Annotated in this window: 52 protein-coding genes and 3 pseudogenes (2 of these 55 running past the window's edge); 20 read left to right on the plus strand and 35 right to left on the minus strand. The window is 73.8% G+C overall.

Annotation, left to right across the window (positions count from 1 at the left end; all coding sequences use genetic code 11):
- The 5 genes from ACN265_RS23985 to ACN265_RS24005 all read left to right on the plus strand — a co-directional run.
- On the plus strand, positions 1-380 hold the 3' end of the coding sequence (locus tag ACN265_RS23985) for a YifB family Mg chelatase-like AAA ATPase (protein WP_420119560.1). 1,141 nt of this gene lie to the left of the window's left edge; the window shows 380 of its 1,521 coding nt (coding positions 1,142-1,521); its start codon lies beyond the left edge, outside the window; its stop codon occupies positions 378-380.
- The gene (locus tag ACN265_RS23990) at positions 377-1,549 is read left to right on the plus strand and encodes a DNA-processing protein DprA (protein ID WP_420119561.1); all 1,173 of its coding nucleotides are present in this window, start codon (positions 377-379) and stop codon (positions 1,547-1,549) included. Before ACN265_RS23985 ends, ACN265_RS23990 begins: the two co-directional genes overlap by 4 nt.
- 69 nt (positions 1,550-1,618) lie before the next feature.
- Positions 1,619-2,950 (plus strand): serine hydrolase domain-containing protein, encoded by a 1,332-nt coding sequence (locus ACN265_RS23995; protein WP_420119562.1) that lies wholly within the window; start codon positions 1,619-1,621, stop codon positions 2,948-2,950.
- A gap of 284 nt (positions 2,951-3,234) precedes the next feature.
- Positions 3,235-4,290 carry a tyrosine recombinase XerC gene (locus ACN265_RS24000; protein ID WP_421409644.1) on the plus strand — a complete coding sequence of 352 codons (1,056 nt, stop codon included), beginning with the start codon at positions 3,235-3,237 and terminating at the stop codon, positions 4,288-4,290.
- 122 nt (positions 4,291-4,412) lie between these two features.
- Entirely contained in the window at positions 4,413-5,597 is a 1,185-nt protein-coding gene (locus tag ACN265_RS24005) for an aminotransferase class V-fold PLP-dependent enzyme (protein ID WP_421409647.1), read from the plus strand.
- 246 nt (positions 5,598-5,843) lie between these two features.
- Here ACN265_RS24005 and ACN265_RS24010 read toward each other — a convergent pair.
- A pseudogene (locus tag ACN265_RS24010) lies at positions 5,844-6,383 on the minus strand (murein hydrolase activator EnvC family protein); the annotation flags it as partial.
- A 207-nt stretch (positions 6,384-6,590) separates the two neighbouring features.
- On the opposite strand from ACN265_RS24010, the gene ACN265_RS24015 reads away from it, so the two are divergent.
- Positions 6,591-7,697 (plus strand): sulfite oxidase, encoded by a 1,107-nt coding sequence (locus ACN265_RS24015; protein ID WP_421409649.1) that lies wholly within the window; start codon positions 6,591-6,593, stop codon positions 7,695-7,697.
- 54 nt (positions 7,698-7,751) lie between these two features.
- Here ACN265_RS24015 and ACN265_RS24020 read toward each other — a convergent pair whose 3' ends face one another.
- The 12 genes and pseudogenes from ACN265_RS24020 to proS form a co-directional block, all read right to left on the minus strand.
- Entirely contained in the window at positions 7,752-8,075 is a 324-nt protein-coding gene (locus ACN265_RS24020) for a DUF2469 domain-containing protein (protein WP_011905215.1), read from the minus strand.
- The gene (locus ACN265_RS24025; RefSeq protein ID WP_204923828.1) at positions 8,072-8,884 is read right to left on the minus strand and encodes a ribonuclease HII; all 813 of its coding nucleotides are present in this window, start codon (positions 8,882-8,884) and stop codon (positions 8,072-8,074) included. The genes ACN265_RS24020 and ACN265_RS24025 overlap by 4 nt, the downstream gene beginning before the upstream one ends.
- Complete coding sequence (locus ACN265_RS24030) at positions 8,878-9,345, minus strand: NUDIX hydrolase (RefSeq protein ID WP_420119566.1); 468 nt, start codon at positions 9,343-9,345, stop codon at positions 8,878-8,880. Before ACN265_RS24030 ends, ACN265_RS24025 begins: the two co-directional genes overlap by 7 nt.
- A gap of 58 nt (positions 9,346-9,403) precedes the next feature.
- Positions 9,404-10,039 (minus strand): signal peptidase I, encoded by a 636-nt coding sequence (lepB, locus tag ACN265_RS24035; protein WP_088646703.1) that lies wholly within the window; start codon positions 10,037-10,039, stop codon positions 9,404-9,406.
- A 164-nt stretch (positions 10,040-10,203) separates the two neighbouring features.
- Positions 10,204-11,025: pseudogene (lepB, locus tag ACN265_RS24040) on the minus strand (signal peptidase I); the annotation flags it as partial.
- Between the two features lie 192 nt (positions 11,026-11,217).
- Positions 11,218-11,574 (minus strand): 50S ribosomal protein L19, encoded by a 357-nt coding sequence (gene rplS / locus ACN265_RS24045; protein ID WP_088646705.1) that lies wholly within the window; start codon positions 11,572-11,574, stop codon positions 11,218-11,220.
- 142 nt (positions 11,575-11,716) lie between these two features.
- Positions 11,717-12,505: a tRNA (guanosine(37)-N1)-methyltransferase TrmD gene (trmD, locus tag ACN265_RS24050; RefSeq protein ID WP_363652284.1), complete on the minus strand. Its 789-nt coding sequence runs from the start codon at positions 12,503-12,505 to the stop codon at positions 11,717-11,719.
- Between the two features lie 15 nt (positions 12,506-12,520).
- Positions 12,521-13,105, minus strand: coding sequence for a ribosome maturation factor RimM (gene rimM / locus ACN265_RS24055; protein WP_204924140.1), 585 nt, complete (start codon positions 13,103-13,105; stop codon positions 12,521-12,523).
- Between the two features lie 2 nt (positions 13,106-13,107).
- A complete protein-coding gene (locus ACN265_RS24060; RefSeq protein ID WP_172862164.1) occupies positions 13,108-13,368 on the minus strand; it encodes an RNA-binding protein in 261 nt (86 codons plus the stop codon).
- Positions 13,343-13,819, minus strand: coding sequence for a 30S ribosomal protein S16 (gene rpsP, locus ACN265_RS24065; RefSeq protein WP_204923824.1), 477 nt, complete (start codon positions 13,817-13,819; stop codon positions 13,343-13,345). Before rpsP ends, ACN265_RS24060 begins: the two co-directional genes overlap by 26 nt.
- Before the next feature lie 248 nt (positions 13,820-14,067).
- A complete protein-coding gene (locus ACN265_RS24070) occupies positions 14,068-14,715 on the minus strand; it encodes a DUF402 domain-containing protein (RefSeq protein WP_421409656.1) in 648 nt (215 codons plus the stop codon).
- Between the two features lie 156 nt (positions 14,716-14,871).
- Entirely contained in the window at positions 14,872-16,278 is a 1,407-nt protein-coding gene (gene proS, locus ACN265_RS24075; RefSeq protein ID WP_421409658.1) for a proline--tRNA ligase, read from the minus strand.
- 69 nt (positions 16,279-16,347) lie between these two features.
- Here proS and ACN265_RS24080 point away from each other — a divergent pair, with 69 nt between their 5' ends.
- Positions 16,348-16,869 carry a hypothetical protein gene (locus ACN265_RS24080; RefSeq protein ID WP_421409660.1) on the plus strand — a complete coding sequence of 174 codons (522 nt, stop codon included), beginning with the start codon at positions 16,348-16,350 and terminating at the stop codon, positions 16,867-16,869.
- 76 nt (positions 16,870-16,945) lie between these two features.
- Here ACN265_RS24080 and ACN265_RS24085 read toward each other — a convergent pair whose 3' ends face one another.
- From ACN265_RS24085 to ftsY, 8 genes are all read right to left on the minus strand, one after another.
- Positions 16,946-18,025: an amidohydrolase family protein gene (locus ACN265_RS24085; protein ID WP_421409662.1), complete on the minus strand. Its 1,080-nt coding sequence runs from the start codon at positions 18,023-18,025 to the stop codon at positions 16,946-16,948.
- Between the two features lie 18 nt (positions 18,026-18,043).
- On the minus strand, positions 18,044-18,622 hold the full coding sequence (locus ACN265_RS24090; protein WP_421409665.1) for a Uma2 family endonuclease: 579 nt from the start codon (positions 18,620-18,622) through the stop codon (positions 18,044-18,046).
- A gap of 68 nt (positions 18,623-18,690) precedes the next feature.
- A complete protein-coding gene (gene ffh / locus ACN265_RS24095; protein WP_204923818.1) occupies positions 18,691-20,247 on the minus strand; it encodes a signal recognition particle protein in 1,557 nt (518 codons plus the stop codon).
- A gap of 247 nt (positions 20,248-20,494) precedes the next feature.
- Entirely contained in the window at positions 20,495-22,819 is a 2,325-nt protein-coding gene (locus ACN265_RS24100) for a [protein-PII] uridylyltransferase (protein ID WP_421409667.1), read from the minus strand.
- A gap of 12 nt (positions 22,820-22,831) precedes the next feature.
- A complete protein-coding gene (locus ACN265_RS24105; protein WP_067307311.1) occupies positions 22,832-23,170 on the minus strand; it encodes a P-II family nitrogen regulator in 339 nt (112 codons plus the stop codon).
- A 25-nt stretch (positions 23,171-23,195) separates the two neighbouring features.
- On the minus strand, positions 23,196-24,593 hold the full coding sequence (locus ACN265_RS24110) for an ammonium transporter (RefSeq protein ID WP_204923816.1): 1,398 nt from the start codon (positions 24,591-24,593) through the stop codon (positions 23,196-23,198).
- A gap of 229 nt (positions 24,594-24,822) precedes the next feature.
- Positions 24,823-25,686, minus strand: coding sequence for an aminoglycoside phosphotransferase family protein (locus tag ACN265_RS24115; protein ID WP_204923815.1), 864 nt, complete (start codon positions 25,684-25,686; stop codon positions 24,823-24,825).
- A gap of 7 nt (positions 25,687-25,693) precedes the next feature.
- Positions 25,694-26,875 carry a signal recognition particle-docking protein FtsY gene (gene ftsY / locus ACN265_RS24120; protein ID WP_421409669.1) on the minus strand — a complete coding sequence of 394 codons (1,182 nt, stop codon included), beginning with the start codon at positions 26,873-26,875 and terminating at the stop codon, positions 25,694-25,696.
- A gap of 148 nt (positions 26,876-27,023) precedes the next feature.
- Here ftsY and ACN265_RS24125 point away from each other — a divergent pair, with 148 nt between their 5' ends.
- From ACN265_RS24125 to ACN265_RS24145, 5 genes are all read left to right on the plus strand, one after another.
- The gene (locus ACN265_RS24125; RefSeq protein ID WP_421409672.1) at positions 27,024-28,736 is read left to right on the plus strand and encodes an alkaline phosphatase D family protein; all 1,713 of its coding nucleotides are present in this window, start codon (positions 27,024-27,026) and stop codon (positions 28,734-28,736) included.
- Between the two features lie 24 nt (positions 28,737-28,760).
- Complete coding sequence (locus tag ACN265_RS24130; RefSeq protein WP_307826066.1) at positions 28,761-29,198, plus strand: MarR family winged helix-turn-helix transcriptional regulator; 438 nt, start codon at positions 28,761-28,763, stop codon at positions 29,196-29,198.
- 141 nt (positions 29,199-29,339) lie between these two features.
- Positions 29,340-30,959 carry an MDR family MFS transporter gene (locus ACN265_RS24135; RefSeq protein WP_421409674.1) on the plus strand — a complete coding sequence of 540 codons (1,620 nt, stop codon included), beginning with the start codon at positions 29,340-29,342 and terminating at the stop codon, positions 30,957-30,959.
- Positions 30,956-31,447, plus strand: a complete 492-nt coding sequence (locus tag ACN265_RS24140; protein WP_420117813.1) for a universal stress protein — start codon at positions 30,956-30,958, stop codon at positions 31,445-31,447. The genes ACN265_RS24135 and ACN265_RS24140 overlap by 4 nt, the downstream gene beginning before the upstream one ends.
- 48 nt (positions 31,448-31,495) lie before the next feature.
- A complete protein-coding gene (locus tag ACN265_RS24145; protein ID WP_420117814.1) occupies positions 31,496-32,017 on the plus strand; it encodes a DinB family protein in 522 nt (173 codons plus the stop codon).
- 28 nt (positions 32,018-32,045) lie between these two features.
- Here ACN265_RS24145 and ACN265_RS24150 read toward each other — a convergent pair whose 3' ends face one another.
- The 3 genes from ACN265_RS24150 to ACN265_RS24160 form a co-directional block, all read right to left on the minus strand.
- Positions 32,046-32,663, minus strand: a complete 618-nt coding sequence (locus ACN265_RS24150) for an HAD family hydrolase (RefSeq protein ID WP_421409676.1) — start codon at positions 32,661-32,663, stop codon at positions 32,046-32,048.
- The gene (gene smc / locus ACN265_RS24155; RefSeq protein WP_421409678.1) at positions 32,663-36,271 is read right to left on the minus strand and encodes a chromosome segregation protein SMC; all 3,609 of its coding nucleotides are present in this window, start codon (positions 36,269-36,271) and stop codon (positions 32,663-32,665) included. Before smc ends, ACN265_RS24150 begins: the two co-directional genes overlap by 1 nt.
- Before the next feature lie 290 nt (positions 36,272-36,561).
- Entirely contained in the window at positions 36,562-36,756 is a 195-nt protein-coding gene (locus ACN265_RS24160; protein WP_067305353.1) for a hypothetical protein, read from the minus strand.
- Between the two features lie 308 nt (positions 36,757-37,064).
- On the opposite strand from ACN265_RS24160, the gene ACN265_RS24165 reads away from it, so the two are divergent.
- Positions 37,065-38,993, plus strand: a complete 1,929-nt coding sequence (locus ACN265_RS24165; RefSeq protein WP_421409680.1) for a CAP domain-containing protein — start codon at positions 37,065-37,067, stop codon at positions 38,991-38,993.
- Between the two features lie 107 nt (positions 38,994-39,100).
- Positions 39,101-40,006, plus strand: a complete 906-nt coding sequence (locus ACN265_RS24170) for an endo alpha-1,4 polygalactosaminidase (RefSeq protein ID WP_204923808.1) — start codon at positions 39,101-39,103, stop codon at positions 40,004-40,006.
- A 96-nt stretch (positions 40,007-40,102) separates the two neighbouring features.
- On the opposite strand, the gene ACN265_RS24175 is transcribed toward ACN265_RS24170, so the two are convergent.
- The 9 genes and pseudogenes from ACN265_RS24175 to rsmD all read right to left on the minus strand — a co-directional run bounded on the left by ACN265_RS24175 (position 40,103) and on the right by rsmD (position 48,062).
- Positions 40,103-42,322 (minus strand): MMPL family transporter, encoded by a 2,220-nt coding sequence (locus ACN265_RS24175; RefSeq protein ID WP_421409682.1) that lies wholly within the window; start codon positions 42,320-42,322, stop codon positions 40,103-40,105.
- Positions 42,323-42,545: 223 nt separating this feature from the next.
- Positions 42,546-43,403: a bifunctional DNA-formamidopyrimidine glycosylase/DNA-(apurinic or apyrimidinic site) lyase gene (gene mutM, locus ACN265_RS24180; protein WP_421409685.1), complete on the minus strand. Its 858-nt coding sequence runs from the start codon at positions 43,401-43,403 to the stop codon at positions 42,546-42,548.
- The gene (gene rnc / locus ACN265_RS24185) at positions 43,396-44,283 is read right to left on the minus strand and encodes a ribonuclease III (protein ID WP_421409687.1); all 888 of its coding nucleotides are present in this window, start codon (positions 44,281-44,283) and stop codon (positions 43,396-43,398) included. Before rnc ends, mutM begins: the two co-directional genes overlap by 8 nt.
- A 146-nt stretch (positions 44,284-44,429) precedes the next feature.
- Positions 44,430-45,377 (minus strand): annotated as a pseudogene (locus tag ACN265_RS24190) (phosphate acyltransferase PlsX); the annotation flags it as partial.
- 135 nt (positions 45,378-45,512) lie between these two features.
- Positions 45,513-45,686 carry a 50S ribosomal protein L32 gene (rpmF, locus tag ACN265_RS24195; protein WP_088646032.1) on the minus strand — a complete coding sequence of 58 codons (174 nt, stop codon included), beginning with the start codon at positions 45,684-45,686 and terminating at the stop codon, positions 45,513-45,515.
- A 5-nt stretch (positions 45,687-45,691) separates the two neighbouring features.
- Positions 45,692-46,255 (minus strand): YceD family protein, encoded by a 564-nt coding sequence (locus ACN265_RS24200; protein ID WP_204923805.1) that lies wholly within the window; start codon positions 46,253-46,255, stop codon positions 45,692-45,694.
- Between the two features lie 110 nt (positions 46,256-46,365).
- On the minus strand, positions 46,366-46,863 hold the full coding sequence (locus ACN265_RS24205; protein WP_088646034.1) for a hypothetical protein: 498 nt from the start codon (positions 46,861-46,863) through the stop codon (positions 46,366-46,368).
- 153 nt (positions 46,864-47,016) lie between these two features.
- Positions 47,017-47,502, minus strand: coding sequence for a pantetheine-phosphate adenylyltransferase (gene coaD / locus ACN265_RS24210; RefSeq protein ID WP_088646035.1), 486 nt, complete (start codon positions 47,500-47,502; stop codon positions 47,017-47,019).
- Positions 47,499-48,062, minus strand: coding sequence for a 16S rRNA (guanine(966)-N(2))-methyltransferase RsmD (gene rsmD, locus ACN265_RS24215; RefSeq protein ID WP_420118464.1), 564 nt, complete (start codon positions 48,060-48,062; stop codon positions 47,499-47,501). The genes coaD and rsmD overlap by 4 nt, the downstream gene beginning before the upstream one ends.
- A 306-nt stretch (positions 48,063-48,368) precedes the next feature.
- Between rsmD and ACN265_RS24220 the strand changes: the two genes are divergently transcribed.
- The 4 genes from ACN265_RS24220 to ACN265_RS24235 all read left to right on the plus strand — a co-directional run bounded on the left by ACN265_RS24220 (position 48,369) and on the right by ACN265_RS24235 (position 52,178).
- Entirely contained in the window at positions 48,369-49,643 is a 1,275-nt protein-coding gene (locus tag ACN265_RS24220; protein ID WP_421409691.1) for a cell wall anchor protein, read from the plus strand.
- Positions 49,644-49,770: 127 nt separating this feature from the next.
- Positions 49,771-50,607, plus strand: a complete 837-nt coding sequence (locus tag ACN265_RS24225; protein WP_420118466.1) for an ABC transporter ATP-binding protein — start codon at positions 49,771-49,773, stop codon at positions 50,605-50,607.
- Positions 50,608-50,615: 8 nt separating this feature from the next.
- Positions 50,616-51,377: an ABC transporter permease gene (locus ACN265_RS24230; protein WP_204923801.1), complete on the plus strand. Its 762-nt coding sequence runs from the start codon at positions 50,616-50,618 to the stop codon at positions 51,375-51,377.
- A gap of 30 nt (positions 51,378-51,407) precedes the next feature.
- Positions 51,408-52,178 (plus strand): MerR family transcriptional regulator, encoded by a 771-nt coding sequence (locus ACN265_RS24235; RefSeq protein ID WP_421409695.1) that lies wholly within the window; start codon positions 51,408-51,410, stop codon positions 52,176-52,178.
- 71 nt (positions 52,179-52,249) lie between these two features.
- On the opposite strand, the gene recG is transcribed toward ACN265_RS24235, so the two are convergent.
- Complete coding sequence (gene recG / locus ACN265_RS24240; protein WP_421409698.1) at positions 52,250-54,454, minus strand: ATP-dependent DNA helicase RecG; 2,205 nt, start codon at positions 54,452-54,454, stop codon at positions 52,250-52,252.
- Positions 54,451-56,070, minus strand: a complete 1,620-nt coding sequence (locus ACN265_RS24245; protein ID WP_421409701.1) for a DAK2 domain-containing protein — start codon at positions 56,068-56,070, stop codon at positions 54,451-54,453. The genes recG and ACN265_RS24245 overlap by 4 nt, the downstream gene beginning before the upstream one ends.
- Before the next feature lie 222 nt (positions 56,071-56,292).
- On the opposite strand from ACN265_RS24245, the gene rpmB reads away from it, so the two are divergent.
- On the plus strand, positions 56,293-56,484 hold the full coding sequence (gene rpmB / locus ACN265_RS24250) for a 50S ribosomal protein L28 (RefSeq protein ID WP_046569512.1): 192 nt from the start codon (positions 56,293-56,295) through the stop codon (positions 56,482-56,484).
- Between the two features lie 111 nt (positions 56,485-56,595).
- A protein-coding gene (locus tag ACN265_RS24255) for an ATP-grasp domain-containing protein (protein ID WP_421409703.1) crosses the window boundary here: on the plus strand, positions 56,596-57,498 show its 5' portion. It continues 351 nt past the right edge of the window; the window shows 903 of its 1,254 coding nt (coding positions 1-903); the start codon lies at positions 56,596-56,598; the stop codon falls past the right edge of the window.

Raw genomic sequence — 57,498 nt, forward strand, 5'->3', positions numbered from 1 at the left:
ACCGGATCGACGTACAGGTCCGGGTGCTGCCGGTGCGGGCGGCCGAGTTGATGGGCACCGACCCGGACGGTGAGCCCTCGGCGGCGGTCGCCGCCCGGGTGGTGGCGGCGCGCGGGGCTGCCGCCGAGCGGTGGGCTGCGGTCGGGCACCGGCTCAACGCGGAGGTGCCCGGCCCGCTGCTGCGCCGCCCACCGTGGCGGCTCGCCGCCCAGGCCACCGCCGACCTACGCGGTCGACTCGACCGGGGTTCGCTCTCGGCCCGGGGCTTCGACCGGATCATCCGGCTCGCCTGGACGATCGCCGACCTCGACGGCCGGACCCGGCCCGATCAGGAGGACGTCCGGGAGGCCATCGGCCTCAGAACGGGGGAGGAAGCGTGACCAGCATCGAGGACCTGCACGCCCGGGTGGCGCTCACCTGGCTCGCCGAACCGGGCACCCGGTCGGTGTACCGCCTGGTGGGCCGGCTGGGTGCGGCGGCCACCCTGGAGTTGCTGCTCGACGGCGGTGCGCCCGACGACGCGTTGCGGGCGACGGTGGCGGCCCGGCTGGACGCCGGCGATCCCAGGACGGTGGCGGCCGGGGCGGTGGCGCTCGCCGACCGGCTCGGCGCGCGGATCGTCTGTCCCGCCGACGACGAGTGGCCCGCCCCACTGGGTGACCTGGAAGGGCTCGAACTGCCCGGGGCGAGCCGCAAGGTCGACCGGGAGACCGCCCCACCGCTGTGCCTGTGGGTACGTGGCGGGTGGCCGCTGGCCGAGGTGCTGGACCGGTCGGTCGCGGTGGTCGGCGCACGGGCCGCCACCGGCTACGGCGTACACGTCGCCACCGAACTCGGGTACGGCCTGGCCGACCGGGAGTGGACGGTGGTCTCCGGCGGCGCGTTCGGTATCGACGCCGCCGCCCACCGAGGCGCGTTGAACGCCGGTGGGGTGACGGTGGCGGTGCTGGCCTGCGGGGTGGACCGTCCCTACCCGATGGGCAACTCGGCGCTCTTCGACCGGATCGCCGAGACCGGCCTGCTGGTCAGCGAATGGCTGCCGGGTGCGGAGCCGTTGCGTCCCCGTTTCCTGATCCGCAACCGGGTGATCGCCGCCGGGACCCGGGGCAGCGTGCTGGTCGAGGCGGCGGCCCGCAGCGGCGCGGCCCAGACCATGCACCGGGCGATCGCCCTCCAACGGCCCTCGATGGTGGTGCCCGGCCCGGTCACCTCGGCGCTGTCCGTCGGCGCACACGAGCTGCTGCGCGAGTACGACCGCACCCGACTTGTCACCGGGCTCGCCCACGTGTTGGAGGAGGTGGGCCGGATCGGGGTCGACCTGGCGCCACCCGCCCGGGGTGCGGCCCGCCCGACCGATGTCCTCGACGACGAGGCGACCATGCTGCGCGAGTCGATGCCCCGACGCGGCACGGTCGGCGCGGACGTACTGGCCGCCCGGGCCGGCGTTCCGGTCCGGACGGCGTTACGCAAACTCGCCCTGCTGGAGGAGTTGGGTCTGGTGGCCCGCCGCGCCGACGGCTACGCCCTCACCCGGCCCCCGTCGCGCTGAGGCGGAGACGACGGATGCCACCCGAAGGTGCCACCCCGGTGGACGGGTTCGGATGCGATGATCGCTGCCGTGTCGATTCCCCGTCGTTCCGTCCTCGGTCTCGGATTCGCCGCCGCCCTCGGGCTGACCGGCTGCGCGCAGCACCCGTCCACCGGGCCGGCCGGCTCCTGGGCCACCCCGGTCCCCGGTGACGGCTCGCAGGGCGGCCAGGGTGCGGCGGCCGCCGGCCGACCGGGGGCCGCCGCCCGGGGTGCCGCCCCGACCGTGACCAGAAAGCCGCGCACGCTCACCGTGGCGCTCCAGCGCTACCTCCAGCCCACCACCGAGAACCCGAAGCACCCGACGTACGCCGGGGCGGTGGTGCTGGCGACGACCGACGGTGAGCCCACCGACCACCTGGCGGTCGGTGAGGCGCTGCGCTACGACGCCGGGCCGGTGCTGCTGCCGGCGGCGAAGCGGGTCGCCATGCGTCCCGACTCGATCTTCGACCTGGCCTCGCTCACCAAGGTCTACACCGCGATCCTCACCCTGCAACAGGTCGACAGTGGGCGGATCGACCTGGACGCGCCGGTGGTGCGGTACCTGCCCGGGTTCACCGGCACCGGCAAGTCCACCGTCACCGTGGCGATGCTGCTGGCCCACACCAGCGGCCTGCCGGTCGGGGCGAAGGTGACCGGCTACTCGACGATGGCGCAGCGGTGGCAGGCAGTGCTGGCCACCCCGCTGGTCAGCGGCGCCACCCCGGGCACGGTGTTCCGCTACTCCAGCGTCGGTCTGATGGTGGCCGGAAAGATCGTCGAGCAGGTCACCGGGCTCACCCTCGACCGGGCCCTGAAGACCTACCTGACCGGCCCGTTGGGGCTGCGCTACACCGGGTTCAACCCCAACACCTGGCTCAGCTCGGCCGACCGGGCCAACCGGCTGGTCGCCACCGACGCCCGTTCCTCCCGAGGGCTGCTGCGGGGTGTGGTGCACGACGACGTCGCCAACCACCTCGGCGGCATCGCCGGTCACGCCGGCATCTTCGCCCCCGCCAGCGAGGTTGCGGTCATCGGGCAACTGCTGCTCGACGGCGGCAGCTACGGCGGGAAGCGGATCCTCGCCGAGAGCACCGTCGCCCGGATGCTGCGCAACGCCAACACCGGGTTGCCCGCCGTCGACCCCGACCGGCCGGGACGCACCTCCGACCACGGCCTCGGCGTGGTGCTCAACCAGCCCTGGTTCATGGGCAGGCTCGCCCGGCCCACCACCTTCGGACACACCGGGTTCACCGGCACGTCGTTCCTGGTCCAACCGGACCGTCGCCGGGTGCTGGTGCTGCTGACCAACCGTGCCCATCCGAACTGGAGCTGGGCCGACCCGGACCCGGCCCGCGTCGCCGTGGCCAACGCGTTCGCCTGACCCGCTCCCGCCGCCGACCGGACCACAGCCCGAGCATCCCGCGCCCACCGGCCGCCCCGCCGGAGCACCACCACCTCCCTCCACCCGCCGCCCGTCCACCCGCCTCCTCCGGCGGCCCGTCCGCCTCCGGATGGCTTGCCGGGCCCCGCGGGTCGTCCGGTCGGCGGTGTCCCCCTGCCGGCGTCCGTAAGCTGGGCCGGTGAACCCGGACGAGTGGTCGGTCGCAGGTCGACAACCGTCGACCCCCGGCAGGTGCCGCCGGGGACCTCGGCGGTGGCAGCGCGATGAGTAGTCGCAGGCCGGGGACCCGGGCCACCCACCAGGCACTGCCGCCGGCCATGCGGGACGCGGTCGACGGCTTCGCCGTGCACCTGGCGCAGGTACGCAACCGCTCCGCGCACACCGTCCGGGCGTACGTCGCCGACCTGGTCTCGCTGCTCGACCACGCGGTCCGGATGGGTTGCGCGGCCCCCGCCGACCTGGATCTGGGCGTGTTGCGCAGTTGGCTGGCGAAGCAACGGACCACCGGCGCGGCATCCAGCTCGTCGGCTCGACGGGCCGCCGCGGCGCGTACCTTCAGCGGCTGGGCCCACCGGTCCGGCCTCCTGACGACGGACGTGGCCGCCCCGCTGGCCACCCCGAAGACACGTCGGGAGCTACCGGTGGTGCTCCGCGCCGACCAGGTCGCCACCCTCGTGGAGGCCCCGGGCCGCAACCGGCCCACCGCCCCGGGCCACGACGGGCCTCCCGCCGCGCTACCCGACGCTCCCTCCACCGGGGCACCTCCCGCCCCGACCACCGGTGGGGCCTCCCCGGAAGTGGACCCGGCGGAGGAGGCGGTCCTGTCGCGTGACCGGGCACTGCTCGAACTGCTCTACGCGACCGGCGCGCGGATCAGCGAGGTGTGCGGTCTGGACACCACGGACGTCGACCGGGAACGTCGGGTGATCCGGGTCCTCGGCAAGGGCAACCGGGAACGGACGGTCCCGTACGGGCTGCCGGCGCAGCGGGCGGTCGACAGGTGGTTGGCGGCCGGTCGACCCGAACTGGCCGGCCCGGACTCCGGGCGGGCCCTGTTCCTCGGTGCCCGGGGGGGGCGGCTGCACCCGACGACGGCCCGGCGGATCGTGGCCGGGTACGCGCGGGCCGCCGGACTACCGCCGACCAGCCCGCACGGGCTGCGGCACTCGGCGGCCACCCACCTGTTGGACGGCGGGGCCGACCTGCGGGCGGTGCAGGAGCTGTTGGGGCACTCGTCCCTGGCGAGCACCCAGATCTACACCCACGTGTCGGTGGAACGACTCCGCGCCGCCTACCGGCAGGCCCATCCCCGGGCCTGACCGCCCTCCGGGGCCGGAGCCGGCCCACCCCCCGGGAGTCGTGGGGCCACGCCGTCGGCGGGGTGCGGTGACCGGTGACGATCCGCCCGGCCGCCCGGCGGCATGCGGGCTACGATCGCCCGATGAGCGTCCCGACGCCGCCCGAGTCGATTCCCGGGGCCCGACTGCTCTTCACCCTCGACCCCTCGGTCAGTTACCTCAACCACGGTGCGTTCGGTGCGGTGCCGCTCAGCGTGCAGCGCACCCAGCAGCGGCTGCGCGACGAGATGGAAGCCAACCCGCAGCGCTTCTTCGGGATGGCGCTGATCGACCGGCTCGCCCACACCCGACGGCACCTGGCCGCCTTCCTCGGTGCCGATCCGGAGGGCACCGCCCTGGTCGGCAACACCACGACAGGGGTGGCCGTGGTCCTCCAGTCACTCGGCCTACGCCCCGACGACGAGGTGCTCGGCACCGACCACGGGTACGGCGCGGTGAACTACTCCGTCGCCCGGGAGTGCCGCCGGACGGGCGCGACCACCCGTGCCCTGCACCTGCCCCGGTCGGCCACCGACGCGCAGATCGTGGAGATCGTCCGGGCCGGCCTGCGCCCGGGGCGTACCCGGTTGCTGCTTGTCGACCAGCTCACCTCGGCCACCGCCCGGGTGCTGCCGGTCGCCGCGCTGGTGGCGGTGGCCCGGGAGCACGGCATCCCGGTGCTGGTGGACGCGGCACACGTGCCCGGGATGCTGCCGGTGCAGGTCGACGCGATCGGGGCCGACTTCTGGGTGGGTAACCTGCACAAGTGGGGGTTCGCCCCGCGCGGCACCGCCGTGCTGGTCGTCGCCCCGTCATGGCGGACGCGGATCGAGCCGTTGGTGGTGTCCTGGCAGCAGGCCGAGGGCTTCCCGGGCAACGTCGAGTGGCAGGCCACCCTCGACTACACGAGTTGGTTGAGCGCCCCGGCCGGTCTCTACGCGCTGCGCAGCCTCGGCGTCGAGCGGGTCCGGGCGCACAACGCCGCACTGGCGGCGTACGGGCAGCGGGTGGTCGGGGACGCGCTCGGGGTGCCCCCGGCCGACCTGCCCGACCCGGGCGGGCCGGGGGTGGCGATGCGGATCGTGCCGTTGCCGGCGGGCGTCGCCGGCACCCTGGAGGAGGCCGCTGCCCTGCGCGGCCTGATCGCCGATCGCCTCGCCGCCGAGGTGGCGGTGATGGCCTGGCACGGGCGGGGTTGGCTGCGGCTGTGCGGGCAGGTCTACAACACCCCCGACGAGTACGAGCGGCTGGCGGCCCGGCTGCCGGCGTTGCTGGCCGGGCGGGGCTGAGCCGACGCCGGCGGAGCGCCGACCGCACCGGCAGGGTGCCGCGTCGTCCCGCCGGGCGACCCCGTCCGGCCCGGCACCCCATCGTCGACCGTCGCCGGTGCCTGTGGTTCGGTCAAAAGCGCCGCCGGTGGCCGCACGGCGGGCCACCGCGGCGTCAGGGGCCGGACGGCTGGCCACCCCGGCGTCAGGGGCCGGACGAAGGCCGGCGTCGACGGTGGTACCCGGGCCGAGGCTGAGGTCGGTCGTCACCGGCAGCAGGCGGACCCGGCCGAGCCCGAGCAGGGCCAGCGGGTCGAGGTATTCCGGGCCGCGTCGGGCCCCCCAGTGCAGGCAGCCGCCGGCCGGCACCGCCGACGCAGGGCAGCCCGGATGCCCGGCCAGCAGCACGCCCAGCGGGGCGCCGGCCGCCACCACGTCACCGGTGCGCACCCGGGGGCTTACCGGCTCGTAGGTGGTCCGCAGCCCCTGCGGGTGGCCGACGGTGACCACCGGTCGGCCGGCGACCATGCCGGCGAAGAGCACCGTGCCGGCCCCGGCGGCCCGGACGGTGACACCGGGCGCGGCGGCGAGGTCCACGCCCCGGTGGCCGGCGAGCCACGGCAGCGGGGGTGGGTCGAACCGGCGTACCGGTCGGGGCGGGCCGTCGAGCGGCCACCGGAACGCCGGTGCGGGCGCGGCCCGGACCGGGGCGGATCGTGGCGGGGTCGGCCGGCCGGGGAACCAGTGCGAGCCGAACACGAGCACGGCGACCCCGAGGGCCGTCACCTGCCGTAGTCCTGTGCGCATCACCGCAGCATGCCGGGGTCGCCCGCGTGGTGCCGCGCACCCGGTGTCCGCTGTGGATGAGGGGACGGGCTGTGGAAAACGACCGTCGGGCCGGTGGATCTGTTATGCCGGTTGCCGGCCGCCGCCGGGCGGAACGACGACGGTGCCGGCCGGCCGACCGGTCTAGGCTGACGGGATCGCAGTGCGGCGCGGAGCGGGAGGCCACCGATGACCACCATGGACGACGTGAGCCGGCCCTCGCGGGTCGCCGGGGCGGACGAGGGGATCAGCCCGGAGGAACTCCGGTTGGCCGCCCGCAACCACGGCATACCGCTGGAAGCGTTGCGGTACGACGTCACCCCGGCCGGCCTGCACTACCTGCTCATCCACTACGACATTCCCGATCTCGACCCGGCGGTCCACGCGCTGACCGTGGACGGGGCGGTGGGTCGGTCGCTCCGGCTCGGGCTGGCCGAGCTACGCGAACGCCCCCGGGTGACCCACCGGGTGACGCTGGAGTGCGCCGGCAACGGCCGGGCGTTGCTGCACCCCCGCCCGGTCAGCCAGCCGTGGCTGGTGGAGGCGGTGGGCAACGCCGAGTGGACCGGCACCCCGCTGGTGCCGCTGCTGCGCGAGGCCGGGATCGCGCCCGACGCGGTGGACGTGGTGTTCACCGGCGCCGACCACGGCGTGGAACGTGGGGTGGAGCAGGACTACCAGCGGGCCCTGCCGGTCGCCGACGCGCTGCGCGACGAGGTGCTGCTGGCGTACGAGATGAACGGCGCTCCCCTGCTGCCCCAGCACGGCGCGCCGCTGCGGCTGATCGTCCCCGGCTGGTACGGCATGGCGCACGTCAAGTGGCTGCGCACGATCAGCGTGCTGACCCGGGAGTTCGACGGTTACCAGAACGCGGTGGCCTACCGGCTGCGGCGCGACGCCGACGACCCGGGGGTGCCGGTGACCCGGATCGAGCCCCGGGCGCTGGTCCGGCCGCCGGGTTTCCCGGATTTCATGTCCCGGGCCCGGGTGCTGCGGCCGGGGCCGTGCACGGTGGACGGACGCGCCTGGTCGGGGCACGGGCCGGTGGTGGCGGTGGAGGTGACCACCGACGGCGGGGCGAGCTGGTCACCGGCCACCCTGGACCCGCCGGCCGGCGGCGGGTGGTCGTGGCGACGCTGGCGGTACGAGTGGACGCCGCAGCCCGGCCGCTACGCGCTGGGGGCCCGGGCGACCGACGCGTCGGGGCGTACCCAGCCCGTGGAGCAGCCGTGGAACCGGGGTGGGTTCGCCAACAACCTCGTCCAGCGGGTGGACGTGCTCGTCGTCGCGGAGTGAGGCGGCCCGCTCCCGGCCCGACGTCGGCGGTGGGCGGCCGACGCGGGGCGGGGGTCAGCTACCGAAGCCCGAGTCGGCCGGCAGCGAGATGTCGGGCTTCTCCAGCTCCTCGACGTTGACGTCCTTGAACGTCATCACCCGGACGTTCTTGACGAAGCGGGCGGGACGGTACATGTCCCAGACCCAGGCGTCGTGCATCTCGACCTCGAAGTAGACCTCGCCGTCGGAGTTGCGCACGTGCAGGTCCACCTGGTTGGCCAGGTAGAAGCGGCGTTCCGTCTCCACCACGTAGGAGAACTGACGGACAATGTCGCGGTACTCCCGGTAGAGCTGCAGCTCCATCTCGGTCTCGTACTTTTCGAGATCTTCCGCGCTCATCGCACTCCGCCTTCCATGACCACATCTTCCCCCACCGGTGCCGGAGGCCGCGGCTGCTCGCCCAACGCCACGCCGACGGTACCCCCTGTCCGGCCCGAGCGCTCCATCGGCTCGGGAGCAGCTGCGCCGAGCGGCCGGCGGGCCCGGGGTGGGGTCCCCTCCCGGCCCGCGACGGCGGCCACGTTGACGTACGAGAACCGGTGCTCCACGCAGGGCCCCCGCTCGCGCAACGCCTCGGTGTGCTCGGCCGTGATGTACCCCTTGTGTTCGGCGAAGCCGTAGCCCGGGTGGCGTCCGTCCAGCTCCACCATGATCCGGTCCCGGGTGACCTTGGCCAGTACGCTGGCCGCCGCCACGCAGGCCGCCACCCGGTCGCCCTTCCAGACCGCCAGCCCCGGCACGTCCAGCCCGTCCACCCCGAAGCCGTCGGTGAGCACGTACTCCGGGCGGGTGGTCAGCGAGGCCAGGGCCCGGCGCATCGCGGCGAGGTTGCACACGTGCAGCCCCCGGGTGTCGACCTCCTCGGCCGGGACGACCACCACCGCGTACGCCAGCGCGCGGGCGACGACCTCGGCGTACACCCGCTCCCGGCTGGCCGGGGTGAGCAGTTTGGAGTCGGCCAGCCCCTCGATCTCGCCGCGTCGCCCCTCGGGCAGCACCGCGGCGGCGGCCACCAGCGGGCCGGCGCAGGCCCCCCGGCCGGCCTCGTCCGCGCCCGCGACGTGCCGGAAGCCGCGTCGTTGCAGGGCCCGTTCCAGCGCGTAGAGCCCCCCGTCGCGACGCACCACCGTGCGCGGCGGGGTCAGCACGACGCCTCCGACGCGAGCACCTGGGTGAGCAGGTCCACCAGGTCGGCGGGGTAGCACCGCTCGGTGGTGTCGGCCAGCTCGGCCGCCGACCACCAGCGGTGCCCGGTGACGCTGGCCCGTTCGATCGCGTCGAAGCCGGCCGTGTCGACCTCCCAGGTGGGCACCCGGACCACGAAGAACTCCTGTTCCTGGCGGTACCACACGCCGTCGAAGGGAAACTCGATCGTCTCGGAGCGGACCGACCCGCCCAGCTCGGCCGGCGTCAGCCGCAGCCCCGTCTCCTCGGCCAGCTCCCGGGCGGCCCCGACCGCCGGGGACTCCCCCGGGGTGAGCCCACCGCCGGGCGTGAACCAGTACCGGTGACCCGGGCGGGCCGGGTCGACGCCCGCGAAGAGCAGCACCCGGCCGGACGCGTCGACGAGCAGCACGCGGGCCGCACGTCGGGGGTGGAAGACGGTCACCGCATCAGCCTGCCAGACGGTGCCGGCGGTCGGCCACGCCCGGGGCGGGCGCGGCCGGTCAGGGGTTGGGAATCCCGTCGAACGACTTCGGCACGGTGAGCCAGGTGGCCCGGTCGAACGGCCAGAACACGGTGAAGGCCCGACCCACGACCTCCCCCTCGGGGATGGTGGCGCTGTCGATGTTGCGGCCGGACTGCTGCCAGTGCTCCAGGGAGTCCCCGGAGGCCGAGCGGTGGTCACCCATCACCCAGAGCCGCCCCGCCGGGACGGTGATGTCGAACTCCTGGTCGGCGGGCTTGTCCTGCTGGCCGTTGGCGGAGTAGATGTAGGGCTCGTCGAGGGACTTGCCGTTGATCGTGAGCCGGTCCTGCGCGTCGCAGCAGACCACGTGGTCGCCGCCGACCCCGATCACCCGCTTGATGAAGTCCTCGCCGTCGGGGTTGCCGCTCCACTCGGTCGGCGCCTTGAACACCACCACCTCACCCCGGTGCGGTGAGCGGAAGTCGTAGACCAGCTTGTTGACCAGCACCCGATCGTCGATCTTGAGGGTGTTCTCCATGGACGGCGACGGGATGAAGAAGGTCTGCAGCACGAATGCGCGGACCAGCACCGCCACCAGGATCGCGACGCCCAGGAGGATGGGCAGCTCCTTCCAGAAGGAGCTGCGCGGCTTTTCGGTCTGCTCGTCAATCACGGGTGGAGCCTACGTCGCCGGAGCCGAACGGGCCGCCCGGAACGCCGGAGGGGTTCCCGCCACCCGGCCCGCCACCACCGTTCCCGTCGGTGGAACCGGCCCCGACCGCCGGGCCGTGCGGGGTCGCGGGACCACGCCCGTCGCCCGGACCGGGTGCCGGCGGCGAGCAGGGCGGCGACCGGGAGGAGCAGGACCACGTCGCCGGTCGGGGTCGGCCGTACCGGGGCCGGGGCGGTGTTCGCGGCGGCGGAGTCGGACAGCTTGGCGAAGGTGGCCGGCACCGGCAGCGACGCCCACCGCGACGACGGCCACACCACCATGAACGCCCGGCCGACCACGTTGTCGATCGGCACCGGGCCCTGGCAGCGGGCGTCCTGGGAGACCAGCCGGTGGTCACCCATCACGAAGATCTGCCCCGGGGGCACGACCACCTCGTCGAACCGGCGGGACCGGCACTCCTTCGGGTTCGGCGGGACGTCCAGCGGGGAGTTCCGCACCACGTACGGCTCGTCGAGCGGGATGCCGTTGACCATGACCCGGCCCTGGTCGTCGCAGCACTTGACCCGGTCGCCGGGCAGCCCGATCACCCGTTTGATGAAGTCCTTCTCGCCGGGGCGGCTCACCCCGACCAGATCGCCGAGGGTGCGACCGATCTTGCCGGCGGCACCGGTCGGCGGCACGGGATTCTCCTGGGCGACCCACTTGTCGGTGCCCCGGAACACCACGACCTCACCGCGCAACGGGTCGCGCATGTCGTAGACGACCTTGTTGACCAGGACCCGGTCGCCGATGAGGAGGGTGTCCTCCATCGAGCTGGACGGGATGAAGAAGGCCTGGAGCAGGAAGGTGCGGATCAGCACCGCGAGGCAGAAGGCCACGATCAACAGCAGTGGCAGCTCCTGCCAGAGGGGCATCTGTCGACGGGCGGGGCGGACCCGCCGACGCCACGGGTCCGCTGTGCCGTTCGAGTCAAGCACCTGCACCACGCCACTCCCCGGTCCGCAGAAACGACACTACCGCCCGGGAGCCTCGTCGAGGCCCCACGGGCGGCAGGGACGATCGGAGCGCCGCGATCTGTCGTCGCGACACCATCCGCCGGTCTGCGCCCGTACCGATCAGCGTAATGCGCTCTGGTCGATACGACATCCGCGCAGGTCAGGCGGCGTGGCGAACGGAGATCAGCTGGGCTGCTTCTCGCGCTTCTCCTTGATCTTGGCCTTCTTGCCGCGCAGCTCGCGCAGGTAGTAGAGCTTGGCCCGGCGCACGTCACCGCGGGTCACGACCTCGATCCGGTCGATACCCGGGCCGTTGAGCGGGTACGTCCGCTCCACACCCACACCGAAGCTGACCTTGCGGACCGTGAAGGTCTCGCGCAGACCGTCACCCTGGCGGCGGATGACGACGCCCTGGAAGATCTGGACCCGGGACCGGTTGCCCTCGACCACCCGCGCGTGCACCTTGACGGTGTCACCGGCCCGGAAGTCGGGGATGTCGGTACGCTTCGACTGGGCGTCAAGGGCGTCCAGGATGTTCATCGCTGCGTCCTCGTAATGCTCACGGCGCACCGTCACTCGGTGCGCGGATGGGTGATTCTGATCCCCGGGTGGTTGCCGGCGGGCCGACCCCGGTCGGGAATCCTCGCAGCCGCCCACGGCGTGGACGGATGCGGCAACCCCTCTACTTTGCCACATCCCCCGGGGGCAGGGGGAAGCCACCCCGATCCAGCGCGGCCACGTCCCGTTTATCCAGGATCTCCGGGGACAGCGCGGCGATCATGTCGGGCCGGCGGCGGGCCGTCCGGGTCAGCGCCTCGTCGCGCCGCCAGCGGGCGATCCGCCCGTGGTCGCCCGAGCGGAGCACGTCGGGCACCTCGTACCCCCGCCAGCTCGCCGGCTTGGTGTACATCGGGGCTTCCAGCAGGCCGTGGGCGTGCGACTCGTCGTCCAGCGAACCGGCGTTGCCGAGCACCCCGGGCAGCAGCCGGGTGACCGCCTCCAGGATCACCAGCACCGCGACCTCGCCGCCGAAGAGCACGTAGTCGCCGAGCGAGACCTCGGTGACCCGCAGCCGGGTCGCCGCGTGGTCGAGCACCCGCTGGTCGATGCCCTCGTACCGGCCGCAGGCGAAGAGCAGGTGCGACTCGGCGGCCAGCTCGTGCGCCATCGCCTGGGTGAACGGCGCACCGGCCGGGGAGGGCACCAGCAGCCGGGGCAGGGTCAGGCCGTCCGGGGCCAGTTCGTCGGGGGCCAGCGCATCCAGCGCCTCACCCCACGGCTCGGGCCGCATCACCATGCCCGGCCCGCCGCCGTACGGCGTGTCGTCGACCGTGCGGTGCACGTCGTGCGTCCAGTCCCGCAGGTCGTGGACGGCCAGCCGGAGCAGTCCCTGCTCCCGGGCCCGCCCGATCAGGGACAGGTCGAGCGGGGCGAAGTACTCCGGGAAGATCGACACGATGTCGACGCGCATGTGGGTGGCTTCCGGCTAGAGGTCGAGCAGACCGGCCGGCGGGTCGACGACGACGCGTCCGCCGGCGAGATCGACCTCCGGGACGATCGCCTTGACGAACGGGATCAGCGCACTGCCCCCCTGGGGGCGGCGCAGGACGAGCAGGTCGGAGGCGGGCGCGTGGTCGATCTTCGCCACCTCGCCGAGGTGCTCACCGGCCGGGGTGACCACGGCCAGGCCGACCAGCTGGTGGTCGTGGAACTCCTCCGGGTCCTCCGGCGGGGCGACGGAGGCGCTGTCCACCCCGAGCAGGGTGCCACGTAGCGCCTCGGCGGTCTCCCGGTCCAGCACCCCTTCGAAGGCCACCAGCATCCGCCCCTGGTGCCAGCGGGCCGACTCGATGGTCAGCTCGGCGGGGACCTCGTAGGCCACGCCGGGCGCGACGGTCGGGGCCGGCTCGGCCCCGCCCCGGCGCGGTGCCGCCACCCGGGGCGTCGCCCCCGGCTCGGTGCACAGCACCGCGCCGGGGGCGAACCGCGCCTCGGGCTCGTCGGTCCGCACCTCCACGGTGACCTCACCGCGGATGCCGTGCGGTTTGCCGATCCTGCCGACGATGAGCAGCATCAGTACGAGTCGACGATGTCGACGCGTACCCCGCGTCCACCGATGGAGCCGATCACCTGACGCAGCGCCTTGGCGGTCCGCCCGGACCGCCCGATCACCGTGCCGAGATCCTCCGGGTGCACGCGGACTTCCAGCCGCTTGCCCCGACGGGAGTCGACCATGCGGACGCGCACGTCGTCCGGGTGGTCGACGATTCCCTTGACCAGGTGCTCCAGGGCGGGACGCAGCGGCATGTCAGGCCTGCTCACCGGCGTCGGCAGCAGCAGCCGGGGCCTCGGCCGGAGCCTCGGTCTTCGGCGCCTCGGTCTCGGCCGGGGCCTCCGCCTTGGCGGCCTTGCGGGCCGGCTTGGCGGGGGTCTCCGGGGCCAGGCCGGCGGCGGCCTTCGCCTCGGCCTCGTACGCCGCCTTGCGGTCGGCGCGCTCGGCGGCGACCTTGAGCGGCGGCGGGGCCGGCAGGCCCTTGAACTTCTGCCAGTCGCCGGTCAGCTCCAGCAGACGCTGGACGGCCTCGCTCGGCTGCGCGCCCACCGAGAGCCAGTACTGGACGCGCTCCGACTTGACCTCGATGATCGAGGGGTCTTCCTTCGGCTGGTAGACGCCCACGAACTCGATCGCGCGACCGTCACGCTTGGTGCGCGAGTCCGCGATGACGATGCGGTACTGCGGGTTGCGGATCTTGCCCATCCGCAGGAGCCGGATCTTTACGGCCACAGTTGTTTCGCTCCTGTTGCGATTTCACCGACCCGGCTACGGGCGGTGCACGGGTGAGCGTCGACCGGCACAGTGGGGTTGGGCCGGAGACTGCTCGATGGACTGGCGACGCGCCCGGGTTAGAGGGCGCCGGACGCGCGCCGGATACCAGCGACCCATTCTGCCAGATCACCCGCCGAACACTCACATCGGCCCACCCGACCGGCACGGCCGGCCGGCGGGCCGGCCGCCAGTGAGCTACGACACACTCATCGCGCGGGTGGCCGGTCCCAGCCGGGCGGCAGCTCCGTCGGGGGCGTCCAGTCGCCCGGCGGGACGAAGTCGCACCAGGTGCCGTCGAACGGGAACTTACCCGCCTCGGCGAGGGCGATCACCCGCTCCCCCTCCGCGCGCACGGCCCGCTCGTCGGTCACCCAGTAGTGGTCGGGGAAGGCGAGCCGCTCGGTGAACTCGTCCTCGTCCTTCCACTGCCAGCCGAGGTCGGGCCGGACCACCACGTCCAGGTCCTGGTCGACCACGTCCACCCCGGCCAGCGACCCGTCGTCCCACCGGACGCCCGGCTCCTCCAGGTTGACGTACCAGGCGGCGAACCGGTCCTTCTCGTCGCGGAAGAACCAGACCGAGTGGGCGGCGCCGGTGGGCAGGAACTCCAGCAGCGGCGGGCCGTTCCACCGACCCCGGGCCAGCCGGTACGACGAGGTGATCCACTCGGTGAACGGCATCGCCCGCATGCCCAGCCCCGCCTCGGACACCTCGTGCGCCACCGGCGTGTCCCGGGCCACCCAGAGCAGCAGGCCCCGGTCGTCGTCGAGCACCACCCGCGCCGGTCGGACCCAGCCGATCCGGCCGCGCCGCACGTTCCGGTGCACGATCAGCTGACCCGGTTCGAAACGCACCACACCTCCACAGCTCTGCACGGACCTGCGGCGCGCCGTCCCGGCGGTCCCGGGCTCCGGCCACGACGCAGGCCCGCGTCCCGGTGAGCCGGCGGCGCACGGGAGGCACCGCCGGCAGAGAGCGGGTCGGCGGACCGGGGTCCGCCATGGGGCGGCTCAGTAGGCGCGGGCCAGGATGGCGGTCAGGTCCGGCTCGTCCTCGTTGTCCGGAACGGAGCCGTCGGCCCGCAGCAGGCACCGGACGGTGACGCCCTGGCCGTTGGCCTCGGCCTCGCCCGCGACGCCGACGGCCGACCACGGCACCATGGCCCAGCCGGTGGCCGCCGCCTCGATCGCCTCGGCGAGGGTGGACACCTCGACGGTGCGGGACCGCCGGTGCGCGAGCGCCTCGTCGTGCAGGGCCTGCTGGTCGGCCTCCAGGGCGGCCAGGACGGCGTCGACGACGTCGGCGACCGGGGTGGGGGCCTTCGAGCCGTCCGTCCGCCGGACCACGACCGCGTTGCCGGCGGCCAGGTCGCGGGGGCCGACCTCGACGCGTACCGGGTAGCCGCGCAGCTCGGCGTCGACGGCCCGGCGGCCGAACGCGGTGTCGGTGCGGTCGTCGAGCGCGACCCGGACGCCGGCGTCGCGCAGCGCGTCACGCAGCTTGGCCGCCGCCTCGCCGACGCCGTCGCCTGCCTTGACGATCATGACGTACGCCTGGATCGGGGCCAGCCTCGGCGGCACCCGCAGCCCGTTGTCGTCACCGTGCGCCATGATCAGCCCGCCGAGCATCCGGGTGGAGGTGCCCCAGGAGGTCGTCCAGGCGTGCTCCCGGCCACCCTCGGCCGAGGAGTAGCTGATGTCGAACGCCTTGGCGAAGTTCTGCCCCAGCTCGTGGCTGGTGCCGAGCTGCAGCGCCTTGCCGTCGCCCATCATGCCTTCGCAGGTGTAGGTGGCGGTCGCCCCGGCGAACCGCTCCCGGGCCGTCTTCAACCCGACCACCACCGGGATGCCCAGCACGTTGACCATCAGGTCCTCGTACGCCTCGTGCAGGATCTTGCGGGCGTAGGCGCGGGCGTCTTCACGCGTGGCGTGCGCGGTGTGCCCCTCCTGCCAGAGGAACTCGCTGGTACGCAGGAAGACCCGGGGCCGCAATTCCCAGCGGACCACGTTCGCCCACTGGTTGAGCAGCAACGGCAGGTCCCGGTACGAGTCGATCCACTTGGCCATGAACTCGCCGATCACCGTCTCGCTGGTGGGGCGCACCACCACCGGCTCGGCGAGCTGCTTGCCGCCACCGTGGGTGACCACCGCCAGCTCCGGCGAGAAGCCCTCGACGTGCTCGGCCTCGCGCTTGAGGTAGCTCTCCGGGATGAACAGCGGGAAGTACGCGTTCTCCGCGCCGGCCGCCTTGATCCGGGCGTCCATCTCGGCCTGCATCCGCTCCCAGATGGCGTAGCCGGCCGGTCGGATGACCATGGTCCCCCGGACCGGGCCGTTGTCGGCCAGCTTCGCCTTGGCGATCAGGTCCTGGTACCAGCGGGGAAAGTCCTCCGCACGGGGAGTGAGCACGCGAGCCATGACCGCACATCCTATGCGCCCCCCGGCGGGTCGGCGCAGCCGGGCGCGCCCGCACTACCATCTGCCGTCATGCTCTGCGACCCGGCACCGGCCCTGACCCCGCTCGCCGCCCGCTGGGTGGCCTGGGTGGCCGCGCACCGTCAGCCGGTCAACCCGGTCAGGGACGACACCGGCCGGCACGGCGGGCGTCACCAGCCGGACGACGTGTGGTTCCTCGCGGGCACCTTCGGCGGCGGGGTCAGCCGACGCTGCGTGGTGCCGGCGGGCCGTCCCCTGTTCTTCCCGGCGTTCAGCTACTGGCAGCCCGGCCGCCGCGACGAGCCGGCCGAGCCGATGCCCGACGCCAGCGGGCACGCCGAACTGGACGGGGCCCCGGTGCCGGTGCGGCCGGCCGGTTCCGCCGCCTCGTTCCCGGTCCGGGGGTTCTTCAACAACGTCGTCACCACCTGGCCGTGGCCGGTGCAGGTCTCCTGCTGGGGCCTGTGGGGGCTGGTGCCGCCGCCGGCGCCGGGCACGCACCGCCTGACCTTCGCCGGGCACGACGGCGCGCGGTTCTGGGTCGAGGCCGAGTACGAACTCGACGTACGCTGAGCGGCGTCCGTGGCCGTCGACCACCGTGGTCGGCGGCGCAACCGGCGCGCGGGCCGGCCACGGGCGACCCGGCCGGTCAGCGGACCACCCGGCCGCGCAGGACGATCCGGCTGGGCGTCCGGACCACCCGCAGGTCGCGGCGCGGGTCCTCGGGGTAGACGACCAGGTCCGCCAGGCCGCCCTCGACCAGGCCGGGGAAGCCGAGCCACTGTCGGGCCCGCCAGGAGGCGGCGGCGAGGACGTCCACGGCGGGCATGCCGGCCTGCTCGTGCAGCAGCAGCATCTCCTCGGCGGCCAGCCCGTGGTCGATGCCGCCGCCCGCGTCGGTGCCCACGTAGATCGGCACCCCGGCCTCGTGGGCGGCACGCACCACCTCGGGGAAGCGGTCGCGCAGGGCGAGCATGTGGTCGGCGTAGCCGGGGAACTTGGGGCGGGCCGCGGCGGCGATGCCCCCGAAGGTCCGAATGTTGATCATCGTGGGGACCAGCGCGGTGCCCTGCCGGGCCATCAGGTCGATCAGGTCGAGGCTCAGCCCGGTGCCGTGCTCCACCGAGTCCACCCCGGCCTTCACCATGATCTCCACGGCCGACTCGCTGAACGTGTGCACCGCCGCGCGTACCCCGGCGGCGTGCGCGGCGGCCACGGCGGCGGCCATCGTGTCGGCGTCCCAGGCCGGGGCGAGGTCGCCGACGCCCCGGTCGATCCAGTCACCGACCAGCTTGACCCAGCCGTTGCCGGCGGCGGCCTGCGCGGTGACCGCCGCGGTCACCTCCGCCGCGTCGACCTCCAGGCCGATGTCACGCAGGTAGCGCTTCGGCGGGGCGACGTGCCGCCCGGCGCGGGCCAGTCGCGGCAGGTCCGGTTCGTCGTCGAGTTCGGGGTACGGGTACGGCGAACCGGCGTCGCGCAGCGCGAGCACCCCGGCGTCCCGGTCGGTACGGGCCAACGTGCGGGCCTGGTCGAGGGAGGTGACCGGGGTGGCGCCCCGGGCGATGCCGAGGTGGCAGTGGGCGTCGACCAGGCCGGGCAGCACGAACCCGGAGTCGGCGACCGTCTCGGCGTCGGGCACCGGGTCGAAGGTGACCCGGTCGCCGTCGAGCCAGACGTCCCGGACCTCGTCGTCGGGCAGGAGCACACCGCGCACATGCAGAGCCATGCGCACAGTCCTACCCGATCACTTCCGCGCCCGTTCGAGGACCTCCTGCCGACGCCGCGTCCACGCCGGGAGGTCGAGCGTCACCTTCCAGGGCCGGTCGATGGTGACCAGGCCGTCGGTCTCCACGCTGGGCTCGTAGCCGTCCTTGGGGCTCAACAGCAGTTCGGTAAAGGTGATCTTCTCCCGCAGCGGATCGATGACCCAGTAGGCACCCACTCCGGCGTTGGCGTAGATGCGGACCTTCTCGTGCCGGTCGCGGATCGTCGATTCGGGGGAGATGACCTCGACGGCGAGCAGGGCGTCCTGGACCGGCACCGGCGAACGGTTCGCCTGCTCGACCCGGATGACCACCACGTCCGGTCGTGGTTCGTTGCGGCGGTCGATCGACAGGGACTGGTCCATGCTGACGAAGTAGTCGTCCGGGCAGTGGAGTTCGAGGGCGAACACCACCCGGGCACAGACGAACTGGTGTAGCGGCGTGGGGGACGGCACGATCAACCTTCCGTTGATCAGTTCGTACGGAAGGTCCTTCGGCAGGTCGCCGAGGTCGTCGACCGTCCACTCGTGCCGTTCGGGCAGGCTGGGCGCTGCGGTCATGACATCTCCTCCCAGGGGCGACGACCACCCTAGGTGCCCGGGTCGTCGCCCTCCGCCACCGACACGCGTCAGCGGGGCCGGTTGTCGCCCTTGCCGAGCTTGTTGAAGTCGATCTTCGGAAGCTTGAAGCCCGGCGGCAGCCCCTGGCCACCGGCCAGGTCGTTCGGGTCCATCCCCGGCGGGAGCTGCGGCATCCCACCGGGGAAGCCGCCCGGCAGTCCGGCGCCCGCGCCGCTGCGCGGCCGGTTGCCGCCCTTGGTGCCCTTACGCTTGTTCTTCGGGGACTTGGTGGCCTTGCGTCGACCCCCGCCGGGCAGGCCCATCATGCCGCCCATCTGCTTCATCATCTTCTGCGCGTCGGCGAAGCGGTTGAGCAGCTGGTTGACGTCCATCACGGTGACCCCGGAGCCACCGGCGATGCGGGCCCGCCGGGAGCCGTTGATGATCTTCGGGTTGGTCCGCTCAGCCGGGGTCATCGACCTGATGATCGCGGTGACCCGGTCGAAGTGCTTGTCGTCCAGCTCGGCGAGCTGGTCCTTCATCTGCCCCATGCCGGGCATCATGGCCAGCACGTTGGCGATCGGGCCCATCCGCCGCACCGCGATGAGCTGGTCGAGGAAGTCCTCCAGGGTGAACTGCTCGCCGCCCATCAGCTTGGCGGTCATCTTCTCCTTCTGATCGGTGTCGAAGGCCTGCTCGGCCTGCTCGATCAGAGTGAGGACGTCGCCCATGCCGAGGATCCGGCTGGCCATCCGGTCGGGGTGGAAGACGTCGAAGTCCTCCAGCTTCTCGCCGGTGGAGGCGAACAGGATCGGCTGGCCGGTGACCTCCCGCACCGACAGCGCCGCGCCGCCGCGGGCGTCGCCGTCGAGCTTGGACAGCACCACACCGGTGATGCCCACGCCGTCGCGGAACGCCTCGGCGGTGCGGACCGCGTCCTGGCCGACCATCGCGTCGATGACGAAGATGACCTCGTCGGGGTCGACCGCGTCCCGGATGTCGGCGGCCTGCTGCATCATCTCGGCGTCGATGCCGAGCCGGCCGGCGGTGTCGACGATGACGATGTCCCGGGCGGCCCGCTTCGCGTGCTCGATCGAGGCGCGGGCGACCTGCACCGGGTCGCCGGTGCCGTTGCCGGGCTCCGGGGCGTACACCTCGACGCCGGCGCGGCCACCGAGCACCTGGAGCTGCCCGACGGCGTTGGGACGCTGGAGGTCGGCGGCGACCAGCAGCGGCTGGTGCCCCTGGGCCTTGAGCCAGCGGGCCAGCTTGCCGGCGAGGGTGGTCTTACCGGAGCCCTGGAGGCCGGCCAGCATGATCACGGTCGGCGGCTGCTTGGCGAACTGGAGCCGCCGCCCCTCGCCGCCGAGCACGTTGATCAGCTCTTCGTTGACGATCTTGACGATCTGCTGGGCCGGGTTGAGCGCCTGGGAGACCTCCGCGCTGCGGGCCCGCTCCTTGACGTTCGCGATGAAGCCCTTCACCACCGGCAGCGCGACGTCCGCCTCCAGCAACGCCAGGCGGATCTCGCGGGCGGTGGCGTCGATGTCGGCGTCGGTGAGCCGGCCCTTGCCGCGGAGCTTGGTGAAGATTCCGGACAGGCGGTCACTCAAGGTGTCAAACACGCGAACATCCCGTATGTCGTCAGCGGCGGGCACAGGTGCGGCCGGGCCGGCTGTCCAGCCCACCGTTAGGGTAGCCCGCCGGCCGCACGCCCGCTCCGGCCCCGCGCGCCGCGCCCCGCACCGTGCCCGGGGCCCGGCCGGCGGCGGGCCGCCCACGACGCGCCCGCCGGCCCGGCCGGTGGACACCGGGCACCCGGCAGGTCCACCGGCACCAGGTGGCGGGCGGCACCGCCTCCGGCCGGCGGTCCTACACGGCGGCGAGGACGGCGGCCTCGATGTGGTCCCGCTGCTCGTCCGACGGCCAGCCACCGACCAGGTAGAACGCGTCGACCACGTCACCGCCGAGGGTGGAGATCCGGGCGGCGCGCACCTGCGCCCCGGCCTCGTCCAGCGCGCAGGTGACCCGGTAGAGCAGGCCGGCCGCGTCGGCGGCGCGCAGCTCCAGCAGGACCGCGTCGGTGGCCGCCTCCCGGTGCCAGACGACCCGGGGGGCCGCTCCCCCGCTGCGGGCGGCCAGCGCCCGGCCGCGCAGCCGTTGGGTCACCGAGACGTCACCGGTGACCGCGCGCCGCAGATCGGCGCTGAGCGCGATCGGGTCCGGGGCCAGCCCGTAGCGCGGCTGCACCCGGCACTCGACCAGGGCCCGGCCGTCGACCGTGGCGGCGTCCGCCGAGATCACCTCCAGCCGGTGCAGGGCCAGGCAACCGGCGACCGTGGCGAGCAGCCCCCGCCGGTCGGCCGCGGCCACCGCCACCCGGTCCTCGGTCAGGTGTACGACCGGCAGCGGCCCGGAGACCAGCGCCGGGTCGGGGGCCGGCGGGGCGGGCACCACGCCCGTGTCCAGGGTGGTCCGCACCCGGGCGACCAGCTCGGCGATCAGCCGCCCCTTCCACCCGGACCAGGCGGCCGGGCCGGTGGCGGCGGCGTCGGCCAGCACCAGGGCGTGCAGCAGCTCCAGCGTGGTGGTGTCGCCGACCCGCTCGGCCACCCCGGCGATCGTCTTCGGGTCGGACAGGTCGCGGCGGGTCGCCACGTCGGGCAGGAGCAGGTGCAGCCGGACCAGCGTGCCGATCAGCGCCGCCTCCTCGGCGGGCAGGCCGATCCGGGTGGCCACCGCCTCGGCCAGCGGCGCGCCGACGGTGGAGTGGTCGCCGTCCAACCCCTTGCCGATGTCGTGCAGGAACGCGCCGATCAGCAGCAGGTCGGGGCGCTCGACGTCGCGGGTGTGCCGGCTCGCCTCGTACGCGGCCTGCACCAGGTGCCGGTCGAGGGTGAACCGGTGCACCGGGTTGTGCTGGGGCAGGCTGCGCATCCGGGTCCACTCGGGCAGCCAGCCGTCGATCAGGCCGTACCGGTCGCAGGTCTCCCAGGCGGGCACCAGGCCGGGGCCGGCGCCGAGCAGGGTGACGAACGCGGCCCGGGCGGCCGGCGGCCAGGGCGCGGGCAGCGGCGGGCAGTACGCGGCCAGCCACTCGCAGGTGGCCCGCGCGATCGGCAGCCGGTGGGTGGCTGCGGCGGCGGCGATCCGCAGCGACAGGCTCGGGTCGGGGCGGGCCCCGATGGCGGTCCGGGCGAGCACCAGTTCCCCGTCGTGCTCGACCACGTCCCGGGCGACCGGGCGGCGCAGCGGCCGGCCGTCGGTGCCCCGGCGACGGCCGGAGCGGAGCCGGTCGGCGGCCCGCCAGGCGTCGTCGAGGGCGTGGCTGACGGTGCGCGCGTCGCCGGCCACCCGGCGCAGCAGGGCGTCACCGTCGCCGGAGTCCGCCCGCGCCCCGGCCTCGGCGGCCTCGGCCGCCGACTGGCGCAGGCCGAGCAGCGCGGCCACCCCGGCGCGTTCCTGGGCAACCAGCCGGTCGACCCGGCGTCCCACCTGCTGGTGGAGGGCGTCGCGGGTGTCCAGCAGCCGCAGGTGGGCGGCGCGGACGGCGGGACGCAGCGCGTCGGTGATCCCGGCGGTGGCGATGGCCCGCAGGATGCCCACGTCGCGCAGCCCGCCGGCGGCTTCCTTCAGGTCGCCTTCGAGCAGGAAGGCCAGTTCACCGTGGGTACGCCAGCGCACCTCGGTGATCTCCCGCAGGGCGGGCAGCTGGCGGACGGCGGTCCGCCGCCAGTGGTCGGTGGCGGTCCGGGTGAGGGTGTCGGCCAGCGCCCGGTCACCGGCGACGAACCGGGCGTCGAGCAGGGCCAGGGCGACCTTGACGTCGTCCTGGGCCACCGACAGCGCCTCGGCGAGGGTACGCACGGAGTGGTCGAGCCGGACCCCGGCGTCCCAGATCGGGTACCACAGTGAGGCGGCCAACTCGTCCACCCCGGCCACCCCGGCGTGCAGCAGCACGAGGTCGAGGTCCCCGTATGGTGCGCACTGCCGACGGCCGAGGCCGCCGACGGCGATCAGCGCGATGCCCTCCCGGGCCGGCAGCAGGCCGTGCAGCCAGGCGTCGAACGCCCCGGCCCGGGCGAGCCGGGCCGGTTCGCCGATGCCCGCGGGAACCCCGACGACCCCGTCGACCAGGAGGTCCGTCCCTGCGTCGGTGCTGTCGTCCGACGCGTTCCTCCTGGTCGACGGGGTCATCTACAGGTCCTCCTACAGGGCGTCGAGGCCGCGCTCGCCGGTACGGACCCGGACGACCTCTTCCACGCCGGTCACCCAGACCTTGCCGTCACCGATCTTGCCGGTACGGGCGGCGGCCACGATCGCGTCGACGACCTTGTCGACGTCCATCTCGTCGGTGAGCACCTCGACCCGGATCTTGGGCAGGAACTCGACCGTGTACTCGGCACCCCGGTAAACCTCGGTGTGCCCCTTCTGACGCCCGTACCCCTGGACCTCGCTGACGGTCAGGCCGGCAACGCCGAGAGCGTGCAGGGCCTCCTTCACCGCGTCCAGTTGGTACGGCTTGATGACCGCGGTCACCAGCTTCATGTCCATGCCCTCCATTCTCCGAACGTTAACCGGCGACCTTCTCGTCCACCGGCGCGGCGGCCGGCTCGGAGGCCTTCGCGCCACCCGGGGTGATCCCGGCCATCGCGAACGCCCCGCCACCGGCACCGCCGGTGCTCGGGGAGAGGTCGTAACCGCTCTCCGCGTGCTCGCTGATGTCGATACCCTCGACCTCGTCCTCGGCCTTGACCCGGAAACCGAGGGTCTTGTCGATGACGAAGGCGAGCACCCAGGCGACCCCGAAGGACCAGGCGGTCACGATCAGGCCGGCGAGGGCCTGGCGGCCGAACTGGGTCACGCCGCCGCCGTAGAACAGGCCGTCGGAGGCGCCGACCACGTCGCTGATCGCGGCGTTGACCGAGTTGGTGGCGAACAGGCCGAGCCACAGCGACCCGATCCAACCGCCGACGAAGTGCACGCCGACCACGTCGAGCGAGTCGTCGTAGCCGAGCTTGTACTTCAGGCTGATGGCCAGGGCGCAGACCACACCGGCGACGATGCCGAGCAGGACGGCCGCCCAGGGGGCGATGAACCCGCAGGCCGGGGTGATGGCGACCAGACCGGCGACGGCACCGGACGAGGCACCGACCATGGTCGGCTTCTTGTCCTTGATCCACTCCACCGCGATCCAGCCGAGCACCGCCGCGGCGGTGGCGAGCTGGGTGTTGATGAAGGCCAGCCCGGCGACCGAGTCGACGGTGAGCTCCGACCCGGCGTTGAAGCCGAACCAACCGAACCACAGCAGGCCGGCGCCGAGCGCGACCAGCGGGATGTTGTGCGGCTTCATGCCCTCACGCGGCCAGCCGAGCCGCTTGCCGAGCACCAGGGCGACGGCCAGGGCCGCCGCACCGGCGTTGATGTGCACCGCGGTACCACCGGCGAAGTCGAGCGCGTGGATCTTGGCGCCGATGATGCCGCCGCCCCACACCCAGTGGGCGACGGGGAAGTAGACCAGGGTGGCCCAGCCGAAGGCGAACAGCAGCCAGCCGCCGAACTTGGCCCGGTCGGAGATCGCACCGCTGATCAGCGCGACGGTGATCACCGCGAAGACCATCTGGAACGCCATGAACACGTACAGCGGGACGCCGATGCCGCTGGGGTTCTCCGCCGTGGCGCCCCACAGGTCGGTCTCGGCGAGGAAGGTCTTGGTGCCCAGGTACGCACCGGGGTCGCCCCAGAAACCGTTGACGTCGGTCCCGAAAGCAATGCTGAAACCGTAGAACCACCACAGAACAGAGATGAGCCCGATGGCGGAGAAGCTCATCATCATCATGTTGAGCACGCCCTTGGCCCGGTTGAGGCCGCCGTAGAACAGCGCCAGTCCGGGGGTCATGAGCAGCACGAGAGCGGTCGAAACCAGCAGCCAAACGGTGTTGCCGCCGTCGATCGTCGGTGCTTCAGGCACGCTGGCCTCCTAAAGGTGAAGTTCCCTCCTTCGCGGCTTCCGGGGCAGCGTCGCCCGTACGCCGGTTGCGCGGAAGCTTGGCCGGCTGCTGTTTCCTGGACCGACACCCCTCGATTTCCGACACGTGACGGGTTGTTTCCGGCGTGTGAAGAACCTCGATCATGAAACTCCGGATACGAAAGAGTGGCCGTTCCGGCAACGAACGGCCACTCTTTCCCCGTTGCGGTCGTCAGCGCAGGGCGTACTCCAGGGTGTGCCGTTCGTAGTCGAGCAGGCGCAGATCGCGCATCGGGCGACGGAGGTGACCCTTGTGCACGATCCGGACGAACGCCGGCTCCCCCGCCGCCGCCATCCGCCGGATGCCCTCCACGTGGTCGACGATCCGCTTGCGGATGGTCCGGATCAGCCGGTGCCGGTCCCGGGGGATCAGCCCGTACGCGTCGGCGAAGAGCCGCAGCCGGCGCGGCCGGTCCGGGTGCTTCCAGCCGAGCGTGATCGAGTCCCGGTCGGCGAAGATCGGCACCCAGGTCCACGCCGCGTACGCCACGTCGTAGATCCGGGCCCCGGGCGAGGCGAGGTCGAAGTCGATCAGGCCGAGGGTGCCGTCGGGCCGCCAGATCACGTTGTGCGGGGCGGCGTCGTGGTGGCAGATCACCTCGGTGTCCGGTGGCGGCGGCCCGAACGAGCGCCAGACCGCGCCGGGCGGCGGGGCGAAACCGTACTGGGCGTCGTGGAACATCCGCAGCATGGTCGCCACCGTCACCAGCGCCTCGTCGGTGACCCAGTGCGGGGCCAGCGGGTACTCCCCGCACTCCCCTTCGAGGTAGGACAGCACCTCCCGGTTGCGCTCGTCCATGCCCAGCGCCCGGGGAGCGCCGGTGAACCCGACGTACTCCAGGTGGCGCAGGAGGGCGTGCACCGAGGGCGTCCACGGGCCGGCGTTGCGTCGGACGGTGTCGCCGACCCGGACGACGGTGCTCACGTTCCCGCCGTGCAGCGGGATCTCCTGCGAGGTCACGTACGGTCTCCCCAGGCCCGGCGCCGCATGGCGGGGGTCACGCCACCCGGCGTACGCGCGATCGTCGTTGCTCACCGCGAGGTTACGCGTCCCGGGCGAGCGGCTCGGCGCCGAGCAGCGCGTCGACGAACTGCGCCGGGTCGAAGGGGGCCAGATCGTCCGCGCCCTCGCCGAGGCCGACCAGCTTGACCGGGATGCCGAGCTTGCGCTGGACGGCGATCACGATGCCGCCCTTGGCCGTCCCGTCGAGCTTGGTCAACACCACGCCTGTCACGTTCACCACCTCGGTGAAGACCCGGGCCTGTTCCAGCCCGTTCTGCCCGGTGGTGGCGTCCAGGATCAGCAGCGTCTCGTCGATCGGGCCGTGCTTCTCCACCACCCGCTTGACCTTGCCCAGCTCGTCCATCAGGCCGATCTTGTTCTGCAACCGGCCGGCGGTGTCGATGAGCACGGTGTCGGTGCCGGCGTCGATGCCCCGGCGGACCGCGTCGAAGGCCACGCTGGCCGGGTCGGCGCCCTCGGCGCCCCGGACCGTCTCGGCGCCCACCCGGCCGCCCCAGGTCTCCAGCTGGTCGGCGGCGGCGGCCCGGAAGGTGTCGGCCGCGCCGAGGGTGACCGAGCGTCCGTCGGCGACCAGCACCCGGGCGATCTTGCCGCAGGTGGTGGTCTTGCCCGCGCCGTTGACCCCGACCACCAGCAGCACCGCCGGCACGCCGTCGCGGCCGGTGGTGCGCAGCGACCGGTCCAGGCCCGGGTCGAGCGCGGTGACCAGCTCGGTGGCGAGCAGGTCGCGCAGCTCACCGGCGGAGCGGGTGCCGAGCACCCGGGTCCGCTCGCGGAGGCGGTCGACGATGTCCCGGGTGGCGTCGATGCCGACGTCGGCGGTGATCAGGCTGTCCTCGATCTCCTCCCAGGCGTCCTCGTCGAGGTGGTCGCGGGCGAGCAGGCCGAGCAGGCCCTTGCCGAAGGCGTTCTGCGAGCGGGCCAGCCGGGACCGCAGCCGGACCAGCCGGCCGGCGGTCGGCTCGGGAACCTCCAGCGGCGGGGCCGTCGCCACCGGCGGCTCGACCAGCACGCCGGTGGACAGGTCGGATTCGGCCGCCTCGACGGGTGGCCCGGCCAGGTCCTCCTCGGCCCGGGTGTCGACCTCGGTCTGCGGCAGCGGGGGTGCGGCACGCCGACGCAGCCGGGGCACGACCAGGCCGAGGCCGCCGAGGATCAGCACGCCGAGCAGGGCCAGTGCGACGAGGAGGTAGTCCGTCATGCCGAAATCCTGTCAGATGCCGACGACCGCGTCCCACTCACCGCCTCCAGACCCGGGCGAGCTGCGGGTACGCTCGCCGCTGCCGGGGGTGACCCACCCGCCCACGGGGTAGCAGAGATGAACCGTCTTCTCCTCGGAGGTGCCACCCATGCCCGAGCCACGTCTGCTCATCGGCCCGTTGCTGCGCCGGGTCGTCGACACCCGGGCGACGGTGTGGGTCGAGACCAGCGGGCCCGCGGTGGTCACCGTCCGCACGGCCGACGGCGCCACCGGCTCCGCGCCGACCTTCTCCGCGTACGAGCACCACTACGCGCTGGTGGTGGTGGAGGGGCTGACCCCGGACCACGCCACCACCTACGAGGTGCTGGTCGACGACGAGCTGGTCTGGCCGGTGGCCCGCGACGGGTTCCCGCCCAGCGTGATCCGGACCAGGGCGGCCGACGACCGGGACCAGCCGGTGAGCCTGATCTTCGGGTCGTGCCGCGAGACCACCCAGCACAACACCACCCGCAAGCTGCCCCCGGACGCGCTGGACGCGTACGCCCGGCGGCTGATGGCCGCGCCCGACCCGGGCGATCTGCCCGACCTGCTGGTGCTGCTCGGTGACCAGGTCTACGCCGACGTCACCTCGCCCACGGTCCGGCGGCTGCTCAAGCGGCGTCGGCGGCGGCCGAAGGACGCCCCGGCCGACCAGGTGGTCAGCTTCGACGAGTACACCAAGCTCTACCTGGAGTCGTGGCGCGACCCGGAGATCCGCTGGCTGCTCTCCACCGTGCCGAGCGTGATGATCTTCGACGACCACGAGGTGATCGACGACTGGAACACCTCGAAGTCGTGGCGGGCCGACATGCGCCAGCAGGCCTGGTGGGCCGAGCGGATCCGCAGCGGCCTGGCCTCCTACTGGGTCTACCAGCACCTGGGCAACCTCGCCCCGGACGAGATCGCCGCCGACCCGCTCTACGCCAAGGTGGTCGCCGCCGAGGACGCCACCACGGTGCTTCGCGAGTTCGGCGAGCGGGTGGACAAGGAGGCCGACGAGGCGCACGACACCGAGCGCTGGCGGGCCGTGCAGTACCAGTGGAGCTACGCGCTGGACCTGGGCCGGACCCGGCTGGTCATGCTGGACAACAGGTGCAGCCGGGTACTCGAACCGGGTGCCCGGTCGATGCTGCCGGCCGGCGAGTGGTCCTGGTTCCTGGACCGGGCCCACGGGGTCTACGACCACCTGGTGGTCGGCGCGTCGCTGCCCTGGCTGCTGCCGCCGGGCATCCACCACGTGGAGGCGTGGAACGAGAAGCTGGCCGACTCCGGCAGGCCGTGGGTCGCCGGGCTGGCCGAGAAGCTGCGCCGGGCGCTGGACCTGGAGCACTGGGCCGCGTTCCGCCGCTCGTTCGACGCCCTCGGCGCGCTGTTCGTGCGGCTGGGCAGCGGCGAGCCGGGCAGCACCGGGGACCGGGTCGGCGCGGGGCCCGCCTACCCGGCGCCGGCGTCGATCAGCGTGCTCTCCGGCGATGTGCACCACTCGTACGTGGCCCGCGCCCGGTTCGACGACCCGGCGGTACGCACCCCGGTGCACCAGCTCACCTGCTCCCCGATCCACAACCAGGTGCCGGCGGCGATGCGCCCGCTGATGAAGCTGGGCTGGAGCGCGGGGCCGGCGGCGGCCACCCGGGCGCTGGCCCGCTCCGCCGGGGTACGCCGCCCGACGGTGCGCTGGAAGAAGCTCGCCGGCCCGTACTTCGGCAACGCGGTGAGCACGTTGCGCCACACCGGGCGGGAGGCGGTGGTGCTGATCGAGGGCACCACCAGCGACGGGCACCTGCGTGAGGTGGCCCGGCAGCGGCTCTCCTCGGCGAAGTGACCCGCGCCACGTACCCTCGGTGCCGTGGACGATCATCTGCCGGAGACACTGCGCGTGCTGGAGCACGAACTGACCGCGTTGCTCCGCCGGGGCCGGGCGCTGTCCTGGGAGATCGCCCGGGAGGTGCACCCCAACCTGGAGCCCAACGCGTACGGCCTGCTGCTGTGGCTGCGCCGGTCCGGGTCGACCCGGTTGACCGACCTGGCCGCCGAGCTGGGTATCGGTAAGGGCACGCTGAGCCGGCAGATCCAGGGGCTGGAGGCGCTGGGCCTGGTGCGCCGCGATCCGGACCCGGTCGACCGGCGGGCGGCGCAGCTACGGCTGACCGAGGAGGGCACCCGGCGCTTCGACGCGGCCCGGTCGGCCCGGATGGACCAGATCAACAGGTCGATGGAGACCTGGCCGAAGCGGGACGTCGAGGAGTTCGCCCGCCTGATGCACCGGTTCAACGAGACCTTCTGAACCCGGCCGCGCCCCGGGTCGGGCGACGTCGTGCCCCGGGTCCGGGGGAATAGAGCCACGTCACGTCCGGTTGTTGCTTGAGGCAACAAACGCTTACGGTTGCCCGAGGCACCCTTTTCACCACCAGCGGAGGCAGCGACGATGACCCAGGCGACAGCGCCCACCCGGGCGACCGGCGTCGAGATGACCCACCGGCAGATCCTGGAGGCCCTCTCCGGACTGCTGCTGGGCATGTTCGTCGCGATCCTCTCCTCCACGGTCGTCTCCAACGCGCTGCCGCGGATCATCACCGAGCTCAAGGGCGGTCAGTCCGCCTACACCTGGGTGGTCACCTCGACCCTGCTGGCGACCACCGCGACCACCCCGATCTGGGGCAAGCTCGCCGACCTGACCAGCAAGAAGATCCTGGTCCAGCTCTCCCTGGCCATCTTCGTGCTGGGCTCCGTGCTGGCCGGGCTGTCCCAGTCCACCGAACAGCTCATCGCCTGCCGGGTGCTCCAGGGCGTCGGGGCCGGCGGCCTCACCGCCCTGGCCCAGGTGATCATGGCGACGATGATCGCGCCCCGCGAGCGCGGCCGGTACAGCGGCTACCTCGGCGCGGTGATGGCCGTCGGCACCATCGGCGGCCCGCTGATCGGCGGCGTCATCGTCGACACCTCCTGGCTCGGCTGGCGCTGGTGCTTCTACGTCGGCGTGCCGTTCGCCATCGCCGCCCTGGTGGTGCTCCAGAAGACCCTGCACCTGCCGGTCGTCAAGCGCCAGGTGAAGATCGACTGGTGGGGCGCGACCCTGATCACCGCCGCCGTGTCGCTCCTGCTGATCTGGGTCACCCTGGCCGGCGACAAGTACGACTGGATCTCCTGGCAGAGCGCCGTCATGGTGACCGGCGCGGTCGTGCTCGGCACGCTCGCCATCCGGGTGGAGAACCGGGCCAGCGAGCCGATGATCCCGCCGCGGCTGTTCCGCAACCGCACCATCACCCTCGCCGTCGTCGCCAGCATCGCCGTCGGCGTGGGCATGTTCGGCGCATCGGTCTTCCTGGGTCAGTACTTCCAGATCAGCCGGGGCGAGAGCCCGACCATGTCCGGCCTGATGACCATGCCGATGATCCTCGGCCTGCTGGTCTCCTCCGTCGTCGTCGGCCGGATCATCACCCGGACCGGCCGGTGGAAGCGCTACCTGGTCGCCGGTTCCGCGCTGCTCACCGCCGGCTTCGCGCTGATGGGCACGATCCGCTACGACACCCCGTACTGGCACCTCGCCATCTACATGGCGCTGATCGGCCTCGGGCTCGGCATGACCATGCAGAACCTCGTCCTCGCCGTGCAGAACACCGTGAGCACCCACGAACTCGGCGCGGCCAGCTCGGTGGTGGCGTTCTTCCGCAGCCTCGGCGGCGCGGTCGGCGTGTCCGTGCTCGGCGCGGTCCTCGGCCACCGGGTCAAGGACTACATCGCCGACGGCCTCACCGCCCTGGGCATCCCGGCCTCCGGCTCGGGCAGCGGCGGCGTCCTACCCGACGTGCACACCCTGCCGGGCCCGATCCGGATCGTGGTGGAGAGCGCCTACGGCCACGGTGCCGGCGACATCTTCCTGGCCGCCGCCCCGTTCGGGCTGATCGCCCTGATCGCGGTGATCTTCATCAAGGAGATCCCGCTGCGCCAGCACACCGGGGACGCCGTCACCGACACCGTCGCGCAGGAGTCCGCCGTCGCCGCGGGCGGCGGGGCGGCGGTGGTCCGCACCGGGACCGACAGGTGAGCATCCCCGTCGAGCGTGAACAGTACGGCCCACAGGCCCGCCCGCTGGAGTTCGAGCGGGGCACCGACGGGCCCCGGGTGGTGCTGGTCGGCGTCGACGGCAGCAGGACCTCGCTACGTGCCGCGTCGTACGCGGCGGGGCTGGCCCGCAGGCAGGGCGCCGGGCTGGTGGTGGTCTTCGTCAGCGCCCCGGCCGGCTACGTCTCCCTCATGCCGGGGGTGGTGGCCGGGGCGGTCCAGCAGACCCACGACGAACTCGCCGACGATCTGCGGCAGGAGTGCCGCCGGGGCGCGGAGGAACTGGGGCTGCCGGTGACGTTCCTGTGCCGGCGCGGGGACGCGTACACCGAGCTGCGGGCGGCGGCCGACGAGTCCCGGGCGGACCTGGTGGTGGTCGGCTCCTCCGAGCAGGCCGGGCACCGGCTGGTCGGTTCCGTCGCCACCCGCCTGGTCCGCACCGGCCGCTGGCCGGTCCTCGTCGTCCCCTGACCGGGGCGGGGTCCGGGGAATGTCGGACCGGTCGGCGAGGATGCCGGCATGACCTGGCGTGCACCGGAGATCACCCGGACCCCTGAACTTCCCGTCGGCGACGAGCGGGCCATGCTGGAGAGCTGGCTCGACTACCACCGGCAGACCCTGCTGCTCAAGTGCGCCGGGCTGACCGGCGAGCAGTTGCGCACCCCGAGCGTGCAGCCGTCGACACTGACCCTGCTCGGCCTGGTCCGCCACCTGGGCGAGGTGGAGTCCTGGTGGTTCCGGGAGAACTTCGCCGGGCACCAGGTCGACTACCCGTACGGCACACCCGAGAACCCGGACGCCGACCTCGACGTGACCCACGCCGACGCCGAGGCCGACTTCGCCACCTACCACGAGCAGGTCACCCTGGCCCGGGCCGCCACCGTCGGCCGCTCGCTCGACGAGACGTTCACCGAGGTCGGCGCCAAGAAACGGACCTTCAGCCTGCGCTGGGTCTACCTGCACCTGATCGAGGAGTACGCCCGGCACAACGGCCACGCCGACCTGCTCCGGGAACGCCTCGACGGGGTCACCGGCGAGTGACCCCGCCGCCGACCGGCCCCGCCGGGGGTCAGAGCCCCAGCGCCGCCCGCAGGTAGCGCAGTCCCTCCGGCCCACTCCACCGGTACGCCGACAGTCCGGCCGCCCGCGCCCCCCGGATCGCCCAGTCCTCGTCGTCGACGAAGAGCACCCGGGCGGGCGGGGTCTCCAGGGCGGCGCAGGCGGCCTGGAAGTACTCCTTCGCCGGCTTGTGCACCCCGACGACCGAGGAGTTGACCACCACGTCCAGCTCGCCGACCAGGCCCAGCTCGGCGAGGTCGGTGTCGAGCAGGTCGGTGGCGTTGGTGCCCAGCCCGGCCCGGATGCCGGCGGCCCGCGCCTCGCGGACGAGGGCCAGCACGTCGGCGTCGACCTCACCCCGGTAGCGCTGCCACTGCTCCACGGCCGCCCGCGCCCGCTGCGGGCCGACCGACTCGCTCAGCGCGTCGACCACACTGGACATCCAGTCGGCGTGGCTGACCTGCCCGGTCAGCACCGGTTGCAGCCGCCCCCAGTGCATGGCGATCTCGCCGAGCACCCCGGCGGCGAGGCCGTACTCCCGTTCGACGTCGGCGGCCACCGCCGGGTCCCAGTGCCGCAGCACGCCGTCGAAGTCGAGCAGGAGCGCCGTCGGCCGTTCCCGTGCCACTACTGATTCTCCTCGTGTCCGTCGGACCGCTCGGCGTCGGTCCGGTTGAGCCGTTGACTGATCACCTGGGTGACGCCGCTGCGCATGGTCACGCCGTAGAGCGCGTCGGCGATCTCCATGGTCCGCTTCTGGTGGGTGATGACGATGAGCTGGCTCTTCTCCCGCAACTGGGCCAGCAGGGTGATCAACCGGCCCAGGTTCACGTCGTCGAGGGCCGCCTCCACCTCGTCCATGATGTAGAACGGGCTGGGCCGGGCCCGGAAGATCGCCACCAGCATCGCCACGGCGGTCAGCGACCGCTCGCCGCCGGAGAGCAGCGACAGCCGTTTGATCTTCTTGCCGGGCGGCCGGGCCTCCACCTCCACACCGGTGGTGAGCAGGTCGTCCGGCTCGGTGAGGATCAACCGGCCCTCGCCACCGGGGAAGAGCACCGTGAAGACCTGCTCGAACTCGCGGGCCGTGTCGGCGAACGCGCTGGCGAAGACCTCCAGGATGCGCTCGTCGACGTCCTTGACCACGGTGAGCAGGTCACGCCGGGTGGCCTTGAGGTCCTCCAGCTGCTCGGAGAGGAACTTGAAGCGCTCCTCCAGGGCGGCGAACTCCTCCAACGCGAGCGGGTTGACCTTGCCGAGCAGGGCCAGTTCCCGTTCCGCCTTGGCGGCCCGCTTCTCCTGCACCGGTCGCTCGTAACGGACCGGCTCCGGCACCGGCAGGCCGTCGCGTTCGGCCGCCGCCACGTCCACCGGGGTCGGCGGCACGGGCTGGGTCGGGCCGTACTCGGCGACCAGGGTCTCCACGTCCAGGCCGAAGTCCTCGGCGGCCTTGGCCTCCAACTGCTCGATGCGCAGCCGCTGCTCGGCGCGGGCCACCTCGTCCCGGTGCACCTGGCTGGTCAGCCGCTCCAGCTCCGCGCCGAGCCGCTTCGCCGCGCCGCGTACCTCCTGGAGTTCGGCCTCCCGGGCGGCGCGTTCCCGGGCGACCGCGTCGCGGTGCTCCTCGGCCCGCGCGATGGAGGTGCCGAGCCGGGTCAGCGCCTCGCGGGCCCCACCGACCACGGCGCGGGCGATCGCCGCGCCCCGGGTCCGGGCCGCCCGCCGGGCCGCCGCCCGCTCCCGGGCCGCCCGTTCGGCGGAGGCCTGCCGGGCCAGCGAGTCGGCCCGGCCGGCGATCGAGGCGACCCGCTCCTCGGCGGTACGCACCGCGAGGCGGACCTCCATCTCGTTCTGCCGGGCCCGGGGCACCATCGCGGCGAGCTGGTCCCGTTCCTCGGTGGAGGGTTCCGCGTCGATCGGGGTGTCCCCGGCGAGCCGCAGCCGTTCCGCCAGCTCGGCGAGGGCGGCCAGGTCACGTTCCCGGGCCGCCTCGGCGCGGGACCGGCTCTCGCCGAGCCGGTCGGTCTCCGCCTTCGCCGACCGGGCCGCCGCACCCAGCTCGGCCAGCCGACGGGCGGCGGCGTTGCGGTGGCTCTCCGCCTCCCGCTTGGCGGCGGCGGCGTGCTGCACCGCCTCCTTCGCGGCGGCCACCTCGGCCCGCGCGTCGACCAACTGTTCGCGCAGCTCGGCGGCCGTCCGCTCGGCGGTGTGCCGGTTGGTGCGGGCCTCCTCCACGGCGGCCTGCACCTCGATGAAGCTGGCCGCCTTGGCCGACCCGCCGGCCGCCGCGTACGCCCCGACCACGTCGCCGTCCGGGGTGACCGCGCGCAGCTCCGGGTTGCCCGCGACCAGCTCGGCGGCGGCGGCGAGGTCGTCGACCAGCGCCACGTCGCGCAGCGCCCGGTGTACGGCGGGACGCAGCTCGGGGGCGCACTCCACCAGGTCCGGTGCCCACCGGGCGGTCTCCGGAAGCCGGGGGCGCAGCGCGTCGGCGGAGCCGGTCATGCCGGGGCCGGCGGGGCTGCCGACCAGCAGGCCCGCCCGGCCGGCATCGGAGATCTTCAGCAGCCGCATCGCCTCGACGGCCTCGTCGACACCGGTGACCGCGACCGCGTCGGCCAGCCCGCCGAGCGCCGCGGCGAGCGCCGCCTCGTGGCCGGCGGCGACGGTGAGCAACCCGGCCAGGCTGCCCAACAGGCCGGGCACCTCGTCGGCGCGGGCGAGCAGCGCCCCGGCACCGTCCTTGCGGCGCAGCCCCAGAGCGAGCGCCTCCTCGCGGGCCTTCCACGTCGCGGCGTCCTTCTCGGCGGCCCGCTCGGTGTCGGCCAGCGCCCGGACGGTGGCCTGCGCCCGCTCGTGGGCGGCCACCGCCTCGGCGTGCCGGTCGTCCAGTTCGGCGTTGTCCCGGTCGGCCTCGGTGGACTGTTCGGCGACCGCGTCCAGCTCGGCCTGGGCCTGGTCGGCGCGGGCCAGGGCGTCGGCGTGGGCGGCGGCGAGCCGCTCGATCTCCTCACCGGCGCTCGTGGTCCGCGCCTGCGCCGAGTTCACCTGCCCGGTCAGCCGGGCCAGCCCCTCCCGCCGGTCGGCGATCGCCTTGGCGGCGGCGACCAGTTCCCGTTCGGCGGCGGCGAGCTGGCGTTCCAGCTCCTGCCGGTGCTCGACGGCCTCGGCGAGCCGGATCTGGTCGTCGGTGAGCGCCGCGCGCAGCTCCTCCTCCTGCTCGCGGACCCGCTGCGACTCGGCCTCCAACTGGTCGGGGTCGCGGCCGGGGCGCTCGTCGTCGCCGGTGGCGCTGAGGTGGCGCAGCCGTTCCCGGGCCACCTGCTCCACCGAGCGGAACCGTTCGGAGAGCGCGGAGAGCTTGTACCAGGTGTCCTGGGCGGCGGCGAGCAGCGGCGCGTCCTCGGCGAGCGCGGCCTCCAGCTCGCCGAGGCGGCCCTGGACCTCGGCGTGTTCGCCCTCGATCTGTTCGCGCCGCTGGCGCAGCGCCGTCTCGTCGGCGATCTCCTTGTCGAGGGTGGCCCGCAGGGTGTGCAGGTCGTCGGCGAGCAGCCGGAGCCGGGCGTCGCGCAGGTTGGCCTGGATGGCGGCGGCCCGGCGGGCCACCTCGGCCTGTCGGCCCAGCGGCTTGAGCTGACGGCGCAGCTCGGCGGTGAGGTCGGTCAGCCGGTTGAGGTTCGTCTGCATCGCGTCGAGCTTCCGCAGCGCCTTCTCCTTGCGCTTGCGGTGCTTGAGGACCCCGGCCGCCTCCTCGATGAACGAGCGGCGGTCCTCCGGCTTGGCGTGCAGCATGCCGTCGAGCCGGCCCTGGCCGACGATGATGTGCATCTCCCGGCCGATGCCGGAGTCGCTGAGCAGCTCCTGGATGTCGAGCAGCCGGCAGGAGTCGCCGTTGATCTCGTACTCGCTCTCGCCGGAGCGGAACATCCGGCGGGTGATGGAGACCTCGGTGTACTCGATCGGCAGCGCGCCGTCGGTGTTGTCGATGGTGAGGGTGACCTCGGCCCGGCCCAGCGGCGCCCGCCCGGCGGTGCCGGCGAAGATGACGTCCTCCATCTTGCCGCCGCGCAGCGCCTTGGCGCCCTGCTCGCCCAGCACCCAGGCGATCGCGTCGACGACGTTGGACTTGCCGGAGCCGTTCGGGCCGACCACGCAGGTGATCCCGGGCTCCAGCTTCAACGTCGTGGCGGAGGCGAAGGACTTGAACCCCTTCACCGTCAGACTCTTGAGATGCACCTGTCCGATCCTCGTCCGGTGGCCACCGCAGGCGTCGCGGGCTGCGCGGACCTGGTGAACCCGCAGACTAACCCGTAGGTACGCGGCGACCGGCACGCGACCCGCCCCGGCACCGCCGGCCGACCGCCGTGCGGGGGTGGAATTGATCGGGGTGGCCCACGCCACATCGGTTCGCAAGATCGTGAATTGGTGAGCGGAGAAATATGTGGCGGACAGCACTGCGCGCCGGCACGAAAGTGTCGGCGCGCTTTTTCGCGGTGGTGCTGTTCAGTTTTCTGCGTACCCGACGATCAGGTGAGCGCCGGCTCGGCCAGCCGGAGGAGGTCGTCCACCTCCGCCGCAGCCGCCGCGAGCCGATCGTTGTCGGCACGCAGGCGCGTGATCTCGAACTCCAGGGCCTGGACCCTGGAACGCAGTCGGGTGACCTCGTCGAGCAGACGCCGGTCGGGCGCTGCACCTACGTGGCCGTAGAGGGCCTTCGCCATGCTGACTCCTTGATATGCGCTGCCGGAAAAGCCGGCCAACGCGCGCCCATTTCGTGTTCGCGACTACTACCAGGCCATCGAAATCCGGGCGTGGCTGGGCGCGACTGGCGACACCTACATATTGAGCGATAACCCCTCGTTCGTCAAGTTCTCGCAGGCCGTAGATCATCTCCACGTCTGCCCTGTGCACTTGCTGAGGGGGCCGCAAGGCTCGGACACTCTCTGTCCGGACTCCTTGACTCTACGCCTTCCCGGACAGGTACGGTGACCCTGGACGGTCGTCCCTCCTTAACTCTTCCTTAGCCACATTGCCGCTGTTCCGTGGCCGCCGTAGCGTCACCCCGGCCCGCAAGCGACCCGTGGAGGCGACAGGCGTGTACGGCTGGACCGACCCGAACGACCCGGACGCCGCATACCGACGGCCGCAGCCGTCGACGGACGACCCGGCCTGGCTGACCGACCGCCCCGCCCCCCGCTCGGCGTACCTCTTCGGCGACGACCCGGCCGCGGACGCACCGGCGCAGCCGGGCCCCGCCGGGGCGGACGCCGCGACCGGGCCCGCCGGGGGCACCCCGCCCCCTGCCGCCGACCGGTGGGCCGACGCGCCGGCCGGTCAGCCGTGGCAGGGCGAGCAGACCGGCTGGCAGGACGCACCCACCGGCCGCTGGAACGCCGGGCCCGCCGGGCAGTGGGACGCCACCGAGCAGACCGCCGCCCGTCCGGACGACCGGAACGCCGCCCACCAGGAAGACGCGTGGCAGGCCGAGCGGTGGTCGGCCGGTCGGGACGAACCGGCCGGAACGTGGCAGGACGACCGGACCGGCGAGTGGCAGGGCAACCAGACCGGCGAGTGGCAGGGCGACCCGGCCGGCGCATGGCAGGGCAACCAGACCGGCGAGTGGCAGGGCGACCCGGCCGGCGCATGGCAGGGCAACCAGACCGGCGAGTGGCAGGGCGACCCGGCCGGCGCATGGCAGGACGGCCGGACCGGACCGTGGCCGGACGAGCAGGCCGACCGGGCCGAGGCCTGGCAGAGCGCGCGGGACGACCGGGCCGGCCGGTGGCCGGACGAGCAGGCCGCCTCCTGGCAGGACGGGCAGCCCCGCAGCTGGCCGGCCGGGCACGGCGAGCCGGAACACCCGTGGCAGAGCGGGCAGGAAGACCCGGCCGGCACGTGGCAGGGCGGGCAGGACGACCCGGCCGGCACGTGGCAGGGCCAGCCGGCCGCCGGGCCGGACCGGCAGGGCGGGTCGTGGCCCGGTGACGGGGCCGACCGGTGGGCCCAGCCACAGGCCGGGCCGTGGCACGACGGGGTGGACCGGGCCGCCGGGCCGGACGACCCCCGGGCCGACGCGCCGGCCGGACACGACGGGCGGCAGGCGTACCCGGCCGCCGTCGGGCCGGTGCGCGCCGACCTGCGGGACGCCACCGCGGCCATCCCGGCGGTCGGACCGGTCGACGGTCTGGCCGCGACCGGTCGTACCCGGCGACGGTCGCGACGCCCGGTGCTCATCGGCGGTGCCGCCGCGGCGGCGACCCTCGTGGTGAGCCTCGGCATCGGCGCGGTGCTGCTGCCCGACGACGGGAACACCGACCGGGCCGCCCTCGACGAGCCGGTGGCCACCGCGCCCGTCATCACCGACACCGCCCCGAGTAGCAGCGCCCCGGCCTCCCCCAGCGCGTCACCGAGCCCGTCACCGACGTCGGCGAGCCCGTCACCGAGCCGGACCGCCACGCCGACGCCCACCCCGAGCCGGACCCAGGCGGCGTCGCGGCAGACCGCCCGGGGTGGCTCCGGCACCGTGGCCCCGGCAGCGCCCCCCACCACCCGGGCTGCGGTCAGCGGCGGCGGTGGGGGCAGCCAGACCCAGCAGGTCGTCGACCTGGTCAACGCCGAGCGGGCCAAGGCCGGCTGCGCGGCCGTCACCGTCGACGCCAAGCTGACCCTCGCCGCCCAGCAGCACAGCCAGGACCAGGCCGACCACAAGACCATGACGCACACCGGCAGCGACGGCAGCAACGCCGGGCAGCGGCTGGACCGGGCCGGCTACGCCTGGCGCACCTACGGCGAGAACGTCGCCTGGAACCAGCAGACCCCGGCCGCGGTGATGGACGCCTGGATGAACAGTCCCGGTCACCGGGCCAACATCCTCAACTGCGCGTTCACCGAGATCGGCGTCGGGGTGGCCAACGGCAACGGGCCGTACTGGACGCAGGACTTCGCCGCCCCGCGCTGACCCGGGACGGCCGGCCCCCGGCGACGACGTGACCGCGTCGTCGCCGGGGGCTTCTCGTTGGACCGGGTGAGGCGTGCGGCGTACCGCACGGGACCCGGGAGCCGCCGATGCGCATCCGGCCGTCAGCGTCCGCGACGCGCGGCGGGTCGCCGCTGCCCACCCGGCCACCGCGCCGCCACCCGGCCCGCCGGGTGCTGCCGGCCACGCTGGCACTCGCCCTGCTGACCCCGGTGTACGCCTGCCGTCCCGACCTCGGGCCACCGGGCGCACCGACCCCCTGGCCACCCGGAGCGGCCCGGCAGTGGCGGTGGCAGTGGCAGCTCACCGGCCCGGTCGACACCACCGTCGACGCCGACGTCGTCCTGCTCGACCCGGTGCGGGTGAGCACCGCCGAGACCGGGGCGCTGCGTCGGCGCGACCGGCGGCTGATCTGTCACGTGCCCGTCGGGACGTACGCGGGGACGGACCCGGACGCCGCCCGGTACCCGGCGGCGGTGCGCGGCGCTGCCGCCGGGCGGCCCGGCACCCGGTGGGTGGACGTGCGGCGGTGGGACGTGCTGCGGCCCGTCCTGGCCGACCGGTTCCGGCTCTGCCGGGGCAAGGGGTTCGGCGCGGTGGCCCTCGTCGACGCCGACGGGTACGCCCACCGGTCGGGCTTCCCGCTCGGCTTCGACGATCAACTGCTGTTCAACCGGCGCACGGCCGGGCTGGCCCGATCCCTGGACCTCTCCCCCGGCCTGGTCGGTGACGTCGATCAGGTGGCCGCCCTGGCGCCGGACTTCGACTTCGCGGTCGACGAGGAGTGCGTCCGGTTGCGCCGCTGCGCCCGGCTGCTCCCCTTCGCCGACGCGGGCAAGCCGGTCTTCCAGGTCGAGTACGCCGGTGACCCGGCGCGGTTCTGCGTGACGACCGTCGGCTACGGCTTCGCCTCGATCCGTAAGAACCGCATCCTGGACGCCTGGCGGGTGCCCTGCCCCACCGTTGCCGGGCCGGTCCCCGGCACACCGCGGTGACCCGGACCGCGCGGTGCGGTCCGGGTCACCCGTGCCGCCGGCCACGGCGCTGCACCACCCGGGCGGGCGGTCACCGGCGGCGGGTCCGACGGCCGGTCAGTGCGCCCCGACCAGCTCCGGCGTCGGTTCGGCCGGTGGGGTGACGGCGGGCCGGTCGCGGCGACGCAGGAACCGGGGGGCCCACCAGTTGGCCTCGCCGAGCAGGGTCATCACCGACGGCAGCACCACCGCCCGGATGATCGTGGCGTCCAGCAGGATCGCCGCGGCCAACCCGATGCCGAGTTGCTTCATGTCGATCGTGCTGAGCGAGGCGAAGATCGCGAACACCGCGACCATCACGATCGCCGCGCTGGTCACCACCCCGGCCGAGGAGGTGATGCCGTAGGCGACCGCGTCGGCGTTGGACCGGCCGCCCCGGATGCCCTCCCTGATCCGGCTGACCACGAAGACGTGGTAGTCCATGGAGAGCCCGAAGAGCACCACGAACAGGAACAGCGGCAGCCAGGAGACGATCGCGCCCATCGAGGTGAAGCCGAGCAGGTCCTGCGCCCACTCGCCCTGGAAGACCAGCACCAGCAGGCCGTAGGCGGCCCCGGCGGAGAGCAGGTTGAGCAGGATCGAGGTGAGGGCGACCACCACCGACCGGAACGTCCAGGTCATCACCAGGAAGGTCAGCGCCAGCACGAACGCCATCACCAGCGGCAGCTTCTCCCGGATGTGCCGGGCGTAGTCCTCGCTGGCGGCCACCCCGCCGCCGACGGCGTACTCGACGCCGGGGATGCCGCGCATCGCGGCGGGCAGCAGGTCGTCGCGGAGTTCGTGCAGGGAACGCACCGACCGGTCGTCCCGACTGGCGTACGGGGTGGCCACCTCCAGCACCGACACCCGGCGGTCGGCCGACACCTCGATCTTCGGGCCGTCCGCCTCGGCCGGGGCGAACAGCGGGTCGGCGGCGGCGGTGCGGGCCAGCCCGGTCAGGGCGGCGCGCACCTGGTCGGCCTGGTCGGCGGGGGCCCGTACGGCGACCGTGTGGCTGGTGCCGGTGCTCGGGAAGGCGGCGGTCAGCCGGTCGTACGCCTGCATCGCCGGGGTGGTCCGGGGCAGGTCCTCCATGCCGGGGAACTTCAGCTTCATGCCGAGCGCCGGGGCGGCCAGGGCGAGCAGCAGCCCCACCGAGACGATCAGGGTGGCCCGGGGCGCGCGCAGCGCGGGCCGCAGCACCGCCGGCCAGAACCGGGGCCGGGCCGGCTGCCCGTGCCGGCCGGCGCGGGGGGCGGTGAGCCGCCACAGCAGCGGCACCCGGGGGCGGTCCACCCAGCGGCCCAGCTTGGCCAGCAGCGCCGGCAGCACGGTCAGCGAGCCGGTCACCGCGACGGCGACCACCAGGATCGAGCCGACGGCGAGGGAGGAGAAGACCACGTCGTCGGCGAGCATCAGGCCGGCCATCGAGATGATCACCGCGAAGCCGGAGACGACCACGGCGTGCCCGGACGTCTCGGCGGCGATCTCCACCGCGTCCAACCCGGACCGGCCCTTGGCCCGTTCCTCGCGTTCCCGTCGGACGTAGAACAGCGAGTAGTCCACCCCGACGGCCATCCCGATCAGCAGGATCACGCTGGAGGTGGTGTCCGTGGCGGGCACCAGGTGGGAGGCGAGGGTGGACAACCCCATCGCGGCGGCCACCGAGGAGAGCGCCAGCAGCACCGGCACCCCGGCGGCGATCAGCGCGCCGAACGCGACGATCAGGATGGCCAGGGTGACCGGCAGGCTGAGCAGCTCGGCCCGCTTGAAGTCCCGGCCCAGGGTGTCGTCCAGCGCCTGGTTGATCGACGGGCCGCCGACCTGCTCGATCCGCAGCTGCGGGTGGGCGGTCTGGGCGGCGGCGGTGGCGTCACGCAGCGGCTGCACCCGGTCCGCGGCGGTCTCCGGGTCGCCGGCCATGGTGACCGGCATCAGCAGCGCGGCACCGTCGCGCGACGGGACCGGCTCGCCGACCGACGCCACCCCGGTGACCTGCCGCAGCCGGTCGGCCGCGTCGGTCGCGGCGGCCTGCGCGGCGGCCCGGTCCAGGGTGCCGGTACGCGGGGTGATCAGGATGTTCTCCACCGCCGGATCGGTGAACTCGCCCGAGGTGACGATCACGTCGGCGTGACCGGACTCGCCGATCGCCTGGTCGGCCTGGGTGGCCTCGTTCAGGCCGGCGGCGTTGCCCCCGACGAAGCACACCGCCACGAAGACCACCCAGAGCGCGATCGCGCGCCACGGGTGCTCCGCGCTCCACCGTGCCAACCGCACCGTCACCGGTCTGCCGCCCATCTCCGTCGGGCCCCCTTCCCGCCGGCGCCCTGCCGACCGTGCTGACGCTAGGGACGGCGACGCCGGGGCACATCGGGGAACGGCCCCGGCCCGCCCCCGAGGACGCGGCAGCGGTCGGGTCGGGGCGACCGGGAAGACCGATCGGGTGGATCGGGGAAAATCCGGCGGCGGCCCGGGGTGGCGGCGGCGCGGCACACCGGCGCAACCCCGAACCGGCTCGGGGTCAGCCCCTGAGGGCACCCCGGGGGCGGGGCTGACAGCGGGGGCAGCTGTACGACGACCGGTTCATGAACGCCTCCCGGCGGATCGGCGCGCCGCACCGCCGGCAGGGCTCACCCTCCCGGCCGTAGACGTTCAGCGACCTGTCGAAGTAGCCGCTCTCCCCGTTGACGTTGACGTACAGGTCGTCGAAGCTGGTGCCGCCCTGCGTGATCGCCTCGCCGAGGACGTCCCGCACGTGCCCGAGCAGCCGACCCGCGGTGGGGGCGGTCAGCGCGTCGGTGGGGCGGGCACCGTGCAGCCGGGCCCGCCACAGCGCCTCGTCGGCGTAGATGTTGCCCACCCCGGACAGCAGCGTCTGGTCCAGCAGGGCCCGCTTGACCTCGGTACGCCGGCGGCGCAGCGCGGCGACGAACCCGGCGTCGGAGAACTCCGGGTCCATCGGGTCGCGGGCGATGTGGGCGATCTCGGCGGGCAGTTCGGCGCCGCCCTCGCTGACCGCGAGCCCGCCGAACGTCCGCTGGTCGACGAAGCGCAGTTGCGGGCCGTCGTCGGCGAACCGGAACCGGACCCGCAGGTGCAGCTCGTCGGCCGCCTCGGCCGGCTGGAGCAGCAGTTGCCCCGACATGCCCAGGTGGCCGACGAGGGCGTCCCCGCTGTCCAGCGGCAGCCAGAGGTACTTGCCGCGCCGCCGCACGTCGGTCACCGTCCGGCCGGCGAGCACGTCGGCGAAGTGCGCCGGGCCGGGTGGGTGGCGTCGCACCGCCCGGGGGTGGCGCACCTCCACCGTCGAGATCCGCCGGCCGGTGACCCACTGGGCCAGCCCCTGCCGTACGGTCTCGACCTCGGGCAGCTCAGGCACGGCCCAGTCCCGCCTCGGCGGTCTCGTCCGCCGTCGGGACCACCGCGTCGGCGGCCGGCCCGTCGCCGGCGGCCCCGACCGGGCCGCCGGTGGACCCGGCCGGGCCGGCTGGGGCGGACCCGGGCGTCGCGTCGGCGTCGGCCGGCCCGGTGCCGGCCCGGTCCCGCTCGGCCTGCGCGGTGAGTTCCCGCCAGGCCGCCTCGGCGGCCCGCTGCTCGGCCTCCTTCTTGCTGCGGCCCTCCGACCCGCCGTAGCGGTTGCCGGCCACCACCACCCAGGCGGTGAAGGTCTTGAGGTGGTCCGGGCCGGTGCCCTCGATCCGGTACTCGGGCACCCCCAGGCCGAGCGCGGCGGTCAACTCCTGGAGGCTGGTCTTCCAGTCCAGCGCCGCGCCCCGGCCCGCCGACTCGGCCATCAGCGGGTCGAACAGCCGGTGGATGACGACCGCCGCGGTGTCCAGCCCGTGCTGGAGGTAGATCGCGCCGAGCAGCGCCTCCAGGGTGTCGGCGAGGATGCTCGCCTTGTCCCGCCCGCCGGTGGTCTCCTCGCCCTTGCCGAGCAGCAGGTAGGCGCCGAGCCCGTCCGGGCCGAGGCCCCGGGCCACGTCGGCCAGGGCGCGCATGTTGACCACGCTGGCCCGCAGCTTGGCCAACTGCCCCTCGGGCAGGTCGGGGTGGTTCCGGAACAGTGCCGTGGTGATCACTACGCCGAGCACCGAGTCGCCGAGGAACTCCAACCGCTCGTTGGTGGGCAGCCCGCCGTTCTCGTACGCGTACGACCGGTGGGTCAACGCCCGCTCCAGCAGCTCGGCGTCGAGTGTCACCCCGAACGCCGCCTCCAGGTGGCTGACGGGCGCACGCCGCCGCTTGTCGTTGCTCATGTTCCTACCTCTGCTTCGGTCCCGCCGGGGTACGCGGGCGGATGACCCGGGTGCCGGGCGGCGGGTGCGTTCTGGACCGTCGGGCCGGCCGGCGTGGGTCCGGTGTTCCCGGTCACCTCGTCGGCCCGGTCGGCGGCGCAACGGGTGGGGGTGTCCTCCCGCTCCGGGTCGGTGCCGTCGCCTGCGGGAAGGAGCGCGACCTGCTCCCGGACCTGCTCGGTGGCCCGGCGACGCCAGAGGTGGGCGGCCAGGGCGATACCGGAGGCGACGTCGTCCGGGGTCGCCGCGCCGTGGCAGACCACCACAGTTCCGGCGACCCCGAGCAGGGCCGCCGCCCGGGGCGCTCCACCACTGGTCGGTGGGCCCCCGGCCATCGCGTACGCCCCCTCGATGGTCTTGAGCAGGATGTTGCCGGTGAAGCCGTCGGTGACCACCACGTCGGCGCGGACGCCGGACGTCACGTCGTACCCCTCGACCAGGCCGACGTAGCGGGCGTCACCGGGCAGCGCGGTGCCGGCGAGCAGGGGGTCGGCGGTGCGGCGCGGGCGGTCCCCCTTGCCGGCCTCGGTGCCGACCGAGAGCAGGCCGACCCGGGGGGCGGCGACGCCGTGGGCGACGGCGGCGTAGGCCGCGCCGAGTACGGCGTGCCGGGCCAGGGTGGCCGGTCGGGGTTCCAGGGAGCCGCCGACGTCGAGCAGGACCACGGGGCCGGAGACGGCCGGGAGCGTCGCCACCAGCGCGGGCCGGCGCACGTCGGGCCAGCGGCCGAAGCCGAGGGCGGCGGCGGAGACGGTGGCGCCGGTGGACCCGGCGGAGACGAGCGCGTCGGCGGCGCCGTCGCGGACGGCGGAGACGGCCGCCCGGACGGTGCTGTCGGCGCGGGGCGCGTGCTCGGTCGGCCCGGCGGCGGTCCGGGTGGCGCGGATGGTGATCCGGGTCCGTTGCGCCGGGGTCAGGGCGTCGACCACCCCGGCCGCGACCTCGGTCGGGCCGACGAGCAGCAGGTGCAGGTCCGGGTCGGCCCGCACCGCCCGCAGAGCGCCGTCAACCACGACGGCGGGAGCATCGTCCCCGCCGAGGAGGTCAACGGCGATCCGCGCGGTGCCCGACTCCCTCGCCGGGCCGGCCGGATCAGGCCGGCCGGCGTCGGAGGGAGCCGGGGCACCGGGCGATCGCCGGGGTGCGCGCGCCACCCGACCCGTGGTCGGGGGTGTCACTCGGCGTCCAGGTCAGACCTCGAGAACCTGGCGGCCGTTGTACGTGCCGCAGACGGAGCACGCCGCGTGCGGCAGCTTGGGGGACTTGCACTGCGGGCAGGCCACGGTCGCGACCACAGCCGCCTTCCAGTTCGCCCGGCGGGACCGGGTGTTGCTGCGCGACATCTTGCGCTTCGGGACGGCCACGGTTCCTACTCCTCTGTACGGTTCAGTTGCGACAGGCTCGCCCAACGCGGGTCGATCTGCTGGTGGCTGTGATCGGCCGGCAGATCGTCCCAGTGCACCCCGCACTCGGGGCACAGTCCTGGGCAGTCCTCCCGGCAGAGCGGGTTGGTCGGCAGCGTGAGCACCACCGCGTCCCGCAGCGCCGGCTCCAGGTCGATCAGATCGTCCTGCATCCGGCCCACCTCGTCCTCGTCGGTCGTGATGTCCGTGGTGCTGTTCTCGTACGCGTACAGCTCCTGGACGTTCACGGTCAACGAGTAGTCGATCGCGCGCAGGCAACGACCGCACTCGCCCTGAACGGGACCGGTCACGGTCCCGGAGACGAGCACGCCCTCGGACACCGACTCCAACCTCAGGTCGAGGTCGAGGTCCGCGCCCTCCGGCACGCCGATCAACTCTCCGCCGAGGTCCGCCGGTGCCGGCACGACCCGCCGATGCGTACGCAACGCGCCAGGGCGACGCGGCAGGTCCCTCGTGTCGAGGACCAGCGGCGCCCTGGGGTTGAGTGATGAAGGCGAGTGTTTGGGCATAGTCAGACTCCGGCCGGTGAGAGGCCGACAAAAAAGGTTACCTGGGCGACCGCCGGGTCGTCGAACCGGGGGCGACGCCCGACCCGTCCGTCGGTGGGATGAGGTGCCGCTCAGAAGGGTAACGGGCGTTCCGCCTCGTCCCCACCGAAGGTGCCGATCTCCCGCAGCGCGTGCATCTTGTCCCGCCCGCGCTCGATCGAGGCCAGCGCCCGGGTGAGGAACTGCTCGAAGTTCGCCAGCGCGGTGTCGACGTAGTCGTCGACCTCCTCGCGCAGCCGCTGCGCCTCGGCACGGGCCTCGGCGATGATCCGGGCCCCCTCGTGCTCGGCGGAGACGGTGATCTCGTTCACCGAGACCAGCCGGGCGTGTTCCGCCTCACCCTCACTGATGATCCGGTCGGCCTCCCGCTTGCCGGCCTCCATGATCTTGTCCCGCTCCTCCAGCAGGGCGGCGGCGCGGCGCAGGTCGGCGGGGAGTTCGGCGCGCATCTCGTCGAGGGCGGCGATCATCTCGCCCCGGTCGACCATGCAGTTGTTGCGCGACATCGGGACGGAGCGCGCCTGCTCCACCATGGCGATCAGTTCGTCGATGCGGTCGAGCGGGTCCACCGGTACCTCACTCCTGTCGTTCGTCGGCCGACCTACATGATGCGGCCTGCGCCCGGCTTCGGCGCTGCACCACATGATGTCGTGCCCCGGCCACCACCGCCGCCACCACCCCGGCCCGACGCGCCGCCCGGATGCGGCGCGACGGCGCGACGGTCAGGGACGCGGGACGGTCAGCCGGGCCTGTAGCGCCCGGCGGACGGTGTCGGGCACGTGCGAGGAGATGTCGCCACCCCACTTCGCCACATCCTTGACCAGGCTGGAGGAGAGGAACGAGTAGAGCGGGTTGGTCGGCATGAACAGCGTCTCCACGCCGGCCAGGCCGATGTTCATCTGGGCCATCTGCAACTCGTAGTCGAAGTCGCTGACCGCCCGCAGGCCCTTGATCAGCACACTCGCCTCCTGCGCCCGGCAGAAGTCGACGAGCAGCCCCCGGAAGGACGCGACCCGCACGTTGCCGTACGAGGAGGTCACCTCGCGGAGCATGTCGATCCGCTCCTCGACGGTGAACAGGCCGCTCTTCGACTGGTTCACCAGCACGCCGACGATCACCTCGTCGAAGAGCCGGCTGGCCCGTCCGATGATGTCGAGGTGTCCGTTGGTGACCGGGTCGAACGAGCCGGGACACACCGCACGTCTCATGATCGGCGACCGTACCAAAGAGTGGTCTCGCCGTAACGCCGGCTGCGCGCGGCGGTGATGCCCTGCACCCAGTCGACCGGGCCGCCCCGGGTGGACCGCTCGACCACGACCAGCGCGTCGGGGGCGAGCCAGTCGTGCGTGACCAGCCCGGTCAGCAGGGCGGTGATCTCGTCGTCCGGCACCGCGTAGGGCGGGTCGGCGAAGACCACGTCGTACGGCGCGCCGCCGGGTCCGGCCGCGACCACCCCGGCCACCCTGCCGGTGACCAGTCGGGCGGCGGGGGCGGCCCGCAGCGCGGCGACGTTCTCCCGGATCACCCGGGCGGCCCGGGGGTCGGACTCGACGAGCAGCACGTGCGCCGCGCCCCGGGACAGCGCCTCCAGCCCGACCGCGCCGGAGCCGGCGTAGAGGTCGGCGAAGCGCACCCCGTCCAGGTCCACCTCGGCGGCGACGGCACTGAACAGCGCCTCACGGACCCGGTCGGAGGTGGGTCGGGTGCCGCCGCCGGCGGGTGCGGCGATCCGTCGTCCGCCGAGCGTGCCGGCCACGATCCGGGTCACGGTCTACCCCTGTGCATGCCTGTGACGCTACGCGACGGGTAGCGCGGGCCGGCGGCGCGGTGCGCCCGGACGGGGTGACCACTTGATCACTTCCGGTAGATCAATGATCTCATATGTATAACAACACTCCCTGTGCCGGCTGTGCGCTATGTCCGTATCGACGGGCCCACTAGGGTCGGCCCGGTGCCGGTGCCGCTCCGCCGGCCAGGGCGCCGCACCGGCGTCGTCACGGCGCTCCCACCCCTGCCGTGACCCGCAGACGCCACCCCCGCCGCGCCCTGACGCATCCTCACCTCGGGAGTACGCGTGATCCGTCCCAAGCTGTCGCCACGGCGACCGCTCGCCGTGACCGCCGCCGCCCTGGCCGGCCTGGCCACGGCCCTCGCCCTGACCGCCCCGGCGGGCGCCACCTCAGCCTCACCGTCCCCGACGGCCACGCCGACGGCGACCGCCACGCCGAGCGCGACGGCCGGCACCCCGTCGGGCGGCGAGCCCGCGCCGTCCTGCGTCGCCGCCGCCGACGCCCGCTACACGCACACCTTCGACGGGCCGGCGGGCAAGGCGTCGATCACGCTGACCAACGGCCCGCTGTGCCGGGGCGAGGAGCAGGAACTCGCCCTGGTGTCGTACGTGACGCCGTCGGCGAAGTTCGCCGTCCCACAGTACGTGCTCGACAAGTCGATCAAGAAGTTCACCGGGGTCGCCCCGGGCGAGCTGGGTGTGGCCACCCTGGACTTCGCCGTCGAGGTGCCGAACTGCTACACCCAGGTCGACTTCGTCTTCGGCAGCAAGCTGATCGACCCGCTGACCGACACCAGCGACCGGTACGGCGACCGCAAGGTCGGCAGCCCGGCCGGCATCGGCGCCCGCTCCACCGGCCCGCGCGCCTGGTACAACGGCGGCTCGGGCACCTGCTCGGCGGCGCCGGAGGTGATCGCCGAGTCCGACTGCGACGGCAACGTCGAGTTGACCCTGGTCAACCGCAGTGGCAACGCCGGGGCGACCTTCGCCATCGTCGGCAGCGGCGGCTTCACCGAGCAGGTGACCGTCCCGCTGCGCAAGATCGAGACCCGCAGGCTCAGCGCCGGGCAGGCGCAGGAGATCACCGTCACCGCCCCCGGCATGAAGGACTTCACCGGCGGCTGGCAGAAGCCCGCCGACTGCCAGCAGCCCGAGGTCGGCACCCCCGACGCCAGCTACGAGTCGAGCTGCGACAAGATGATCTTCCGGATCAGCAACCCGGAGGACGGCACCCCGCTGACCTCCGTGTTCACCCCCAACAAGGGCGAGCCGAAGAAGATCACCGTCGAGCCCGGCCGGACCGGGACGGTCAGCTTCCCGGCCAGCAAGGGACTCACCGTCACCGTCACCGGTGACCTCGACTCCGGCGGCCCGCTGAAGTGGGAGCAGCCGAAGGACTGCCCGTCCACCGGCGGTGGCGGCGGCGGCGACCAGGACGGCGGCCTCCCGGTGACCGGTGCGGCGGCCGGCGCCATCGCGGCCGGCGCGGCCACCCTGCTGGTGGCCGGCGGGGTGCTCTTCCTCGTCGCCCGACGTCGGCGCATCCGCTTCACCGTCTGACCCGCGGCGCGCCCGCAGGGCGCTGACCCGCACAGCACGCCCGCAGGGCGCGTCGACCGACCGGTCGACGCGCCCTGCGCGTTTCACGCTTGACCCTGCCGCAGCGTCAACCTCGCATGCTGACGCCATGTCCACGACAGAGTCGACGCGGGCCCTCGGGCCCGCCATCCGGATCCGGGGCCTGACCAGGTCCTACCGCGAACTGCCCGTGCTGCGCGGAGTGGACCTCGACGTGGCCCCGGGCAGCATCTTCGCCCTGCTCGGCGCCAACGGAGCGGGGAAGACCACCCTGGTACGCATCCTCGCCACCCTGCTCAGGCCGGACGGCGGGACGGCCCACGTGCACGGCTTCGACGTCACCACCCAGGGCGCGCGGGTACGCGAGTCCGTCAGCCTCACCGGCCAGTTCGCCGCCGTCGACGAGATCCTCACCGGCCGGGAGAACCTGGTGCTGGTCGCCCGGCTGCGCCACCTGCCCGACCCCGGCCGGATCGCCGACGACCTGCTCGGCCGCTTCGCGCTCACCGACGCGGGCCGTCGGCGGGTGGGCACCTACTCCGGGGGGATGCGCCGCCGCCTCGACATCGCGATGAGCCTCATCGGCGACCCACCGGTGATCTTCCTCGACGAACCCACCACCGGACTCGACCCGCAGGCGCGCATCGAGGTGTGGCAGGCCGTCCGGGAACTCGCCCGCCGGGGCACCACCGTGCTGCTCACCACCCAGTACCTCGACGAGGCCGAACAGCTCGCCGACCGGATCGCCGTGCTGCACCACGGACGGATCATCGCCGACGGCACGCTGGCCCAGCTCAAGCAGCTCCTTCCGCCCGCCACCGTCGAGTACGTCGAGAAGCAGCCCACCCTGGAGGACGTGTTCCTCGCCATCGTCGGCGACGACGCGCCCACCGCCGACACCGACCGCATCCCGGACCCCGCCCGCCCCGCCGGCACCAACCACTGAGGACCCCGATGACCAGACACTTCCTGCCGGACACCGCCGCCCTGCTCGGGCGCTCGCTGCGGCACATCAGCCGCAGCCCGGACACCGTCATCACCACCACGATCATGCCGATCGCGTTCCTGCTGCTGTTCGTCTACGTGTTCGGCGGCGCGATCCGGACCGGCTCCGACCGGTACGTGAACTACCTGCTGCCCGGCATCCTGCTGATCACCGTCGTCTCCGGCATCTCCTACACCGCGTACCGGCTCTTCCTGGACCTCAAGGGCGGCATCTTCGAGCGGTTCCGGTCCATGCCGATCGCCCGCTCGGCCGTGCTCTGGGCACACGTGCTGACCTCGCTGGTGGCCAACCTGATCTCGCTCGTGGTGGTGGTGCTGGTCGCCCTCGCCATGGGCTTCCGCTCCGGGGCCGGCCCGCTGGCCTGGCTGGCGGTCACCGGCATCCTGCTGCTGTTCACCCTGGCGCTGACCTGGCTCGCGGTCATCCCGGGCCTGACCGCCACCTCCGTGGACGGCGCGAGCGCATTCTCCTACCCGCTCATCCTGCTGCCGTTCGTCAGCTCGGCCTTCGTGCCCACCGACACCATGCCCGGCCCGGTGCGGGCCTTCGCCGAGCACCAGCCGGTGACCTCCATCGTGAACGCCCTGCGCGGCCTGCTCGGCGGGCAGCCGGACGGCGGCGAGGTGTGGACCGCACTCGCCTGGTGCGCCGGCCTGCTCGTCGTCGCGTACGCCGGCGCGATGGTCGTGCACCGCCGTCGGGTGGGTTGACGGTGCTCCCGGGTCGGGCAGGCTGAGGCCATGTTGACGATCGGACGGCTGGCGTCGTACGCCGGGGTGACCATCCGCGCCGTACGGCACTACCACCAGATCGGGCTGCTGCCCGAACCGGAACGCGACGCCTCCGGCTACCGCACGTACGACGCGGCGGCGGTGGTACGGCTGATCCGGATCCGGACCCTCGCCGAGGCCGGCGTCCCGCTGAGCCGGGTCCGCGAACTGCTCGACGCCGACCCGGCGACGTTCGCCGCCGCCACCACCGAGATCGACCACCAGTTGCGTACCCAGATCCGGGCGCTTCAGGAGCACCGGCGGCGGATCGCCAGGCTCCGCGACGGTGACACCCTCGCCGTCCCCGCCGAGGTGGTCGACTATCTGGACCGGCTCCGCGCCGCCGGGGTGCCACTGGTCGCCGTCGAGGGCGAACGCGACGGGTGGATCCTGATGGCGGCGCGGTGGCCGGACGCGATCCCGACGCTGATGGCCGACAAGGTGGCCCAGCTCGACAACCCCCAGGTCGTCCAGCTCTACCGGTTGATCGGTCGGATCGCGCAGGACCCGCAGGACGAGGAGCTGCTACACGAGACGGCCGACCTGCTGGCCGAGATGTTCGCGCAGGCGGAGGCCGCCGGGGAGCTGGCGATGCAGCAGGAGGTCACCCCCGACCCCGCGTTCGTCAGGTTGATGGACTCGTTCGCCGACGCGGCCCATCCCGTCGTCAGGCGGCTGCGCAGGATGGTCGCGGATCGGGGGTGGACCGGCTGGACCGTCATCGAGAAGCGCCGTCCCTGAGCCGCCCGCCGGCCGGCGGCACACCCGGCCGACGGGACGCCGCCCCGACGTCCACGCGCCGAGGGCGGCGGTCAGCCCTTCTCCAGGTATTCCGCGCGTTCCTCGTCGACCAGGGCGGCGACCGAGGCGGCCAGGGCCGGATGCCGCTCAAGCTCCGGGTCCTCGTCGACCAGGGCGACCGCCTCGGCCCGCGCGTCGCGGATCAGGTCGGCGTCGCGCAGCAGGGAGAGCAGCCGCAGGTGCGAGCGGCGGCCGGACTGGGTGGCCCCCAGCACGTCGCCCTCCCGGCGCTGCTCCAGATCCAGCTCGGCCAGCTTGAACCCGTCGGTGGTGGAGGCGACCGCGTCCAGTCGCTCCCGCGCCGAAGAGCCCTCGGCCGCCTCACTGACCAGCAGGCAGAGCCCGGGAGCCGAACCCCGGCCGACCCGACCCCGGAGCTGGTGCAGTTGCGACACCCCGAACCGGTCGGCGTCCAGCACGATCATCACGGTGGCGTTGGGCACGTTCACGCCGACCTCCACCACCGTGGTCGCGACCAGCACGTCGAGGTCGCCGTCGGCGAAGGAGCGCATCACCGCGTCCTTCTCGTCGGCGGGCAGCCGACCGTGCAGGACGCCGATCCGCAGCCCGTGCAGCGGCCCCTCGGCGAGCAGCGGCGCCACCTCGGTCACCGCCAGCGGCGGGCGTCGCCCGTTGTCGTCCTCACGGGGCGGCTCCTCCTCGGCCGCCGGCCCCTCACCGATGCGCGGGCACACCACGTACGCCTGGTGGCCGGCGCTGACCTCCTCGCGCACCCGCCGCCACGCCCGGTCCAGGAAGGCCGGCTTCTCGGCCGCCGGCACCACGTGCGAGGCGATCGGGGACCGCCCCTGCGGCAACTGGGACAGGGTGGAGGTCTCCAGGTCGCCGTAGACGGTCATCGCCACCGTGCGCGGGATCGGGGTGGCCGTCATCACCAGCACGTGCGGCGGCTGGGCGGCCTTGGAGCGCAGCGCGTCGCGCTGCTCCACGCCGAACCGGTGCTGCTCGTCGACCACCACCAGGCCCAGGTCGGCGAAGTCGACGCCCTCGTAGAGCAGGGCGTGGGTGCCGAGCACGATGCCGGCCCGCCCCTGCGCGACCTCGGCCAGGGCCCGCCGCCGGGCCGCCGCGCCCAGCGAGCCGGTGACCAGTTCCACCCGGGTCGCGTCCTCGGCCGCGCCCAGCTCACCGGCCTGGGCCAGCGGGCCGAGCAGGTCGAGCATGCCCCGGTGGTGCTGGGCGGCGAGCACCTCGGTCGGGGCCAGCAGCGCCGCCTGACCGCCCGCGTCGACCACCTGGAGCATCGCCCGCAACGCCACCACCGTCTTGCCGGAACCGACCTCTCCCTGCAACAGCCGGTGCATCGGATGCGGGGTGGTCAGGTCGGCGGCGATCTCGACGCCGACGTCGCGCTGCCCGGGGGTCAGCTCGTAGGGCAGCCGGGCGTCGAACGCGTCGAGCAGGCCACCCGCCTTCGCCGGGCGCGGCTTCGCCGGCCATGACGCCGCCCGCAGCTTGCGCTGCACCAGGGTCAGCTGCACGGCGAACGCCTCGTCCCACTTGAGCCGGCGACGGGCCCGGTACAGCTCCTCCTTGCTCGACGGTCGGTGGATCTCGCGCAGTGCGGTGCCGATGCCGACCAGCTTGCGTTCGGCCCGCAGCGACGCCGGCAGCGGATCGTCCGGCGGGGCGACCGTGTCCAGCACCACCCGGACGCACCGGGCGATCACCCAGGTCGGCACGGCGGCGGCGGCCGGATAGACCGGGATCAGCGCCCCGGCGAACTCCTCGACCTCCTCGGAGGCCGCCGCCTCACCCTCTCCGCCCTCGCCGAGCAGCACGTACTCGGGGCCGTTGAGCTGCCGCTTGCCCCGGAACTCGGTGACCTTGCCGGCGAACAACCCCCACCGGCCGGGGCGCAGCTCGCGTTCCCGCCACGCCTGGTTGCCGAAGAAGGTCAACGTCAGCGTCCCGCCCGAGTTGTCGCCGACGGTCACCTCCAGCAGGTTGCCCCGGCGCTGCCGCATCGGACGCACCGCCGTGCGCTGCACCTGGGCCAGCACGGTGACCTGCTCACCGACGTCCAGCGAGCGGATGTCGGTGTGCTCGCCGCGCTCGTCGTAGCGGCGCGGGAAGTGGTACATCAGGTCACCGGCGGTGTGCAGGTCGAGATGACCGGCGAGCGCCTTGGCGGTGCGCTCCCCGACCAGCTTCGTCAGCGCGGTGTCCACCGTGGCCGGTTCGGCCGTCGTCATTCGACCCCCACCAGGAGCGGATAGTGCGGTTGCCCGCCCGGGTACGCCTGCACCTCGACGAAGGGCCAGCGCCGGGTCACGTGCTCGCGGACCGCCTCGGCGAGCCCGGCCGGGGCGTCCGCGCCGGTGAGCAGGGTGACCAGCTCACCGCCGCCGCCGAGCATCCGGTCGACCACGGCGGCGCAGGTGTCGACCAGGTCGCTGCCGATCAGGTGCACCTCCCCCTCGACCAGGGCCAGCACGTCGCCGGGCCGGCACGGGCCGGCGACGGTCAGCGCCTCCCGGCTGGCGTGGCACACCTCGGCGTACCGGCAGGCCCCGGCCGCCTCGGCCATCGCGATGACGTCGTCGGCGAACCGGCGCTGCGGGTCCCGGACGGCGAGCGCGGCCAGCGCCTGCACCGGCGAGCGGGTCGGCACCACGCTGACCTTAACCCCGAGCCGGTGCGCCTCCCGGGCGGCGGCGCTCGCCACCGCCTGGGTGTTCGGGTCGTTGGGCAGGACCACCACCCGGGCGGCGGCGGTGGCCCGGATCGCGTCCAGCAGCTCGCCGGTGGACGGGTTGCCCGGCACCACCGTCGCCCCCTCCCCACCGAGGAGTTCGGCGATGCCGACACCGGTCGCGACCACCACGGCCGCCCGGCCGTCGGCGGCCGGACCGGGGGCCGGCGGGGCCTGGTCGGCGAACCGGGTCACCGAGATCCGGTACGGCCGGCCGGCGGCCACCCCCGCCTCGACGGCCGCCCCGACGTCGTTGACGTGGACGTGGACGTTCCAGGTGGTGGACCCGGCGGGTGCGCCGGCGTCGCCGACCACCACCAGCGAGTCGCCCAGCGTGGCCAGTTCGGCGCGCATCCGGGTCACCGCCTCGTGCGGGGCGTCGAGCAGGAACTGCACCTCGTAGGCGTACTCGGGGGAGCCGGTCTCCCGGACCACCGTCAGCGCCGGGCGCGCCGGGCGGGCCACCGGCGTCGGCCCGGCCGGGGCCTCCCCCGTGACCACCTCGACCAGCGCGTCGAGCAGCAGGCAGAGCCCCCGTCCGCCGGCGTCGACCACGCCGGCCCGGGCCAGCGCGGGCAGCTGCCCGGGGGTACGCGCCAACGCGCGGGCGGCCTCCCCGGCGGCGGCCCGGGCCACGGTGCACAGGTCGTCGCTGTCGGTCTGCTCGGCGGCGGTCGCGGCGGCGGCGACCACACTCAGCACGGTGCCCTCGACCGGTCGGGCCACCGCGGCGTAGGCGGCGGTGGTGGCGTCGCGGAGCGCGGCGGCCAGCGCCCGGCCGGCGACGGCGGGCACGTCGCCGAGCGTGTCGGCGAGGCCGCGCAGGATCTGCGAGAGGATCACCCCGGAGTTGCCCCGCGCGCCGAGCAGCGCGCCCCGGGCCATCAGTCGCAGCGCCCGCCCGTGCGCGGTCGTGCCGTCCTCGGGCAGGGTGCCGGGTCCCATCGCCAGTGCCTGCTGGGCCGAGGCGAGCGTGAGCACGAGGTTGGTGCCGGTGTCGCCGTCGGGCACGGGGTAGACGTTCAGCTCGTCGATCTCGCCCTGGTGCCGGCGCAGCGCGGCCAGACCGCCCGCACACCAGCGGCCCACCGCGGCGGCGTCGAGGGTGTCCAGCACGGCCAGAAGCCTACTGGCGGCGACCGACACCCGCCGGGGTCGGCTGGCGTGTCCCGGTCCGGTTCGGGCGGGACGTCCCGGTCCTGGGCGGCCGACCGGGCAGGGCGGCGGGGGCCGGGACGGGCGGTTGGTCCTGCCCGGAGTGCATCGGGTACCCTGGCCAGGTTGTCCGGGCAGCGCCTGCCGGCGACCTCATGAACGTATCAATCTCAGGAGTATCCCGTGGCTAGCGTGTGCGACGTCTGTGGCAAGGGGCCGGGCTTCGGCCACAACGTGCCCTGGTCCAAGAAGAAGACCAACCGCCGCTGGAACCCGAACATCCAGTCGGTGCGTACCCCGGCCGGTGGGGGCACCACCAAGAAGCTCCAGGTCTGCACCTCGTGCATCAAGGCCGGCAAGGTCACCCGCGCCTGACCTGGTAACACCTCCACCGCTTCAGCTCCGATCAGTACCGGTGGGCCGTCCGGCCCGCCGGTACTGTCGTGTCCCCGCCACCCGGTGACCGACCCGTACGGAGGACGACCTTTGGACCTCGACCTGGGCCGCGACGAGATGATCGTCGTGGGCGCCTCGCTCGGCATGCTGCACTGGTTCGCCGAGGAGCTGCCGGCGGGCAGCGTGGTGCTCGTCGAGGAGCCGGAGATCATCGCCCGGCGGGATGTCACCGCGACGACGGCCCGGCTGCCGGTGGTGTCCCGGGTGGTGTCCGCCCGCTACCAGACCGGCCTGGACGTCGAGGAGCTGCTGGCCCGGGAGCCGGGGCTGGCCACCGCCCGGCTGGTGATGCCCGGCCTGGAGTACGCGGTCCGGGCCGCCGCCCGGCTCGCCGAACGGCTGGGCCTGCCCGGTGCCGGCCCGCAGGCCGCCGACGTGTTCTCCGACAAGCACCGGATGCGCGTGCTGGCCGACCGGGCCGGGCTGGCCAATCCGGCGTACGAGCTGGTCGACTCCCCGCAGCGGGCGGCGGCGTTCGCGGCCCGGTTCGGTGGCCGGTGCGTGTTGAAGCCGACCCGTCGCTCCGGCAGCCTCGGCGTGCAACTCGTCGACGCCGGTGACGACCTGTCGGCGGCCTGGTCGGCGACCGCCGCCCCGGAGGCGCCGGTGGAGGCGGCCACCGACCTGCCCACCGAGGTGCTTGTCGAACAGACCCTGCTCGGGCCGGAGTACAGCGTCGAACTGCTGGTCGCCGACGGCGAGGTGTGCTTCGGCAACGTCACCGACAAGCGGGTGCTGCCCGGTCGCCGCCCGGTGGAGACCGGGCACACGGTGCCGTCGGCGCTGCCGGCGGACGGCCGCGCTGAACTCGTCGCGGCGGCCACCCGGCTGGCGGCGGCGGCCGGCTTCCGCACCGGTGTGCTGCACAGCGAATGGATCGTCGCCGACGGGGTGCCGACGCTGGTGGAGTGCGCCGCCCGGCTGCCCGGCGAC

Source organism: Micromonospora sp. WMMD730 (assembly GCF_049178955.1).
GTDB classification, from domain to species: Bacteria; Actinomycetota; Actinomycetes; order Mycobacteriales; family Micromonosporaceae; genus Micromonospora; species Micromonospora wenchangensis.

Excerpts from the sequence above, each read along its gene's own strand:
- ACN265_RS24000 (WP_421409644.1), top strand. The coding sequence starts at position 3,235 with ATGAGTAGTCGCAGGCCGGGGACCCGGGCCACCCACCAGGCACTGCCG.
- ACN265_RS24005 (WP_421409647.1), top strand. The coding sequence starts at position 4,413 with ATGAGCGTCCCGACGCCGCCCGAGTCGATTCCCGGGGCCCGACTGCTC.
- ACN265_RS24015 (WP_421409649.1), top strand. The coding sequence starts at position 6,591 with ATGACCACCATGGACGACGTGAGCCGGCCCTCGCGGGTCGCCGGGGCG.
- ACN265_RS24020 (WP_011905215.1), bottom strand. The coding sequence starts at position 8,075 with ATGAGCGCGGAAGATCTCGAAAAGTACGAGACCGAGATGGAGCTGCAG.
- rplS (WP_088646705.1), bottom strand. The coding sequence starts at position 11,574 with ATGAACATCCTGGACGCCCTTGACGCCCAGTCGAAGCGTACCGACATC.
- trmD (WP_363652284.1), bottom strand. The coding sequence starts at position 12,505 with ATGCGCGTCGACATCGTGTCGATCTTCCCGGAGTACTTCGCCCCGCTC.
- proS (WP_421409658.1), bottom strand. The coding sequence starts at position 16,278 with ATGGCTCGCGTGCTCACTCCCCGTGCGGAGGACTTTCCCCGCTGGTAC.
- ACN265_RS24080 (WP_421409660.1), top strand. The coding sequence starts at position 16,348 with ATGCTCTGCGACCCGGCACCGGCCCTGACCCCGCTCGCCGCCCGCTGG.
- ACN265_RS24085 (WP_421409662.1), bottom strand. The coding sequence starts at position 18,025 with ATGGCTCTGCATGTGCGCGGTGTGCTCCTGCCCGACGACGAGGTCCGG.
- ACN265_RS24090 (WP_421409665.1), bottom strand. The coding sequence starts at position 18,622 with ATGACCGCAGCGCCCAGCCTGCCCGAACGGCACGAGTGGACGGTCGAC.
- ACN265_RS24100 (WP_421409667.1), bottom strand. The coding sequence starts at position 22,819 with ATGACCCCGTCGACCAGGAGGAACGCGTCGGACGACAGCACCGACGCA.
- ACN265_RS24105 (WP_067307311.1), bottom strand. The coding sequence starts at position 23,170 with ATGAAGCTGGTGACCGCGGTCATCAAGCCGTACCAACTGGACGCGGTG.
- ftsY (WP_421409669.1), bottom strand. The coding sequence starts at position 26,875 with ATGACGGACTACCTCCTCGTCGCACTGGCCCTGCTCGGCGTGCTGATC.
- ACN265_RS24125 (WP_421409672.1), top strand. The coding sequence starts at position 27,024 with ATGCCCGAGCCACGTCTGCTCATCGGCCCGTTGCTGCGCCGGGTCGTC.
- ACN265_RS24135 (WP_421409674.1), top strand. The coding sequence starts at position 29,340 with ATGACCCAGGCGACAGCGCCCACCCGGGCGACCGGCGTCGAGATGACC.
- ACN265_RS24145 (WP_420117814.1), top strand. The coding sequence starts at position 31,496 with ATGACCTGGCGTGCACCGGAGATCACCCGGACCCCTGAACTTCCCGTC.
- ACN265_RS24160 (WP_067305353.1), bottom strand. The coding sequence starts at position 36,756 with ATGGCGAAGGCCCTCTACGGCCACGTAGGTGCAGCGCCCGACCGGCGT.
- ACN265_RS24170 (WP_204923808.1), top strand. The coding sequence starts at position 39,101 with ATGCGCATCCGGCCGTCAGCGTCCGCGACGCGCGGCGGGTCGCCGCTG.
- ACN265_RS24175 (WP_421409682.1), bottom strand. The coding sequence starts at position 42,322 with ATGGGCGGCAGACCGGTGACGGTGCGGTTGGCACGGTGGAGCGCGGAG.
- rnc (WP_421409687.1), bottom strand. The coding sequence starts at position 44,283 with ATGAGCAACGACAAGCGGCGGCGTGCGCCCGTCAGCCACCTGGAGGCG.
- ACN265_RS24200 (WP_204923805.1), bottom strand. The coding sequence starts at position 46,255 with ATGCCCAAACACTCGCCTTCATCACTCAACCCCAGGGCGCCGCTGGTC.
- coaD (WP_088646035.1), bottom strand. The coding sequence starts at position 47,502 with ATGAGACGTGCGGTGTGTCCCGGCTCGTTCGACCCGGTCACCAACGGA.
- ACN265_RS24225 (WP_420118466.1), top strand. The coding sequence starts at position 49,771 with ATGTCCACGACAGAGTCGACGCGGGCCCTCGGGCCCGCCATCCGGATC.
- ACN265_RS24230 (WP_204923801.1), top strand. The coding sequence starts at position 50,616 with ATGACCAGACACTTCCTGCCGGACACCGCCGCCCTGCTCGGGCGCTCG.
- ACN265_RS24235 (WP_421409695.1), top strand. The coding sequence starts at position 51,408 with ATGTTGACGATCGGACGGCTGGCGTCGTACGCCGGGGTGACCATCCGC.
- recG (WP_421409698.1), bottom strand. The coding sequence starts at position 54,454 with ATGACGACGGCCGAACCGGCCACGGTGGACACCGCGCTGACGAAGCTG.